Here is a 57,671-nt window from a genome sequence, read left to right as displayed (position 1 = left end):
CACTTCCTCGTTATACAACTGTTGCTGGTATTCCTGTAACTGAACTTATTGATGCAGACAAATTAGAAGCAATCGTAGAACGCACTAAAAAAGGTGGTGGAGAACTCGTTAAATTAATGGGAACTTCTGCTTGGTATGCTCCAGGAGCTGCTGCTGCTCAAATGGTAGAAGCTATTGTTAAAAATCAACGTAGAGTATTCCCTGTTTGTGTGAAGTTAGACGGAGAATATGGTATCAAAGATTGTTACTTAGGAGTTCCTGTAATTTTGGGTAAAAACGGTATCGAAAAAATTATCGAACTTGACCTTAACGATGACGAAAAAGCATTGTTAGAAACTTCTCGTCAGCACGTTAAAGAAGTAATGGATACTTTTGACAACATGAATGCAACTGTATAAGAAAAGAATTATAAGTGGTAAATTGTAAATTGATTTCAATCTACCTATTTTAATGAAATTCTATTTATAAAAAAGTCCATAATTTAGTTTGTGGACTTTTTTTGGATAATGTTATGCTTCAAAACTAAGTGTAATTACAAACTCTATAAAGTCAGTTTAGGTATGTTACTTATATAATTTGTATGTTTACAGGTGTTTTTCTCAATCATAATTTAATTAATAAGTTCTTCAATACTCTATTACTATGTCTAATAGTGTTTATTATTTCGATACATCATCTCCTCAAATTTATCAAAGTCCCTCTGACCAATTATATTTTTTCAAGGTATTTGTTGGAAAGCATACTATAGAGGTAGAAGAGGGCGATAGTGTTTACTACTTTGATGATGCTCTTGAGTATGCACACCTAAGAAAAGGGAAATGTAGTATCGATTCTTTACATTGTGCTACGCTTATACGAGGTTATATGCCTCCAGAAGCTAGTATTTCTCTCAAAGGAGTTACGGTTTTGCCCTATATTAATGGCTGTTCTACTAAACAACTCTTTCCTCCTATTAGACAAGGCGACCCTACTTTGCAATATCTTTATATGCCTCCTAACAGTAGCGAACAGGCACATCATATACATTCTACGGCAAGAGTTGTGTTAGTTTTGAGAGGAAAAGGACAAAGTATTGTGGGTTTAGATAAACATACACATACTGAAGAGTTATATAAAGGAAAAGTTTGTATATTAGAGCCTATGTGTCCTCATCATTTTGAAACACCTTTTGGCGAACCTCTAGTTGTAGTTCCTCTACATATTTTTTCGTCTATACCTCAATCTGAACAAAATCACCCTATGTATAATGGTACTTACAGAATATAAAACTATTTTTGACGACTTCATTAAATCATTTAATAAAATGTGTGAGGAGTCAGGGCATACCTACTTGGTTCGTCAGCAGACCTATACCTATGAAACAGGTTCTCGGACAGTTGATGAAAAATATAGAGTTAAATACAAAGATGATAGAAAAGACAATACTTGGGAAATTTATGCTACTCCAAGAAGTTGGTTTTCGTCCAAAAAATTTCCACTTATCAAACTTGAATTTTCTGATAAAATAGTTATTACAGGTATTGCTGTTAATAAAACAGACTCTATTGTAGAGAATAATGTTGATAGCTTGAAAAAACTACTTAAAGACTACCAAGAAAAAGTTAGAAGTCTCAATCCTGATGCTTTTGCTCGTCTATAAATTAAAATGATGAACACTCCATTAACTTTTCTACCTTTATCAAAACTGTTGCGTCATCCTTTTTATCACAGCAAGTGTAAAAAAGAATATCTAACAGCCTGTCGTTTTTTTGGGTGTACACTTATAGACCGTACACAAACATTAGATATTGGACATTTAAAGTTTGAGGTTCTTGACCCTCTCTATGATTTTCAAAAAACAGAACTTAGTTTCAAACAGATAGCCCTTTTTAGAGCAAAACAACTACTGATACTTGCTCAAAAAACGAATAAGAGAATTTGTGTGTTATGGTCTGGTGGGATTGATTCTACTGTTGCTCTTGTGGCTCTTATTCAAGTAGCACAAGAAAAAGGTAATTTAGATAACCTTGAGGTATTATTATCTACAGAATCTATCAATGAATTTCCTAACTTTTTTGAACAAGTTATACAAAATAAAATTAATTATACCCTTTATCAGCCTCCTCTTTATCCACTTTTAGAAGACAAAACTAAGGTTTTTGTTACAGGCGAACATGGAGATCAACTTTTTGGTAGTGATAAAGTCAAATATTATGTTCTGTCAGAAGATGCTTTCAAACCTTATTCAGATATTCTTCCATTTATGATAAGTAGAAAGCTAGGTACAGAAAAATATACACAGAAAATGATGGATTTTCTAGCTCCACAGATTGACAAATCGCCAGTTTCCATTCATACATTATATGACTATCTTTGGTGGATGAATTTTTCTCAAAAATGGCAACATGTATCTTTAAGGTTAATTAGTAAATCAGAAAAATTAATATTAGATAAAAACGTTATTCATTTTTTTAGTAGTTCTGAATTTCAGTCTTGGTCAATATCTAATCATCATCTCAAAATTGATAGAGCTTGGAATACCTATAAGCAAGTTGCTAAATCATTTATTCATAGTTTTTTTGAAGATGAAGAATACTTGCTATACAAAGAAAAAGAACCCTCACTTAAAGATGCTATTGTAGAAGAAAAACAAAGTTGGTTTTTGAGTATTTTTAGGTAATCCAAAATTATTCTGAAAATAGTTTGAGATATAAATGAACTTATTTTTCATCAGTCAAAGTTTAAAACATTTATTATGCAAAAAAAAATAATTATTACAGGAGGTTGTGGCTATATTGGTTCGCATACCGTTGTCGAATGTTTAGAGAATTACACCAAAAAAAATGACTATGATGAAGATTATCAAATAATTTCTATCGATAATCATCTCAATTCTTCTTCTTCTGTCATTGAAAATATAAAAAATCTTACAGGACAAGAAGTAAAAAATTATGATATAGATTTGTGTGATTATGAAAAGACAAAAGAAGTTTTTGAAAAGGAAGTAGATTCAAATTCTCAAATAATAGGAATTATTCATTTTGCTGCTCTTAAATCTGTTCCTGATTCGGTAGCTGACCCTGTTTTTTATTATCAAAATAATCTAAACTCTTTACTCAATATTTTAAGATTAAGTAAAGAATATAAGGTAGAAAATTTTATTTTTTCTTCTTCATGTTCAGTTTATGGAAATACAACCGAATTACCTGTTTCAGAAAATACAGCTTTTGGAGTGGCAGAATCTCCTTATGCTTACACCAAGCAGGTAGGTGAAAGAATGATAATTGATTTTGCAAAAATATCTGAAAATCAAAAGTTTGTTTTGCTTCGTTATTTCAATCCAGTTGGAGCGCATATTTCGGCACAAATTGGAGAAGACCCAAAGAACCCACCAACTTCACTTGTTCCAATTATTACCCTTACAGCAGCAGGAAAAAGAGATACAATGCATGTTCATGGAAGTGATTACGAAACTAGAGACGGTTCTTGTATTCGTGATTATATCCACGTTTCAGATATTGCAGAAGCTCACCGTTTGGCGATTGATTTTTTAGTAGAGAATAAACAGAGTAAGAAAGTAGAAATATTTAATCTAGGAACAGGAAATGGTGTAACTGTTTTGGAAGCCATAAAAGCCTTTGAAAAAGTGAGTAATAAGACACTCAATTATGAATTAGGAGAAAGAAGAGAAGGCGATGTAGTAGAAATTTATGCAGATAATGAAAAAGCAAAAACTATTTTGGGTTGGATTCCCAAATATGGAATTGAAGAAATGATGCTTTCAGCTTGGAAATGGCAACAGAAGATTTTGTGAAAATCTTGACTTTGACAGCTTTTGCTTTTAAGTATCTGATAGTCAATGTTTTGTGTTTTTTTAGTTGCACTACATTTTTAGGTTAAGTATTTGTCTATCAAGTTTTTAGTTGTCATATTAGGTAGTTTTTTAAGTTTGATTTTCTTTAGTATGCTTTCCGTTTCTTGATTCATCGCTGAACGAACATAAAAATCCTCTTTATTTTGTTTTAGATGACTTACTTGCATCGCATTGAGTAGTCTTCTAAGTTCATTTTCAGTATAAGGCAAAGCTGCTTTTTTGAGTTGATATTGCAAGTTACGCAATAGTGCAAAAGATAAATAACAGAAAGCAAAATGTCCTTTGATACGCTCATCAGTCCAATGAAACATCGGTCTAGTTTCTAAAAAACTCTTGAAGGTTCGGAAACTTTGCTCTATTTTATATAAGTGTTTGTATTGCACTAACATTGTTTCTTCTGAGGTAGTAGGGGGACACTACAAGTGATGACTTTTAAACCATCGTAGAGGGCTTGCTCTGCTATTTTTTGTTCATCTAGCCGATAGCTATTTTGCCCTTCTTTTTTCAAAAAATAAAGAGCTGCCTTTTTTTCTAACTGAGAAGGATTTTTGAGTAATTGAGTAGCTTTTGCAATGCGTTCTTCTCGTTTGATTTTATCTTTTTTTGCTCGCTGTGGACTGTATGTACAAAGTAGTTTTTGTTCTTTGTGTAAGATAGCTTTGTACTGAATGTATATTTTTTTAGCTTCTTCTTCAGTATCATCTAGCTCCAAAACTTGGTAACTTGTTTTATCTAAAAGTTGCTTTTTGATAGCTTTAGGCAAACTTTTTAGACGACCTCCTAGTAAAAAATCGTAGCCCAATACTTCTTTAATTTGTTCACAATTTGAAGTATTCAACATGCCACTATCAGTCACCACCATCACTTTATCAATCGGATAGCTCTTCTTTAATTTTTCTATTTCACTCACTAAAGTATGTCCTTCATATTGATTTCCTGCATATAAACCATAGCCTACAGGCAGCCCATTTTTGTCTAACAATAAGCCCAAAACTATCTGTGTCTGATCTATTTTGCCATCTTTACTAAATCCTTTTTGACGTAAAGCACCTTCTACAACAAGTTCTGAATCAAAGTAAAAAGTGGTTACATCATAAAAAACAACATCTAAGCAATAGGACTCAAAAGATTTATTTTTTTCATAAATCAAACGCTGCAAAGCATCACTATACTGACTCAACTTGTCCAATGTCCGATAAAAATGTTGAAGTTCTAACTTTTCTAAACCCAAAAAAATCGCTCTGTGTATGGTAAGTTCCCAACTTGGATAGGGGAGATGACCAACGATTGCAAAGCATTAAGACGACCATTTCCCATAAATTATACTTCAAATGATGCTTAGATTGTATCGTTTCCAAAAAAGTATCTATACCAAAAGTACGAAGTAAGTGTTTGACAACCAACGGATAACCATAGTTATAACGACCCACTTCTTTGGCTAAACTGTGAGCCAAATCTTCTAAATTGCCTTCTCCCAAAACGTAAAGTTGTGTCCCTATTCGCTGCAAACTCTCAGCACTATAGTCTGACACTTTACCCAAACTGTAGAGTGTTTCTTGGTGTACTTTTTTACCACTACGTACATTTTTGCAGATACGCAGGTAATACTCATTGCCTTTTTTGTCTTTTCATAAAAATGCCATAGGAATACTAAAATTAGGTGTCGAAAACAAAAAGGCAAGTTTAGCATAAAAAAAGGACATTTACAACATCTTTTCGCACTACATTTTTAAAAAAAAAAGTGCCAATACGATTCAATTTAGGTATTTTGACTACTACAAGTGTCAAACTCAAGAGGAGATAAATATCCTATTGGAGGTGTTCAGTTTCAATTAGATAGATATTATACTCGCCACGAAGTAGATTTGAGCGAACCAATTATGCTCTATATTTTTTCGGATGGTTATCAAGACCAATTTGAAGGCGAAAAGTCTGAAAAGTTTATGAGTAAAAATTTCAAATTACTATTAAAAGAAATTCATGAAAAGCCTGTTGAGGAGCAAAAACAAATCTTAGATGAAAAGTTTAAGGCTTGGAAAGGCGAACGTTCTCAAATTGATGATATTTTAGTAATGGGAATGCGTTTTTAAGAAAGAAAAATCCAAACCAAAAAATCCTTCAAAATAAAATTTTATTTTGAAGGATTTTTTGGTTCTCTGACAATTTTTGCACTATGTTGTCGGTGTCTCCACCGACGACCACCAATATTCAAAATTCGAAAAAATCAATAAGGTGCAAAAATTGTCGGACAACCGATTTTTTATGCTTTTAAAAATGAAAAATTAACAAGCACACTGACCAAAAAAGGTTTCTGTTACACTTTGTCCTGCTTCATCGGTTACTTTTAGAGTACCAATACATTCAATAATTGTATGTTCTCCTCTGTTGCCTTTTTTCTCTACTTCAAGTGTATAGGTTTGGTCTGTATTTTCACTAACAAATGTGCTTTTGTTATTTATATCAACATTTTCATCTTTTTCTAATTTTTCGTGATTAGTTTGCACAAAGCGCACCATAACACCATTTATTTTCATAAAAGCAATCTGTTTATCTGTTGTTTCGTCATTGCTTACAAAAACATATTTTTGTCCTTCTTTATCGGATTCATTTCTAAAAAAGTCGCACCCACATCCACGTTCTTCTGGGAAATGTTCAATAAAACTAGATACAGTTAAAGTTGTATTTTTATCTTCTTGAATTGACTCTTCTTGTATAGATGCTTCAGTATCAGTAGTATTTGAGGTTTCACTAGATGATTGACAGGCTATAAAACTTACTAAAAAAATAAAGAATAGAACAACTTTTGAAAAATAGGTCATAAATAATAAAAATTTAATTAAGTAGCAAAATATGATTCTTAAACTTCTCCTCGTTTCCATTTCAGAAAAGGTGAAGTTTCTTGATTCTTGTAACCGTGAAAACTTGCAGCCAAAAATATCAAAATACCACAACTAAGTGCAGCATAGGCAAGTAAAGACTCAACTTCCCAATGGCGATAAGCAATAGCCACCAATGCCCAAACGCCAACCATTGCCGTTTCTCTTAAATTTCTAGTTGCAATTAATCCCAAATATAAGCCTGTTGCAACTACAATCATCAAAACTGTCCAAGTAGAAGCAAAAAATGGTTCGCCTTGCCAGCCAATACTAACCAAAAATGATGAAACATTTGCAATCGAAGCTACCATAATCCAACCCAAGTAAATCACAATAGGCCACCAAACAAAGGCAATAATCCTAACAGGAGCGTCCCAAATTTCTAACCCTAAGTTTATGGTAAGTTTAATAAGAGAAAATAAAAGAAGAAACATAACCAAAACAGAAAGTCCAATATATTCGTTAAGCCAAACATATACCCAAGCAGCATTGCAAAGATTTGCCACAATAAGCCAAAAACTTGTTTGATGAATTGTTTTGACAAGAACATTTTCAGAAGTATCATAATTATCTACCGAATTCTTAAATTTGTAAAGAACATACCATTGAAAACCTACAAAGGCAAAAAGCATCAAAAATATGATTCCCCAAATAGAAAAAGCATAGCCAGCAGGAGTAAAAAGCGTATCATATTTTTTACTGATTTCTCCAATCGTTTTGCCTCCAAAAAAACCTGTATTGGATAAATAATTGAGAAAAACAGTAAAAATCAGTGTGAGCGTATTAAATAATACAAGTAATTTTGTTTTCATAATGTGTTATAATTGAAAAGTTTTAGTTTAAAAAATGGTATCACAAAAAAGTAAATACATGAAACCGTCACTTTATATAAGCCTTATTGAATCCGATTTGTTTTGGGAAAACCCAATGCAGAATAAAAATCATTTTGAAAAAGTAATTGCTTCTTTATTCCAAAACAATAAAAAAACAGACCTTATCGTTTTGCCCGAAATGTTTACTACTGGTTTTACGATGAATACAGATTTGGCTGAAAATTTTGGAGGAAACTCTACTTTAATTTGGTTAGAAGAGCAAGCTAAAAAATATGATACTGCCATTACTGGAAGTATAATTATAGAAGACAATAATACATTTTATAATCGTTTGTTCTTTGTAGAATCAAGTGGAACTTTTCAAACGTATGATAAAAAGCATCTTTTCAGAATGGCAGGTGAACATGAAGTGTTTTCAGCAGGTAAAGAACTACCAATTTTTGAGTATAAAAGTTGGAAAATTTGTCCTCAAATATGCTATGATTTGCGTTTTCCTGTTTTTTCTAGGAATGATTTAATGGTTGATAAAGATGGAATTGCTACTTCTGGATATGATATTTTATTGTATGTCGCTAATTTCCCTGCTGCTCGTGCATTGGCTTGGAATACACTTTTACCTGCTCGTGCTATCGAAAATTCGTGTTATTGTGTAGGTGTAAACAGAATTGGAAAAGATGGAAAAGGAATTGAGTACAATGGAGATTCAGCTATTTATAATCCAAAAGGAGAGAAATTAAATTCTATAGATAAACAATTTGAAAATACAGAAATACTATCTTATTCGCTTTCGGCAACGGATTTGCAAGACTATAGAAAGAAATTTGCCGTTTATTTAGATGATGATAAGTTTGAATTGAAATAATTTTGAAGAGGTTAATATGAAAGCAACTATTTTTTATTTATTGCTATTTTTCTGTTTTTCTACTACATTTCTTTTTGCCAAAACAGCACAAAGCCAAACGTATAGATTACTGTATCGATTCGTTGATAAAGAAACAGGAAAACCTATTGATGGTGTCAATGTGCGTATTCTGAATACAAGTAATAATTCTGAACAAGTAACCATCACAACAAAAGATGGCGAAACACTTGTTTATTTAGAACCTGAAACTACTTTTTTGATTCGTGCCTATAATCGGCATTATTTTTCTACGGACACAATTCGCCTTCAAACTCAAAAACTACCTTCTGAAATAGCCAAAGAAGACGAACGAAGAAATATCAAAAAAGACATTTTATTAGAAAAAATAAGAATCGGTGTTGTCAAAAAATTAATTGGTGTTCACTTTTCGCCCAATAGTGATAAGGTTTTATCAGAATGTGAAATTATTTTGCGACGATTAGCCTATATGATGCGCCTAAATCCAAGTATAAAAATAGAAGTAGCTGCTCATACCGATTCAAGAGGAGAAGATGAATACAACCTTGAACTGACACAAAGACAAGCTAAGTCAATAAAGGAGTTTTTGATAGAACAAGGAATTGCAGAAGATAGGATAAAAGCTAGAGGTTTTGGAGAAAGTCAGTTAATCAATCAATGTAAAAACGATGTAAAATGTACTTCTTCTGAACATCTACAAAATAGAAGAATAGAATATGTTATTGTTGGAATAGATTAGCGAACTTTTCAGTTCTTCGTACCATTTATTTACTTCTTCTTTCAAAGCTCCTTCTACTACTTCTATCTTGATGCTACTTTTTTCTATAATTTCTTTGCAGGAAATGTCTATTTGTGGTTGTCCTTTTTCTATCAAATCTTTGATACTCAATCCAAAAACTATTCTTGAAACCTTCGCCCAAACTGCCGTAGTTGTACACATCGGACAAGGTTCACACGTCGTAATGAGTGTATAGTTTTCTAAATTGGTAATTTTATTTTCTTTACAAAAATTTCTAATCAAATTGAGTTCTGCATGTGTACTCACATCTGAATCTTGTTTGACTGTATTAAAGGCACGAGCTACCGTTTCAAAACTTCCATTTGCTACCAAAACAGCACCATAAAGCGTATTACCTTTTTTAGCTTCTTCTAACGCTTCTGACATAAATTCTTCCATTACTCTTTTTTTAAATGACAAAAAAAATACTCTTCATTACAAATAAAGAGTATTTTATGCTGTATAGTTTTGATTTTTACATCACTTTCAATTTCTGCCCCACATTCAATTTATCAGAACGTAAATTATTGAGTTGTTTTAATCTTGAAACCGTAATTCCTGCATTATTTGCAATTCCCCAAAGCGTATCACCTTGTTTTACGACGTGATAAGAACCTGATGACTTGTTAGAAACAATAGATTTTGTAGAAGAAGTTGTGCTTTTAGTTGAAGCAACTGTATTTGTAGTAGAACTACTACTTTTCTTTACTCCATACATAACTATTTTTTGTCCAATATTAATTCTTGAACCCGAAATTCCATTCCAACGTCTTAATGAAGTAATTGAAGTATTATATTTTACTGCAATTCCTCCAAGAGTTTCCCCTTTTCTTACTGTATGATACGACTTTGAACCAGACGATTTTGAAGAATATGTTTTTCTAGTTGTTGATTTAGAAGCTGTATAACTCTGTGCTGTTGTGTTAGAAGTTTTTGTATTCTTATAGTTTGATGCTGTCTTAGTAGCTGTTGATGTAGTTGCACTTCTATAATTTGGATTCTGACAAGCAATTAAAATTTCTTCTTGGCTTTTCCAAAAGAACTCTGCTCTATTTTTAGGAATTCTGATAGGATGTTCTTTAGCATAATTAGGAATAATACCACGTTTTGCCTCTGGATTCATTGCCTTCAAATCCGTTGCACACATACGAAGCTCATCAGCTAATTTATCCAAATTTACATACTGGCTCACAAACACAGTATCATATTCAATCGCATAAACAGGCTCTTCGACTACCATTCCGTGGTCTTCTGCATAATTGAAAAGATAAGCGTAGGTAGTATAAAGAGGAACATAAGCACGAGTTTCACGAGGTAAATAATTGTAAATTCCCCAAAAAGTCTTTTTACCTGAACGGCGCATTGCTTTCTGTACATTTCCAGGACCACAGTTATAGGCAGCAATAGCAAGCTCCCAATCTCCATCAAAAAACTTATTCAAATATTTCAAATATTTACAAGCTGCAATCGTAGAGGAAGTTGGATCCATTCTTTCATCGATATAAAAATTTTGATTCAGACCAAAAACTTTTCCAGTACGTGGCATAAACTGCCAAAGCCCAACAGCACCAGCATGCGAACGAACTTGCGTTTTGAAGGCTGATTCCACTACAACCAAATATTTTAGTTCTTCTGGCATTCCTTGTTCTTTCAGTATTTTCTCAAAAAGAGGAAAATATTCATCTGATTTTGCAATTAATGTATTTGTGTATGTATAATATTTTACGCCATATTTTTCTATAAAATTTCGTACTTCAGGTGTATAATTAAAAGGAACTTCTTTTTCAATAGCTTTCATACGAGCAGCTACTTCTTCATCAGAAAGTGCATTTCTAAAATTATTAGCCAAATCTATACCTTCCAAAAGTTCAATCGTAGAGTCTTGATGGTCAAAAAATAATTCTGCATCTACCATCAATGCTTCATCACTCACAATCTCTTCTATTTCATTAAGATACTCCACTGGCTGACCAGAAATATAAGATACAAAATCAGCTATTAAATGATATGAAAAACGTTTTTGTTCTTGCAAATCACTAGAATCAGAAGGTGTAAGAGGACTTCCCACAATCAGACGCTCCACAGAAGGGGGCGCACCAGTAGGAGAAAACATAGATTCTTTGAGCTGATGAGAATTCCATTTTACAGTATCAGATTCTGAATAATAATAAAAAGTCTGATTTGTAAAAGGCTTATTATTAGTTAGGAAAGTAGTTTCTGAAAAAATCGTATTTTTTAAAGCATTTGTTTCTTGTTTTTTAGTATTGACTTGTTGATTATCGTCATTTACTACTGTTGAAGGGATTGTATTTTTTATAGTAAATTTATAGGGTTCGTACTTTAATCCGTTTTGTGCTACTGCAAACTGAGCAGTACAAAAAACGAATGCAGAAGCAAAAAAAAGTTTGAGGGCAGAAGTAGTTTTTATAAACCTATTATCTTCTTTTTCTTGACTTTTTTCTTTAGTTGAAGAGTTGCTCATTAGCATAAATGAAAAAAATTTGCGTAAAATTATACGTTTTTGAATATTGACTGTAAAGATACCTTAAAGAATAATCAAATACAATTAACTGATTATCAATCAATTAATCAAATTATTTTATCACTCTTTTTATTAAAAAGGTATTTATTTTGTATAAATCTATTTTCTTGTGATTTTATTTCAAAGAATTGACTCAAAATAAAATTATATTTTCTGACAGACAAATATCTTATTTTTTTGATAGGAAATCGAATCGAAAACTTATTTTTTTGACTTAATATAAAAATCAAAGGTTAATTTAGTATTTATAACACATAAATTAATCCTAAGTTGGTCTAAATTTAGTTTATGAGGTGTGTTGTCCTGTTGTTTTCGATAAAATTACCAAACTCATCGGTTTAATTCAAGTCATTTTAGATTATTTTATGATTGATTCATCGAAAAACCTTAAATTATAAGTAAATTTAGACACAGAAAAACTAACTTTTTTTTAACTAAAACCCAACTTATCTATGAAATACTCTCTAAATTTAACTTTACTATGTTTTTTCGCCTTACTTTTTACAGCCTGCAACTCAAAAAAACAAGAAACAACTTCTAATGTAGATTCTACTACCAAAACTTCGGTATTAGAAAAAGAGATTGTTCAAGAAGAAGAAATAATAGAAAAACCTGCTTTTAGCATTGATGTTTTTTCAGATTTCCCACCAGAAATAGATGGTTGTTCTTGTTATTTTTCAAAAAATGAAGCTGACTTTAAAGAAGGAAGTAAATACAGTTATATGGATAACTATGAAAAAACAGCTTTTGTAAAAATTGATGGCATTTTAGTGAAATTTATGCAGACAAACTCAGAAATGATTACAGAAACTCATTATAAAAGCACTTACAAAAGTGAAAATGCAGCACAAAACTACACCCTTGAAACGGATACAGAAAGAGAAAGTCAAAATGGAGATGAAACTTTTCTTTATACAGGAACTCTAAAAGTAACTAACCAAGAAGGAAAAAGTGTAAGTGAGAGCTTTATCGGCGAGTGTGGGTGTTAAGTGATTTGTTTTAATTCTATCATTTCTACAATTGAATATTTTATCTACAAAAAATGAAATTTCCAAAATCAACAACCTATCCACCCCAAAAAAAAGCAAATGCAATCGCTAAGATTTTGAAAGAATTATATCCAAATCCTGCTGTTCCATTAGACCATCAAGATGCTTATACACTTTTGATTTCTGTTTTGCTTTCAGCACAATGTACCGACAAACGAGTAAATCAAGTTACACCAATTTTGTTTGAAGAAGCAGATACGCCAAATAAAATGGTTCAGATGACACCCGAACAAATAAAAAGTATTATTCGTCCTTGTGGGCTTTCAAACAATAAATCAAAGGCAATTCATAGATTATCAGAAATTTTATTAGAAAAATATAGTGGAGAAGTTCCTGATAAAATGGAGCTTTTGGAAGAATTACCAGGGGTGGGACACAAAACGGCTTCGGTTGTGGTTTCGCAATATTTTGGGCAACCTGCTTTTCCTGTCGATACGCATATTCATCGCTTGGCATATCGTTGGGGACTTTCAAGTGGAAAAAATGTAGTTCATACAGAAAGAGATTTGAAAGCACTTTTTCCTAAGAAAGATTGGAACGACCTACATATTCAAATTATTTATTTTGGTAGAGAATACTGTCCTGCAAGAAGTCATAATCCGTTGGAATGTCCGATTTGTAGTAAGTATGGAAATACAGAATATTTGGAGGAACAGGAAATGAAGAAGAAGTAAATACAAAAATAATTAAAAATTGTATTTTTCATTCTCCTCAATCTCTTTGATTTCTCTGTGGTTAGAATGTATTTGTATTTCCTCTGCGCTCTCTGTGAACTCTGTGTTTAAAACGTATTCGTATTTAATCCTGCCTTTTATCATATAAATCACTAGCTAATCAGTTCAAGTATTTCTAAAAAATTTTATCTTGCATTCAATCCAAAATTCACTTTAAAAACAAAAAAATGAATCAAAAAGCAGACTGGAAAGTCATTGAGGAATTAAATAATATCAAATTTGAAGATATTACCTACAAAAAATCAAACGGAGTGGCTCGTATTGCCTTCAACCGTCCAGAAGTTAGAAATGCCTTTCGTCCAAAAACAGTAACCGAATTGTACGTAGCCTTTTTAGATGCACGAGAAGATACTTCTATTGGAGTAGTTTTGCTTTCATCAGAAGGACCTTCTCCAAAAGACGGAGTTTATTCGTTTTGTAGTGGTGGCGACCAGCGTACACGAGGGCATCAAGGATACATAGGCGAAGACGGAATGCCAAGACTGAATATTTTAGAAGTTCAGCGTCTTATGCGTTTTATGCCAAAGGCTGTTATTGCTGTTGTGAATGGCTGGGCTGTTGGTGGTGGACATAGTTTGCATGTCGTTTGTGATTTGACTCTAGCGAGCAAAGAACACGCTATTTTCAAACAAACGGATGCCGATGTTACCAGTTTTGATGGTGGTTATGGTTCTGCGTATTTGGCTAAAATGGTCGGGCAAAAAAGAGCAAGAGAAATTTTCTTTTTGGGTCGTAATTATTCAGCACAAGAAGCCTACGAGATGGGAATGGTAAATGCTGTTATTCCTCACGAAGAATTAGAAGATACGGCTTACGAGTGGGCGCAAGAAATTTTGGAAAAATCGCCTACGTCTATCAAAATGCTCAAATTTGCATTCAATCTAACCGACGACGGAATGGTCGGACAACAAGTTTTTGCAGGAGAAGCTACACGCCTAGCCTACATGACCGACGAAGCAAAAGAAGGAAGAAATGCCTTTTTAGAGAAAAGAAAACCAGATTTCAAAGACATCAAATGGATTCCATAATCAGTTATCAGTAAATAGTTACCAGTAACCAGTTGAATTTCATTTTGAAATATTGAATACAGATTTTATAATTTTATGAAATCTGTATTTTCATTCTCCTAAAACTCTTCAACCTCTGTGGTTAAAAAGTAATTTGTATTCTCTGTGCTTTCTGTGAACTTTGTGTTTTAAAAATCATTTAATTTGAATCAAGACTACTACAAAAATTATTATCAGTTAGAACGAAATCATTGGTGGTTTGTGGTGCGTTTAGAAATCTTGAAACAAGAACTTCAAAAAATAATTGTATCAAAAACTAATTTAGATAATAATACAAAATTAAAAATCTTAAATATAGGAATAGCAACAGGAAAAACTTCTGAAATGCTTTCTGAATTTGGAGAAGTGATATCAGTAGAATATGACAGAGTTTGTGCTGAACTTGTAAGACAAAAACTGAATATAGAAGTCATTGAAGGTTCGATTTTAGAATTACCTTTTGAAGATAATTATTTTGATGTTATTTGTGCTTTTGATGTTGTCGAACACGTAAAAGATGATAAAAGAGCAATTTCAGAAATGAATAGAGTTTGTAAACAAAAAGGAAAAATTTGTATAACTGTTCCTGCTTTTCAAAGCCTTTGGAGTCATCACGATGAAATAAACCAGCATTTTAAAAGATATAAGATGAATGAAATTTTAAAATTATTTGATTTGCAAAGTAAAAAGATAGATAATACTTCTTCTTTCAAGATTCTTCGAAAAACTTATTTTAATTCTTTTTTATTTATTCCTATTTGGCTTTTCAGAAAACTAAACTTTCTGATTCCAAAGCAGTTTATTCGAAAAGGTTCAGGTTCAGATTTTGAAATTTATAAATCAAATAATTTTTTAGATTCCATCTTGAAAGGAGTTTTTAGACTAGAAAAAAAGCTATTTCAAAAAAATATTTCTTTTCCCTTTGGAGTTTCATTATTATTTTTTGTGCAAAAAGATAATTCAGAAGAAAGCAGTTAGTAATTTTATTTCAAAATGTATTATCCTGCCTATTATCATATCAATCATAAAAATCACTTGCTAATCAGTTACAGTAGTTATGGCAAAAATCGCAAAAGAATTAAAGGAGGCAATTTGTCAGATGCCACAAAAAGAAAAGGACAAAATTTTACTTCGTCTGATTGCAAAAGATGAAATGCTTATTGCAAGGTTAGAACACGAGCTTTTTGGAGATGAAGCCGAAACAAAAGCATTAGCTGAAGAGATAAAAGAAGAAATTGACAAAATGACAAGTTTCAATCACGGCACTCCAGGTTGGTTAATGATGGCAATGCGAAGTATAAATGGAGATATTACTCGCCATGTCAAAATCACAAAAGATAAAGTAGGAGAAATAGAATTGACTTTATATTTACTCTCTGAAACTTTTAAAAAACAAGAGGAATTTCTAGAAAAATATGCTTATCGTGCTGACAAATTTGGAGGGTACGTTTGTAAAAGAACTGATTTTGTCTTGAAAAAAATCATCAAATTACACCCCGATTTACAGTTTGATTATAAAAATGAAGTAGAATTTATACTTGGTTTTTTACATACTTCAAAAGCAACTCTTGAAGATTCAAGCCTAAAAAATATCCCAAAAGACTGGGAAGATTTTTTAGAAATTTATGGAAAATAGAACAAACTAAACCTATAAGGTTTCTGAAAACCTTATAGGTTTGATAAACAAATCAAACCTATGAAAGAAAATCTAAACGAAATTTTATCAAACTTAGAAAATACAGAAGCTAAGTTAATTGCTGTTACCAAAACGCATCCTTTAGAAAAACTACAAGCATTGTATGATTTAGGATTCAAAGTTTTTGGAGAAAACCGAGTACAAGAACTAACAGAAAAACAGGAAAAGCTCCCAAAGGATATAGAATGGCATCTGATAGGAACACTGCAAACAAATAAAACGAAATATATTGCTCCTTTTGTTTCGATGATTCATTCGGTAGAGAGTTTTAAATTACTTAAAGAAATAAACAAACGAGCCAAGCAAAACGAACGAGTAATTGAATGTCTTTTGCAAATGCACATTGCAGAAGAAGACACAAAATTTGGTTTGGATGAAAAAGAACTCTATGAAATTTTGGAAAACGAAGAACTCAAAAAACTTGAAAATATCAAACTGGTTGGATTAATGGGAATGGCGACTTTCACAGATAATGAAAATCAAGTTCGTTCAGAATTTAAGAAATTAAAAATACTTTTTGATAAAGTAAAGAGTAATTTCAATACAAAAAATATAGCTTTTAGAGAGCTTTCTATGGGAATGAGTGGCGATTATCCAATGGCGATTGAAGAAGGTGCAACACTTGTGCGTGTGGGAAGTGCTATTTTTGGAAAGCGATAAAATTTGAGAATGATTGAGATGAAACTTTAACACCAGCTTTTTATACTTATTCATACAGTCTAATAAATGAAAACCTATCTACTTCCCAATGATTTATTCGATGGTTCAGAAACTCAACTATCTATTTATGATTACTTGATAAATAATTCTCTTACAAGAAATAAAATTACGCTTAATCAGAATGTGTTTAGTTTTTTACAAGATGGAATAAAAGAAGTTGTGCATTTTGATAAACAAACAACAATCAAAAACAATCAATTTCTTCTCATTAAATCAGGTAAATGTTTGATGACTGAAAAATTATCACAAGCCAATCAATATAGAAGTTTGTTGTTTTTCTTTGATGATAATTGGCTTATTGATTTTATAGAAAAACACAAAATTAAACTTCAATCAAGCAGCGAAACAAATCCGTTTTTGGTATTTGATTATGATAATTATATCAAGAATTTTGTGTTTAGTGTACTACAAATCAATCAACAACCTCTAGCTTTACAAAAACAGGTTTTAACTATCAAACTAGAAGAAATCTTTCTTTATTTAATCCATAAAAATGGAACAGGTTTTCTCTACAAGTTTTTAAACAGCAATGTTTACAGTAGAGAACATTTTACATCAGTCATTGAAAATAATATTTATACAAATTTGAGTGTAGAAGAATTAGCTTTTTTGTGCAATAAAAGTGTTTCGGCTTTCAAAAGAGAGTTTAAAAAAATATACAATGATAGTCCAATAAAATGGTTTAGACAGCGAAGACTTGAACACGCTTCATTTCTGTTAGAAAACAAAAAACAGCGTGCTAGTGATATTTATATGCAAATTGGTTACGAAAATTTATCTTCTTTCATACAAGCCTATAAAAAAGAGTTTGGCAAAACACCTAAACAACATTTTACATAAAATGGACGTTTAGCGATACTTTTAGAGCGTCTATCTCTACCTCATCAGCAAGGCAATACTGTAACTTTGTATTTTAATCTTAGTAAATCTAAACCTCAAATAAAATGCAAAAAGTAACATTATTCTTATTTTTCTTTCTTATCTCTACACTTTCTTTTGCTCAAGAAACTTTTACTCTTAGCAGTACAGACATAGGAGGACAAGCCACAAAGACAGAAGAGTTCAATGGATTTGGCTGTACAGGAGAAAACCAATCACCTCAATTATCTTGGTCAAATGCACCAGAAGGCACAAAAAGTTTTGCCATTACAGTATATGACCCAGATGCACCAACGGGAAGTGGGTGGTGGCATTGGGTAGTTTTTGATATTCCTGCTAATATAAATGAGCTAGTAACAGGTGCAGGAAATTTGAAAGCTAATCTTACTCCAAAAGGAGCTATTCAAAGCGTGACAAATTATGGTGTAGCTGGATATGGTGGTCCTTGTCCTCCAGAAAATCACGGTTTGCACCAATACATAGTTACTGTTTATGCACTCAAGACAGATAAATTAGGCTTGGATGCTACTACAAATCCTGCAACTGTGGGATATTATTTGTGGAATAATACTATTGCAAAAGCGAGTTTGGTGTTTTATTACCAAAGATAATTTTTGATAATATTGTATGATTTAGCAAAACCTCATTTCTCTTTATTTATTGAAGAGGGATGAGGTTTTCAAAAACATATTTATCTTTGTTGTTGGTCGTCATAATAGCATTCCAAAACTAAATACAAGCAACAACATCTAAAAAATGAGTTATTCACACACACTTACTGAGTATCATCAAGACTTTCTAAATCAAAACCGAACTGACCCTATCACAGGAGAAAAAATAGAAGAAGGTCATACAGTTGTGATTTGTGCTGCTTGTAAATCTGCTTTTTTTATAGAGAGTTGGGAATATTTGGGATATTCTCATTGCGACCAAACCGAAACTCTCAAGTTTTTGCCTTTACCTCAAATGCTTTATCTTAAAGCGAATGATAAATATACTCAAGAAATACTAAGTTTTGGATTTGCTACTAGTCCTATGTTTATGGGTAATGAAGGTCAAGGTTGCTTTTTATCTGTTTTGTTAGTATTTGGTTCTATACTATTGAGTGCTTTTATAGGCAATATATTTGGAGGAGGTGTAGGATTTATAACGTTTATGTTTTGTTTGATGGCTTGTATAGTTTATGGAGTAATTAGCAATATTCCAAAAAGCCTAAAGAATAAATCCATCAAAGAAATGGAAAACATAGAATCCAAATTAGCTATGTACATAGACTACAAATCAAGAGGATTAGTTGTACAACACATCAATCAAAAAGTTTTAAAAGATTTTTTTGCTTTTGAAGACATAATAGAGTTCAAGTATCACATTATTTATCATCCTAATACAAATATAGATGCGCTTTATTGTCAGTTGCAGATAAGAATAATGACTAGACAACAATTCTCAGTAAATTATTTTGCAACTATTCATAGAGATACCATTCCAGAATGGAGTGATTTTATTTCAAAACTACCTACTGATTTGAGAATTATTAATACGCCTTTTGTTTATGAAGTGAGATGATTAACTTTTCATTTATTACAACTGAGTCAATATCCCTCTCGTTTTAATTTTAAACCAGCTAAAAATTTAAATGAAAGTAAACACTAAAAAAACATTAAATATAGTATTGTCTTTTATACTAATCTCTGGAATGACAATTTCAGTCTTTGTAATTGCCACATTTTTGTCTCCTAAAATAGAAATTAAAGGCAGAAAGATAAGAACAGTTGCAATTTTAGATAGTACACGGTGGGTTAATAATACATTAGGAGAATATATTTATTATGTAGGCAATCATAGAATAAAAAAGGATGGTAACTTTATCAATACTCAAGTGATAGGAGATAAATATGAAGCATATTATGATAGTGAAGACAGTACTATTATTGAAATAATCTATTCTCAACCTATATTTTTAGATAAAGAAAGTACATTCTTAACCGAAGCAGAAATAATATCTACTCCCTCTTGGTATGCTCCTAATCGTTTAAAATTCGCATATACTGTAAATGGAAAAGAATACATACGTTTTCAATATATATCAGAAGATTTTGAAAGTAAATATCCTAACATCAAAGAAGGACAGAAATACTTAATAAAATATTGGATGAAGAATCCACAACGTTCTATTATGAATTTTGATGAACCTATAAAATAATCTGTTTATTGCTCAACAGTTTCAACTTAAAACCAAATGAAGACAATCATTCAACAAATCAAACAAGGTGTTTCTGTAATACTAATATTTTCTATTTTTTGCGTGTTATTGATTATTTTTCTGTCTTTTTTTAGAGAGAAGAAAACAACTGATGGAAAGATAAAAGCAATTGCTACTCTTGTAGGAAGTAGAAAGTCTCACAATGAAGAGGGAGAGTATAAATATTTTGCAAACGGAAAAGTAATGTCTGATTATGGTTTATGTTTTTATTCTCAAGTATATGGAGATAAATTTTTGTTATATTATGATGAAGAGAATCCATCTGAACCAGATATACATTATGACAAACCTGTATTTACTAAGGATGAGGTTTTAAAATTTTCAGTAGGTACAATATCTATTACTTTTTTATACAAATATATAAGGTTTATACATTTCACTTATTCAATAAATGGTATCGAATATGATCGTATTCAGTATTTATCAGATGATTTTGAAGAAAAATATCCTAACCTAGAAACAGGACAAGAATATCAGATAAGATATTTAGTAGAAAACCCTCAACGTTCTATTATCTACTTTGATATGCCTGTAGAAGAATATGGATTTAGGATAGTTGAATAAGTAAAAATAAAAACCTCATTTTTCTCTCCAAAAAAGAAAAATGAGGTTTTCAAAAATTTATATAAAGAAAAATCTACCCTTCAAAAATAGAGTTCACAAAAGCAATTTTTCCATCTTCCAAAACTACACCCACAGGCGAATCTTTCGTTACTTTTCCTGCCAAAATCTCTTTTGAAAGTTCATTTAAGATTTCTCGTTGAACGACTCTTTTGAGTGGTCTTGCTCCAAATTGTGGGTCGTAACCAATCTTTCCAATATAATCTAAGGCTTCTTTCGAAACTTCTAAAGTGATTCCGTTTTCGTCTAATCGCTTCTGAACTTGCTTTAATTGTAAATCTACAATCTGACGAATTTCTAATCTTGAAAGAGGTTTGAAGATTAAGACTTCATCAATACGATTCAAAAACTCTGGTCGCATGCTCGCTTTCAAAAGCTCTGTAACCTGTATTTTTGTGTCTTCATAAAGTTGCTCTACTTGCTCGTCTGTTTTCTCAGTAGCTAAAGCAAAGTTATTTTGAATAATCTGCGAACCTGTGTTTGAAGTCATGATGACAATCGTATTTTTGAAATTGGCAATTCTGCCTTTATTATCAGTCAGTCTTCCATCATCCAAAACTTGTAACAAAATATTGAAAACGTCTGGGTGTGCTTTCTCAATTTCATCAAGTAAAATAACACTATACGGTTTTCTACGAACGGCTTCGGTAAGCTGCCCACCTTCATCATAACCCACATATCCAGGAGGCGCACCAATCAAACGGCTTACACTATGGCGTTCTTGGTATTCCGACATATCAATTCTGACCATTGCATCATCATCATTAAACAAATATTCGGCTAATGCTTTGGCAAGTTCTGTTTTTCCTACGCCTGTCGTACCCAAAAATATAAATGAGCCAATCGGACGATTTGGGTCTTGAACACCTGCACGACTTCTACGCACAGCATCAGAAACGGCTTGAATAGCTTCGGTTTGTCCTGCTACTCGTCTTCCTAATTCAGCCTCTAAGTTTAATAGTTTTTCTTTATCGCCTTGCAGCATCTTAGTAACTGGAATTCCTGTCCATTTCGAAACTACTTCAGCAATATTTTCAGAAGTTACAACTTCTTTGAGCATTGATTCTTTAGATTCTTCTTGCTCATGTTTTTCTTGTAACTCTTTTAGTTTTTGTTCTGCTTCCGTAATTTTTCCGTAGCGAATTTCGGCTACTTTTCCGTAATCTCCTGCTCTTTCGGCTTGTTCGGCTTGTATTCTAAGGTTTTCTAACTCTTTTTTGGTTTCTCTTATTCCGTCGATTGCTCCTTTTTCAGCGTTCCAACGTCCCATTAATCCGTCTTGTATTGCTCTTAGGTCTGCAATTTCTCTTGAGAGAATCGTATTTTTTTCTTTGTCGCCTTCTCTTCGGATGGCTTCTCTTTCGATTTCTAATTGCATTACTTTTCGACGAATTTCGTCTAATTCTTGAGGCATAGAATTCATTTCTATTCTCAATTTTGCTGCTGCTTCGTCCATTAAATCAATCGCCTTATCTGGCAACTGACGGTCTGGAATATAACGATGAGAAAGTTGTGCTGCCGTAATGAGCGCATCGTCTTTTATCTGAACGCCATGATGTAATTCGTATTTTTCCTTAATTCCACGTAAAATAGAAATTGCATCTTGAATAGTCGGTTCATCTACTGTAACGGTCTGAAAACGACGTTCTAAGGCTTTATCTTTCTCAATATATTTTTGATATTCTTTGAGTGTTGTCGCTCCGATTGCACGAAGTTCGCCACGAGCGAGTGCTGGTTTTAATAAATTGGCTGCATCCATTGCCGAATCGCCTCCAGCTCCTGCACCAATAAGCGTATGGATTTCATCAATAAATAAAATGATTTCTCCATCAGAATCTGTAACTTCTTTGATGACAGATTTCAAACGCTCTTCGAACTCTCCTTTGTATTTTGCACCTGCAACGAGCATTCCCAAATCCAAAGAAGCAATCACAACAGACTTCAAATTTTCAGGAACATCGCCATCAACTACACGCTGTGCAAGTCCTTCAATAATTGCCGTTTTTCCTACGCCTGGTTCGCCAATAAGCATTGGATTATTTTTAGTTCTTCTTGAAAGAATCTGCAAAACTCTACGGATTTCGTCATCACGACCAATAACTGGGTCTATTTTTCCTTTTCGTGCAAGTTCTGTCAAATTATTAGAATAACGCTCTAAAGAACGGTATTTTGATTCTGCATTTGGGTCAGTTACTTTACGTCCTCCACGAAGTTCTTTGATTGCTCTTACCAAATTATCTTCATTAAAACCAACTTCACGCATGAGGTCAGCCGTTTTGTCCTTTCCTTTCAAAAGTCCTAAAAGAATATGCTCAACGGCTATAAATTCATCTTTGAATGTTTTGAGATAATTTTCAGCTTCACGAATGGCAGCATGAGAGTCATTAGAAAGATATGGATCTGCGCCACTTGATTTTGGATAAGAAACCATGTATTCGTCCAGAACTTGATTGAGAAGAGTTACATTGACTTCTAATTTATTAACCAAAAACTTTGTCATATTTTCATCGGCATCTAAAGCAGCTTTCAAAATATGACCTGTCTGAATGATTTGTTGTTGCGAACTGGTCGCTATCGTTGAGGCTTTCTGAATTACATCTTGAGCCTTTATAGTGAATTTATTAAAGTTCATAATTGATTTTTTGTAGTAAAAATGTTGTTGGTAAGGACATCAACAACGGCAATATTTTAAGTATTTGTTTTCTGATTGAATAGCTAACGTATAAGTACGTTTTAAAAAGTACGGTTATGCTATATGGTTATCAAAAGCTATACAATTATTTAGTATTTGATTAGTAACTGACTTTTTGGCTAGTTATGTTCAATTTGAAACTTGAAAAATTAAACTTTGTTATTTAATAGTGTCTTTTTGACACTATTAAATATTCTTCTGATAAATGTGATTTGTTTTTTCGGTCAGATTGTCGCTTTTTATTTCCATTCAGAAAAACTGTATATTAGAACTTATAGAATTAGAATTTCAAAACTAAATTCCTATTCATTCAGTTTAGATAAAAAACAGCTAAAAAAATAAAATTCAAAAAATATAGAATTATGGAAGGTTATCGCTTCGGAAAATATACACCACCCAAATCAAAAAAAAATAGTGGTTTTGATAAATTATTAGATATTTTTCTTCAACTTTTATCTATGGCAGGAGGAGATGTAGGAAAAGCAATGTCTTGGCTAACTGATTTAGACAGACAACACAATCTCACAGGAGAAGGCTACGGAATAGGAGATTTTTTTGAAGATTTGAAGGAAAAAGGCTATTTAGAAGAAAGTGCAGCAACTGGAGAAATAAAAGTAACTCCCAAAAGCGACCAAACAATCCGAAGAAGCGCACTAGAAGAAATCTTTGGAAAGCTCAAAAAATCAAAAGGAGGAAATCACAAAACGAAATTTCATGGAAACAGTGGCGATGTTTCGGCAGACGAACGTCCGTATCGTTTTGGAGATGATTTAGACCAAATTTCTTATACAGAATCTATCAAAAATGCTCAAATAAATGGTGGAATCGGAGAGTTTCGAATGACAGAAAATGATCTTACAATTAGAGAAAAAGAATATTTAGCTCAAACTTCAACGGTTTTGATGATTGATATTTCACATTCGATGATTTTGTATGGAGAAGACCGAATTACGCCAGCCAAAAAAGTAGCGATGGCACTTGCCGAACTTATTACTACAAAATATCCGAAAGACACGCTAGATATTATCGTCTTTGGAAACGATGCTTGGCAGATTGAAGTCAAAGATTTGCCTTATTTGGAAGTTGGTCCTTATCATACAAATACAGTTGCAGGTTTGGAGTTGGCGATGGGGCTTTTGCGTCGTAGAAAAAATCCAAACAAACAGATTTTTATGATTACAGACGGAAAGCCAACCTGTATCAAAAAAGGATTGAAATATTACAAAAATAGTTTTGGATTGGATTCAACTATCCTAAATAAGACTATGAATTTGGCATCGCAATGTAAAAAACTAAAAATTCCGATTACTACTTTTATGATTGCTTCTGACCCTTATTTGCAACGTTTTGTAAAAGAGTTTACGGCTACAAATGGTGGAAATGCTTATTATTCGGGCTTGCAAGGACTTGGACAATTAGTTTTTGAAGACTTTAAGAAAAATAGAAGAAAGCAGTTTTAAATAAATACCTCAACGACAGCTTTAGTCTCGTTGACGGTTGATAAGCAGTAAAAAAAATGATACTTTAAAAAAAAAGTATCATTTTTTTTGTTTCATTTCTAAAACATTTTTCGATTAAAAACCCTGATTTTCAGACAAATAACTTTATTATTTCTATTAAAAATAGTTAGTGTGAATTTAACACGAATGTAATAATCTTTCTCATTGACTTTTCGTAATTTTAAGTCTGATTTTTGCTTTACTAGCATTAATTACTTTCCTCTAACAAAAAGAATTCATATAGCTATGAGTAACAACACTACTTTAACAACAACAGATCGATTACTAACCACCAAACAAAAAGCCTTAAAAATCAATCTTGATGCAAGTATTTATGGCTCTTTTGCCGAAATCGGAGCAGGACAAGAGGTGGCAGCACAATTTTTCAAGGCAGGAGCAGCTTCTGGAACGATTGCCAAAACGATGTCAGCGTATGACATGGCTTTTAGTGATGCTATTTATGGTGCAGAAGAAAGTGGACGTTATGTGTGTGAATCTCGTTTGATAAAAATGATTTCTCATGAATATGTACTTGTAGAAGAGCGTTTGAGAGAACACCGTCCTGATACCTGCTTTTTTGCTTTATCCAATACGATTGAAGTATTGAATTATAACAAAACAAATCGTGGACATGGTTGGATTGGACTTCGTTTTCAATTAAAACCCAATACACCTCCTAATGAAGTAATTATTCATATCAATTTATTAGATAATCATAAATTTTTACAAGAGCAGGTTGTCGGTATTATTGGTGTTAATTTGATGTATGCTTGTTTTTATCATGCTCATAATCCTGATATGATGCTTACTTCATTGATGGATAATCTTTCCAGAGATAGAATTGAGATTGATATGTTTAGAATGACTGGTACAGACTTCGAACACGTAGATAATCGTTTGATGAGTCTTAAACTGGTAAAAAATGGAATGAGTAATGCAGCTATGTTTGGCTCAAATGGAAATGTTTTGCAGCCTTCGGAAGCTCTTTATAAGAAAAATATTTTGGCTCTTCGTGGTCGTTTTCGTCCACCTACACACGTAAATGTGGATATGTTGGATAAAGGATTGGATATGTTTAAAGATGAACCTGATGTAGCCAATAAAGATGTTTTGGTTTTGGTAGAACTTACACTTGCTAATCTTCGTGCAGAGGGAACAATTAGTGATGAAGACTTTTTAGATAGAGTAGATATTCTTTGTTCGATGGGAAAAACAGTAATTATTTCTAATTATCAAGAGTATTATCGTTTAGTAGAGTATTTATCATTATTTACTCGTGGAAAAAAAATCGGAATTATTTTAGGTATTTATTCGCTTGCAGATGTATTTGAAGATGAGTTTTATACAGATTTGAATGGTGGAATTTTGGAAGCCTTCGGGAAATTATTTGGTTCAAATGTAAAAATGTATGTTTATCCTTCACGCATACCAGGGACAGAAAAAATTCTAGGTTGTGAAGATTTTGAGGTTGCTCCAAAACAAGCATTTTTATATAAGTATTTATTAGAAACTCAAAAATTAGCGACCATTCAAAATATAAATACTGAAAACTTGCATATTTTTTCTGATAATGTTTTAGAAATGATAAAAGCAGGAAAAGAAGGTTGGGAAGCAATGGTACCTGAAATTGTAGAAAAAGCCATTAAAGATAAGTGTTTATTTGATTATCCTTGTCCGACTGACAAACTCACAGAAGCAGAAAAAGAACGTCAGCAAGAAACATTAGAACGTGAGCAAAAAAGTCGTCAAGAAGTAATTGATAATAATTTGTAAAACATAATTTTTTAGATATAAAAAAAGGCTATCCTTATTTTTTGGATAGCCTTTTTGTTTTTGGAAGAATTGAATTTTATTCTCCTTTTTCTTCTGTTTCTGTAGTTTCAGGAAGCAAAACAGCTTTAATATAGGCTTTTGTATCCAAATATTTTATCGCTGCATTTTTTACATCTTCTACTGTCAAATCCTTCAAAATAGATTTATTTTTTTCTATACTTTCAAGAGTTTCTGCATTGTAGTAAATTCCTTGTAGCGTAGAAAGCCAGTAGGTATTTTTGGTTTGCTCAACTTCGTTTTTGCGTTTCTCTGCTTCTTTGAATTTCTCTAAATCATTACTATCAATATCGCCATTGCGTAATTTCTCTACCTCTTCGATAGAAGCAGCAATCAAATCATCCACGTTTTCAGGCGCACAAGGAAAAGTAATCATTACATTATAATTCGGAACAGGATATTTATCCACACTTGTATAAGCACCAGCCGAATAAACACCACCTTTTTCTTCACGTAATTTTTCGATCAATTTAAAACGCAACAAACCTGCAAGTGCATCTAAAGCAACTTCATCTTTTGCATTGTATTCTTTCATTTCTCCAGCAAAAGAAAGACGTACATTACTTTGTGGTTCTGAACCTTTTTTATAGATTTTTTCTACCATTCCTTTTGGTGAACGAATACCTAAATCTTTAAAAGTTTCAGTTTCTTTGGTGGATGGAAGCGTAGCAATATAAGTTTCTAAAAGTGATTTTATTTTTTCTTCATCAAAATTTCCTACAAAGAAAAATGTAAAATCAGCAGCATTTGAGAAACGTTCGTTGTACATTTTATAAGCTGATTCCCAGTCTGTTTTTTCTAATTCTTCCACTTTAGGGAAACCACTACGAATACTTCCATTTGCCATTAATTTGCTATATTCATCATAAAAATAGTAGTTTGGATTAGAAGCTAGATTTTGATAAAAACCTTTTTGAGTAGCTACAAAAGAAGCAACAGCATCTTTATCTTGACGAGGATTAGTAAAATAAAGGTGCATCAGTTGAAGAGCAGTTTCCAAATCTTCAGGAGAAGTGTTTCCTCTAAATCCTTCTGAGTGTTCAGAGATATAAGGATTGATACGAATCGTTTTTCCAGTCATAAATTTATCCATATCCGAACCCGAAAACTCTCCAATACCTGACTGTGCAATGATAGAAGCAATATTAGAAACTGCAATATAATCTTTGTCTTCATACAAAGAATGTCCTCCTAGACTGTATGCAGAAACCAAAATTTCATCATTTTTGAAATCTGTTTTCTTCAAAATTACCTTTGCACCATTCGAAAGAGTAAGCTCTGTATAGCCTAACTTCTCATCTGTTTTTTCACTTTTAATACTTCCTTTTTTAGGAATGTTTGCTTCTTCAATAAGTGAACTAGCAATTTCTTTCTCTTCGTAAGGTTTTATTTCTCTTTTTGGGGCATTATTCCAAATACTAATTACTTCTTCTTCAGTAGGAAGTTTGATATTTTCCTTTTCTACTGCCGTAAGAATAGCTACTCTGTTTTCTGGAGTTATCCAGCTTTTCGCCATTTTATTAATAAAGTTCAAATTAATTGTTGGCAATGCTTTTTGTAAGAATTCATATTCAAATTTTGGACTTGGAATAGGACGGTTTTCTAAATAATTATAAACATAGTTCATTACAATACGGTTTGACTCTGTTTTATTTTCTTCTTTATATGCTTTTTCGTATTGTTTCGCAAGTTGTTTTTTTGCTCTTCCCAGTTCTGCTTCTGTAAATCCAAATTCTTTGATACGTTCGATTTCTTCTGTAACTGTTTTGATTCCACCTTCTATATTGTCTTCTCTAAGCCCTGCATATACTTGAAAAGCATCCAAATCTCTTCCAATCATATCACCATAAAAACCATACGCATACAAAAATGGAGGGTTTGCTTGTTTTTGTACTTCTTCAAAACGAGCATTCAACATTGTCCAAATAAGTTCTTGTGTATAACTTGTAGTCAAATCAGAATAATTTGTTACTGATTTTTTTGGAAATTTGTAGAATAACATGAGTTGGTTATTTGTAGCTTCTTTATCCGAAACAACTTTTGCCAAAGGTTTTTCATTCATAGGAATGCTAAACTTAGGACGCATAGGAGGCTGTTTTGTTTTAGGAATACCCTCAAAAGTTGCTTTTATTTTCTTCTCCATTTCTTCTACATCAATATCTCCAACAACTACGATTGCCATAAGGTCTGGGCGATACCATTTTTTATAGAAATTACGAATAGTTTCATATTCAAAAGATTCTAAGATTTCTTTTTTACCGATAGGCAAACGTTTAGCATACTGTGAATCTTTCAAAAGTGTCTGCCAATATTGAGTACGCATACGTTCATTTGCACCTTTTCCTCTGCGCCATTCTTCAATCACAACACCACGTTCTTTGTCAATTTCTTCGTCTTCAAACAAAACTCCACTTGCCCAATCCTTCAAAATCAATAACCCTTTATCTACATAGCCTATGCTATCTGTCGGAAGAGGCAACATATAAACTGTTTCATCAAAAGAAGTATAAGCATTGAGGTCTGCACCAAAACGAACTCCCATTGTTTCCAAATTATCAATCAAGTCATTTTTTTTGAAGTTTGTTGTTCCATTGAATGCCATGTGTTCGGTAAAGTGAGCCAAACCTTGTTGGTCTTCATCTTCCAAAATAGAACCTGCATTGACAGCCAAACGAAGTTCGACACGATTGGCTGGCATTGTGTTTTTGCGAATGTAATATTTCATTCCATTCGATAATATTCCTACTTTTACGTTTTCATCAATCGGAATTATCTTTCCCATATCAGAAGGAGAAAAAACCTGTTGTGTTATGGTAGGTATTGTGTCTTGTGCATTTACCGTAGTATAGACAAATGGAGTAGCCAAAAATAAGGCTGAAAATGCGCCTGCTTTTAGATATGATTTTAATGAATTTCTCATTAGATAAAATAATTATAATACAGGTTTAATTTATTTAAGAGTAATAAGTAAAATAAACCTTTAAAAATTTATATAAAAAACAATAATCACAAAGGTAGAGTTCTTTTTTAAAACACCAACTAAAAGTTTAGTTAATTTTTAAGAAAAATAGTATTTTTATATGTTTCGGAAAGAATGAATGTAAACTATTTACTTTATTTTTTATTAAAACTCTAAATAAGGAATCAGTTTGGTGAGATTTTCTTTGTCTATTGCTCTTGATTTTTTAATATCTTCTATTGTTGTATAATTTCCATGTTGTTTTTTATACTTCAACAAAATACTAGCAGCTTTTCCATTGATATATGAATGACTTTTGAGGGTTTGATAATCAGCAGTATTGATATTTATTTTTTTGACTTTGAAGGAAGAAGCAATAAACGCATATTTTTGAAGCTCTTCGAAGGCTTCTGGAGAAAGTCCATACACATCTTGTACTTGATTAAGAGAATGAAAACCACCAATCGCATCTCTAAATTTTTCTATTCTGACAGATGTTTTTTCTCCGATTCCTCTAATTTGTTTTAATATTGCTGTGTCAGCTATATTTATATCAAACTTTTTAATGATTTTTGGGACATATTTTTTATACTCCTTTTTTTTATAATCAGAAGTGTAATTGTTTTTTGATTTATTGTTATCATAATTTTTGTAATTACTTTTTTTATTGTATTTGTTGTCATATTTCTTGTTAGAAGCATATTTATTTTTGTAATATTCTTTTCTATCCACTGAATCTGGCAAATTTATATAGTCTTTCAAACGCTCATATTCTTCTTTTGGAAAACCATTAAAACGAGCTAAATCATTTTTTTGAAGAAAAACATATTTCTTGTTTACTGCATTCACTACTCTTTTGGCTACCCAAGGTTTTACACCCATCGCTTGCCATTGTGCAATGGATAATTTATTTGGATCAAATGGTCGGATTTCTAACATGGCAAGTTTTGTTTCTCTATCCAAAGGCTGTTGCATTTCCAAAACTGCTAACAAACTATCTGCTTTTTCGGCTTGTAATTCTATCAATTCTTTATCTAATTCTTCTGCACTTTGTATTCTTTCCCAAAATATCATTAAAAATGGTATTAAAATTATAATAGGAATAAGAATTACCATTCCAAACGATTCTCTCTGTGTAAAATTTGTATTGTTTTTTATAAATTCAAGAAATTCTGTTTTTATATTTTTCATAAAATAGTACATTTAAAATTAAATTTTTCAAATATAATAATTTTATGCACAAAAAAGCCTTCCAAAAAATAAATTTTGAAAGGCTTTTTGATTTATATTAATTCAGAATTAACCTACTATTTGAGTAGTTTCTTCTTCGTTCTCTTGTTCTAATGCTTCTAAACGCATACGGTTTAGTTGAGCTTCTGTACGAGTAGAACTTACATTCTCATCAGATAATGTATCTTCAAGTTTGTTGTATGTGTTCTCATCATAAACGATAAGATCTTCATATTTACGCAAACCTGTACCTGCAGGAATAAGGTGTCCTACAATTACATTTTCTTTCAAGCCCATCAAGTCATCAGATTTACCACGTATAGAGGCTTCACTAAGAACTTTGGTAGTTTCTTGGAAAGAGGCTGCTGACATGAAACTTTTCGTACCCAACGATGCCTGTGTAATACCACGTAAGGTAGGTTTAGATACTGCTGGTTGTGCTTCACGCACTTTAGCTACTTTCATATCTTTACGACGCAAACTAGAATTTTCATCTCTAAGTGCACGAGCTGTAATAATCATACCTACTTTAAGTTTGGTAGATTCTCCCACATCAGTAACGATTTTCTTATCCATAAATGAATCATTTTCTGCACGAACTTCAAATTTATCTACAATTTGGTTCGGTAAGAAATACGTGTCACCTGGATCGATAATCTCTACTTTTTGCATCATCTGACGAACAATTACCTCAATATGCTTATCATTGATTTTTACACCTTGTAAGCGATATACATCTTGGATTTCGTTAGTCAAATATTCTTGAACAGCCGTAGGACCTTTGATAGAAAGAATATCTGCTGGCGTAATAGCACCATCTGAAAGTGGCATACCTGCTTTTACAAAGTCATTTTCTTGTACAAGAATGTGCTTAGAAAGCTGAACCATGTATTTTTTGATAATACCATCTTTCTTAGATTCTACAAAAATTTCTCTGTTACCACGCTTGATTCCTCCATAACTTACAATACCATCAATTTCTGACACTACTGCTGGGTTGGAAGGGTTACGAGCTTCAAAAAGTTCTGTTACACGAGGAAGACCACCTGTAATATCTCTACTCTTAGAAACTGAACGAGGAATTTTTACCAAAATCTGACCTGCTCTAACTTGCTGTCCTTCTTCAATAGAAAGATAAGCACCAGCAGGAACGTTACTACTTGCTCCTTCTCCTTTTGCATTTACAACAGTAAGGGTAGGATTTCGTGTCTTGTCTCTACTTTCAATGATTACTTTCTGACGGTGACCTGTTTGTTCGTCAGATTCTTCTTTGTAAGTGATACCTTCTTCGATACCTTCAAACTGAACTGTTCCATCATATTGAGAAAGAATAACAGCATTAAAAGGATCAAAATTCATTAAGGCATCATCTTTCTTAACCATCTGTCCATCTTTTACAGTCAAAAATGCACCGTAAGGGATGTTTAGAGAAGCTAAAGTTTTTGATGGATTTTCAGGATCAACGATACGAAGCTCACCAATACGTGACATAACTACTTTCGCTTTCTTTCCATCTTCATCAAGTGTATCTATTGTTTTGATTTCTTCTAAAACAATTTTACCTTCTTTTTTCGCCTTAATTGTAGATTCTACGGCAATATTAGAAGCAGTACCACCAACGTGGAAAGTACGAAGAGTAAGCTGTGTACCTGGTTCTCCGATAGATTGTGCTGCAATTACACCAACTGATTCCCCTTGCTGTACTAATTTTCCAGAAGCAAGGTTTCGTCCGTAACATTTTGCACAAACACCAATGCGAGTTTCACAAGTAAGTACAGAACGTATTTCTACAGCTTCTACACCTGCTTCTTCAGCACGTTTGGCATCAACTTCATCTATAAGTTGTCCAGATTCAATTATAATTTGATCATCATGTTCTGGGTGGAAAACATCATGCAATGATATTCTACCTAAAATACGGTCAGAAATTGGTTCAATAATTTCTTCTTGTTCTTTTAGAGCTGTTACTGTCAAGCCACGTAAAGTTCCACAATCTGTTTCGTTTACGATAATATCTTGAGCAACATCTACCAAACGACGAGTAAGATAACCAGCATCGGCAGTTTTAAGAGCCGTATCTGCAAGACCTTTACGAGCACCGTGTGTAGAGATAAAGTATTCCAAAACGTCTAGTCCTTCTTTAAAGTTAGAAAGAATAGGGTTTTCGATGATTTCACCTACTGAACCTTGTAAGTTCTTTTGAGGTTTTGCCATAAGACCACGCATACCACCTAGCTGACGGATTTGTTCACGAGAACCACGTGCGCCAGAGTGCATCATCATATAGATAGAGTTGAATCCTTGTTCGTCCTCTTCTAATTGTGTCATTAGCTCATCTGTAATACGACGGTTTACTTTCGTCCAAATATCAATTACTTGGTTATAACGTTCGTTGTCAGTAATAAGACCCATAAAGTAGTTTTGCGTAATTGCAGCTACTTCGTCTTTTGCTTCTTGTACCAAACGTTCTTTGTTTCCAGGAACAGGAATATTATTGATACCAATAGAAAGACCTCCACGATAGGCTTGATCGAAGCCTAAGAATTTAATCTCATCTAAGAATTCGGCAGTACGAGCCATACCGACTTGCTTAACAATTTTAGAGATTACCTTTTGAAGGGTCTTTTTACTTAAAAGTTCATCAATATAACCAGATTCTTCAGGAACACATTTATTAAATAAAACACGTCCTGCAACAGTTTCTATAGTTTTATATTCTAACTCACCTGTTTCTTCATTGAGTACTTTTGTACGAACGAAAATATAAGCGTGCTTCGAAATAGCTTTATGATTAAGAGCCATTACAACTTCCTCTTCCGAGTAAAAACGCATGCCTTCTCCTTCAATTTTCAATTCAGGAATACTTCTTCTTCCTTTTGTCAAGAAATAAAGCCCCAAAACCATATCCTGTGAAGGTACAGTAATCGGACTACCACTTGCAGGAGAAAGAATATTATGAGAAGCAAGCATTAATAGAGAGGCTTCCAAAACAGCTTCTTGTCCTAGAGGAACGTGAACAGCCATCTGGTCACCATCAAAATCGGCGTTAAATGCCGTACAAACTAATGGGTGCAACTGAATTGCTTTTCCTTCAATCAATTTTGGCTGGAATGCTTGAATACCCAAACGGTGCAAAGTAGGAGCACGGTTGAGCAGAACAGGATGTCCTTTCAATACATTTTCCAAAATATCCCAAATAACTGGGTCTTTTCTATCAACAATTTTCTTAGCTGATTTTACCGTTTTTACGATACCACGCTCAATAAGTTTACGGATAACAAACGGTTTGAATAGCTCGGCAGCCATATTTTTAGGAAGACCACACTCATGAAGTTTGAGTTCTGGACCTACAACAATTACTGAACGACCCGAGTAATCAACACGCTTACCCAAAAGGTTTTGACGAAAACGTCCTTGTTTACCTTTGAGCATGTCTGAAAGTGATTTTAACGCACGGTTTCCATCACCACGAACAGCGTTTACTTTACGAGAGTTGTCGAAAAGAGAATCTACTGCTTCTTGAAGCATACGTTTTTCATTACGTAAAATTACTTCAGGAGCTTTTATATCTATCAATCGTTTTAAACGATTATTACGAATAATAACACGACGATACAAATCATTCAAATCCGAAGTAGCGAAACGTCCACCATCAAGGGGAACTAAAGGACGCAATTCGGGTGGAATAACAGGTACCATTTTGATAACCATCCAAGATGGTTCATTCGGAACATTTCTAGATTTTGCATCACGGAATGCTTCCACTACACGCAAACGTTTCAAGGCTTCTGCCTTACGTTGTTGTGAAGTTTCATTCATTGCAGCAGCACGCAAATCATACGAAAGTTCATCTAAATTAAGTCTAATTGGGTCAAGAAGCATAACGATTGCTTCAGCTCCCATTTTTGCAATGAATTTTGTAGGATCGCTGTCGTCTTTTTGCTGTTCTTCACGAGGTAATTTGTCCATAATGTCCAAATACTCGTCTTCAGTCAAGAAGTCTAAACGCTGTAATCCTTCATCTTCCATTGAACCAGGTTGTACTACAGCATAACGCTCGTAATAAATAATCTGGTCTAGTTTTTTGGTTGGCAGACCGAGCAAATAACCTATTTTATTAGGCAATGAACGGAAATACCATATATGCGCCACAGGAACAACAAGTTGAATGTGTCCCATGCGCTCACGACGGACTTTCTTTTCCGTTACTTCTACGCCACAACGGTCGCAGATAATTCCTTTATAGCGAATTCGCTTGTACTTACCACAATGACACTCCCAATCTTTAACAGGTCCGAAGATACGCTCACAGAAAAGACCTCCCATTTCGGGTTTGTAGGTACGATAATTAATCGTTTCTGGTTGAGTAACTTCTCCGAACGAACTATTAAGAATAGATTCTGGAGATGCCAAGCTGATAGTAATTCGCTTGAAATCGTTTTTTAGCTTTCTGTTCTTTTGGAACGACATGGGCGATGCAGTTTTGATTTTGGAGTAACAATCTACAAAGTTAGGAAATATTTTTTAAAAATCCTTTTTTTATTAGAAATATTTTTGTAGATAAGTGATTTTTTAAATTCCTTGAGAAGAATTTAGATTTTTTTAGAAAATCAATCTTTTTTTGTTTCTTTCTAATTGGAAATAAGGGGGTTAGCTTTGAGTTGAAAGTTATCGTAACTGTTCTTAGCATCTCACTAAGAACCTAAAAACAAAAAGCGTGACGCTTTAATACTGATAAATCGTAGTCTTTAGACAACGCTTAACAACTACTATTTTTTTGGAACACTACGCCCATCAGGGGGTAAACCAACTAACTGACCTAGAAAAAATACAGTATTCATTTTTTCAAAAAGTAGTTTATCTGATTTATCTATAGTAGAAATATCTAATTTCAAAAATGCTTTGTTAAAAAGAGCAGAAACATCTAAAAATTCATTTCTAAAATATTTTTTTGTCAGAGAAACTATCTTTTCGTCTATTTTTTTTTTATCATTGTAGCGTATTTTAAAAGGTTACTAATTTATTTTTTTGGTAGAAAACAAATATAGGGCTTTTGTAAAATATAATTGCCGTACAGAGTTGATAATCAATAAAATACGGCAATTTTAAAATCTACAATTTAACTATTTTTGAAAAAAAACAAAATAACTAAAGGGTGCGACAATTTGAGATGCACCCGAAATATTTAAAAAGAAGAAAGAATGATTTTATATACAGGTAATGGACATAATTATGATGTTCACTTTCATGAGAAAAGTAAAAAATATAGTAATAAGGTAAGAATTATAGATGACGAATATCAGGCACTAATAAATGAACATAATTCTGTATATATTATTGGAGACGAAGAATTTATTGTGGAGAATATTATCCTTGATATGATGATTAAAAATCTAGATTTTTATTTAAGCACAAATAGAAATTCTATGTATCTTTCTCCATCTTGGTTAATTAATTATAATAATTACTCCTTATTAGAAAATGAATTAAATAGAATAAAGGAACTAAATCTATTGACTGAAATGAATTTAAATAGTTCTTTTTCTTTAAAAAAACTTTCAATCATAGGAAATGAACTTGAAAAGTATGTAATCAATACTTGTTTAATAATAGAATTACTACCATTTATTACTGTTTATATTATAAATACAATTAACAAAGAATGCAATTTTGAATTTATTACTATTGAAGGAGATATAACAACTAAAAATTTTTCAAATTTACTAAGCTTGGAATTTTATGAAAACTATGAACACAACAAAAAGCTGTCAACAATTTATACATTTATAGTTGAGTTGTTACAACATAATAATTTTTCTAGTATTAAAATGGTAAATCTAATAAATTCATTTATAGAAGATTTTAATAATCAAAACAGAAAAACTGATTATAATAATCAAAATAATAATTCATTGTTGCCATTTTGATTGAAGCCCTGTTGGCAGTAGTGTTCCAAAAAAATAGTAGTCGTTAAGTGTTGTCTATGACTACAATTTATCAGTTCAGCAAATCTTAGATTTACGAGTGGTGAATGATTATAAAATAGATTTATTAGGTCTTCTATTTTTAGTAAAAGAAGTAATTTGTTCTTTCGTTTTTTTATCAAAAACATTAAACCAACTCAGTTGTCGCTTGCAAAACCACAAATGCCATCGCTTGGCTCTGCCGAGTGACTTATATGTATTCGGCTTGTAGCTGTGGTTTTTGTATTTTGTAGTATCTATTCCAATTAGTATCTATTCCAATCAAAAAAAATAGAGTTTCAAAAATGAAGCTCTATTTCTTGAGGAAAATTTATTTATTTCTTTTTAGAAATCAACCATTCTTTTGCTACTGCTCGTTCTTCAAAATAAGCAATCTTGAATCTGTTGTTAATTGCCATAACTGATTTTAAAAGTACTTGTGCTGCAATTCTTTGAAATGTTGTACTAGATTTTATGACGGCGACCTCAAAATTTTCTCCCAGTTGTTTTTGTAGCATTGGTATAAATTTCAAGACTAACCATGCTCTTGACTTGGAAGAAACATTTCCTACATTTTCTTGATTAAACAAAACTTTGGTATAGCCTTGTGTTTTTTCTTTGTCTAGAAGAAGTAAAAAAACTTCTTTGTATTCTTCTTCATTTATATCGCCCTCCATCTTGATAAGAATATACTCCTCTTTGTTATTAACAAAAGAAGTAATGGATTTGTCAGGGCTTTCGTAAAAAGGCATCATAACGGTATGACTGTAAGTTAAAGCAGTTTGTGTACAAAATATTCTACAAAAGAACAAAATTTATTCTCATTTAGCAAAAATACTGCTTTTACAAGAAATTTAACAAAAATTAAATTAGTTTTGAATGATTAATTTTTGTGTAATAATACCTTTTTGGGTTTGCATTCTGATTAAATACATTCCGTTTGAAGGTTGTTTTAATTGAATATCAAAATTAGAAATAAATGTATTTGGAATATTTTTTTGATAGACTATTTGACCAATAGCATTATAAACTTCAATTGATTCGACTCTTAAATTAGTAGTTTCTAAACTAAAACTTCCTTGATTTGGGTTTGGATAAAGACTTACTAAATCATTCAAATTATCTTCATCATCTACTCCCAAAACACTATCAGGTGATAAGATTACAGAAATAGCATTTGAATAATTCTGACCACGACTAGCTGCATAAGATAGCCAATCTCCATTTGACTTTTTTTCCCATCCTTTTCCTTCTTGTTTCTTTTCTGTAAAAATAGAAAAAGTATTGCCACTTTCAGATTCCAACTCCACACTAATAAAAAACTGTGAAGGAACATTTTGTACTTCATCAAAGACTACTCTAGTAAATTGCCTTCTCTCAAAAATATCTCTATTTATAAGTGAGTAAGAAACTGCTTGACGATATAATTCTGTGTCTGGTTTTCCATTTGTATCTACTGACCACATCACGACATCAAAAGTTTTATTAAGGTTTCTTATAGCTGCATCTGCGAAAAAAATATCGACTGCATGTATCTTACTTGCAAATCCAAAGTCACTAAAAAACTCAGCTTTACTTACTGTGATTCCGTCATCGTGTCCAGCTAAAGGCTTTCTATTTATAATTTCATTTTTTAGATTTTGAGACGTAAGGTTAGTTATTTTTCGTCCTTTGATTACTTCAATAACATTGGTTTTTTTTGATTCTTTTGTTCCTAAAGGATTCGAAGATTTGAGTGTAACATCATAAACTCCTATTTGACCAAATGAAACTTGTGGAGAAATACCACTAGCTTGAAGGTTTGTATTTCCATTAATAGTCCAATTAAAATCTACTCCAAATTCCGTTTTAGAATAAAAACGTGCTTTTTCAGAAAGTAAAATTAAAGGGTAATTGATATCAAAATCAACAATAGGAGCTTGTAAATCAGTAACTTGACGAATACGTAAATTATCTAAATATAAATTATTATTATTTGCTCCTATATTTTTAAATTTTACTTGAATAAAACGACTTGCATCTTCTACCTCTACATAAAAACGATGTGATTTCCATTCATTAGGCAAAGGACTAAATGAGTTAGTTCTATTAATTGCCGTTTGAAGTGCTTCTCCTCCTTGTTTCCAAATACTAATAAATTTATCCCCTCCATCAGTTGTGTAAGACACTTCTAAAGAGTCTGAAAGTCTGCTTCCATCATAAGCGTAGGCAACATCAAAGCGTATTTCGAAAATGCGATTGTTTGGGGTTTGGATAAAAGGAGAAATAAAAGCGAACTGAGTTTCACAAGAACGGTTGTCTTTATTCGAAGCATACACAGAAAAATCACTAAGAGTATATGCTCCCTCTGAAAAAAGTCGCCAGTTTGCTATATCTGTTCGTTCAATAGTCCAGCCGTCTTTTTGAAAATCTCTATCTTCAAAATCTAGTAGTGTTTCATTTAAAGTGGTTAGATTATCATCTAGTACTTCAATAATAACACTTCTTGTATCTTCTGTTCCATCATCAGACAAAACCTTTAAAGTAGCTGTAAAACTTCCTTCTTGTGAGTAAGTAATAATAGGGTTTTGGTCATTAGAAGTCGCAGGAGTTCCTCCTTGAAATATCCATTGATATGTCGCTATTTGTTTGTTTCCTGTGGCTAATGATTTATTTGTAAATTTTATTTTTCCACCTTTAATTACTCTTTGTTTAGAAGTCTCAAAAAGAGAGAATAGTTTGTTTGTTATTGGATCAGCAGCACTTGAAGTCAAAAGCTCTTTTCTACGAGGCGAAATAGCCAAAACAGCATGCATACGTTCGACTTGGTCTTCTGTAAAAAGTGTCATACACTCATCATGTGTATAATCCATAAAATTTTGAATCATTGATGGTGTACTTCCATCACAAGCAATTTCTTCTAAATCACACTTTCTTTGAGGCTTTGATTTGTTGGGTGTATCACCACAAAAATCATCAACAGCACAAGATTCTGAAAGTCCCCAAGTATGTAGAAGACCAAAGGAATGACCAATTTCATGTGTGGCTGTACGTCCTAAATTAAGAGGTTCGCCTTCAATAAGTTGAGGAATGTTTGGTGTTTTTTCTATTGAACCAAAGTTGATATGACTTACCACAATTCCATCTGTGCTTGCCCCTTTATTTTCTTCTCTTATCCCATCCAAATCAGATAAAATAGGAAACTGTGAATATCCATAAGCACCAGTTCTCATATTAGTTACCCAAATATTAAAATAATTATTTGGATTCCAAACCGTTGTAGGTTTTGCATACAAATCAAAAGTGGCACTATCCCATTGTTTCAAACAACCTTTTGCACGATGAATTCCAGGTTCTCTTAATGGATTTCCATCTGGGTCAATGGTAGCAGGTACAAATTCGATACTTGGATTTGCAGCTACATTTTTGAAAATTTCTAATGTTTCATCTTTATTAGGGTTTCTAAAATTAAAATCTTCATTTAATACTTCTATTTGTCCATAAATTTGTGCTGCTGAAATATTTGAACCTTCGCCTACTGGCTCTCCATTATGAATGACATGAACAATGATAGGAATTCTATAAGTAGATTCTGTTTGTTGTACTTTATGAAGTAATGGATTATTTTTTAATGCTTCTTTTTTTTCGAAAATATAATGCTGTAATCTATTCTCAAATGTCTCACTGCCAACTAATTTGTCTTTATTATTCAAATAATATTCTGTTTCTGAAGTCTGACAGTTTCGTTGTGCAAAGACATCAGAATAAGAAAATAGCAATAAACTATTCAGTAGAATAAAGTAAAGTAAAAAGGTAGGTAGCAAATTATTTTTCATGGCTAAAGTAGAATTAAAGCAAAATTAGAATATAAAATATCTAGTAAAAGTACAAAAATTAAGCAAAAAACAGATGACTTTTTACTATTTAGTAGTAGGACTCGACTAAGTAAGATTTGGTTGCATTAATTTTTTAAATGCGTGTATTATAAAATTGATTATCTTGCATAAAGTTTAAATAAAGAAGGAAAATTTTTATACGAACAATCAAAACTAGAATTATCATGACAGTATATCAATCTTTTTACAGATTTTGGTTTTGAAAAGCTGTATACATATAAGGAAGAGCTAAAAGATTACTGGGATTTGAATAGTGTTGTGCATACTTATTTTACAGACGGAAAGATTGAAGGAAAAAAAGAACAAGCCATCGAAACTGCCATCACATTATTAAAAAATAATGTTGATTTGACTATTATTTCTACCTCAACAGGACTTTCTATGGAAGAGTTAGAAAAACTAAAATCTGAATTATAGAATTAATTCTCTTCTGTTCCTAACATCTGACGCATTACTCGTTTTTCAAGATTTAGAAGTGATGTGTCATTTGGTGCAAGTAAAATAGCTTTTGTTATGCTTTCGTACGCCTGTTTTTCTTTATTTCGCTCTAAAAGGTAAATAGTTTGGTTTTTTATTTTATTGACTTCTATTTTGACATATTCATCCAAAACTTCAAGGTGAGTTTTGACTAAAGCAGAATTGTAATTGGTAGAGTCAGCTTGTTTGTAATATTTGTAAGCCTCTACAAATTTCTTTTTCTTGAAAGCATTCTCTCCTTCTTCTACTAGCTTTAAAAATATATCTTTTTGGGGAATAATACCTTCTATTTTTTTTATTTCTGTATTTACTTGTATTTCTTGGGCAGAATCTGCAAAGTCTAAAGCAATCGTATAATTTTTGAGAGCCTCTTCATAATTGGTAGAGTTTTTTTGATAATTAGCTGTTTGGAAATAATTCTGAAACTTGAGTAATTTTTCTTTTTCATTGGTTCGTATCAAAGAATCTTGTGCTGTTTCTAAGGCTTGTAATTGAGCATTATTTTTTAAGTTTAAAGAATGCACCCAAATTCCCAAACCACAAGCCCCCAAAAGAGCAATAATAGCAAGTGTAAGAAAAACACGCAGCCTTAAAATAGTCTTTTCTTGTTTTCTTTTTTGTTCATTGACAGACTTTATACTCTCCGAAATAAAATCTTTTTGAATAGATGTTGCAGTGGGGATTTTGTTATGCTTTTTACATTCTTCTATCCAGTTTTCTGCAATAGCAAGTTCGTTTCCTCTCAAAAGAAAAGCATAATTTTTTTCATTAGTATTCCATTCTAAGGCTTTTTGTTGGTATTTTGAGTGTTTTTGTGTGTGTTCTCTATCTATATTTAAGGCTCTCAAAAGTTCTCTAAACTGTTGTCCGTTATCAGCTTGAAGTTCATTATCCAAACCATTTTTAGAAAAATCTATCCATTGAATATGGCTAGGGAAATAATTTGGCATTTCTTTTACTTCTTTCAAACGAGCCAAAATAATTCGTTTGCCCATAGATAAAGCATGCAAAACTTCATCTTTACAATACGGCGAAGAAATAGAAGCAGGAGAAATAATAAATAAAAAATTATCAGAGGTTTCTATTCCATTTTTGATTTCTAAGCCAAAATCCGAACCAGCAGGAATACATTCTTGGTCAAACCAAGTTGTTCGTCCATTGAGTTGAAGTTCTTCATTAAGCCAACGAGCAAAATCTCCATCATTACGAGAATAAGAAATAAAGACTTCATTACTGAGTGTTCCTATTTTAGTAATGCTTTCTTCAATAAACTTTTCATGTAAATCTGTTGGTGTATTTAGTTTGTTATTGGTGGTATTATTTCCTTGTTGTTTTCCTTGATTGAGCCACGTTTGAGCTTTATCTAAGTTGTGTCCACGAAGCAAAATGGCATCGTTTTGATGCTGTTCTTCCCACTTTATAGCCTGTGCAAGATAGCGTTTATGATTTCTGTAATAATCGTAATTATCCTCTACAATACAGATAAGTTCGTTTAAATCTTTTTCAAAATCTAAGTTTTCTGTAAAATTATCTTCTACTCGGTTGTCTGTCAAATCAATATAGGAAGAAGAAAGTAAACGCAAAGCCTCTGGTAATTCTTCTGTATTGACTTCTTTTGCCAAAACTACAATAATTCGTTTATGAAAAGTAAGAGCAAAACGAAGTTCTCTCAAACAATCTGAATTTTTGGCAGATGAAGGCGAAAGTACAAAAACAAAGTTATCAGCTTGAGCAATTTGTTCTTTTATTTCCTCAGTATAATTAGAGGCATCAAAACCTTTTTGAGCTTCTCTTTGTATAGAATTATTTGGCAAAACCACTGTAATTCCTGCTTTAATCAATCCTCTACGAATTTTCTGAGTTTCTTTTTTTTCTTTTGAAGAAAAGCATAAGAAAACTTCTGACATCAAATTATCAGCATTTTTCTTTGATTCTGTAATAAATTCGCTATGTAGAACAGAAGGCAAGCAAGGAGGCTGTTTGGGTGCAATAAAGTGTTTGGTAAGCCAATTTTGTGCTTCTTGCCTCTTTTCTCCTACTAATAAAAGACTTGTTTGTCTTCGATTATTTTCCCATAAAAGAGCTTTTTGAAGTAATTCTGTATGAAGATAAACGTACTCTTTTTGTTTTTCAATGACTTTTAAAATACTTTCAAAACTACCTTCAAAACTATCAATATCTTTTCCAAAAATAGGAATTGAATTTTCTTTTATAAAGTCTAATTCTTCGTGTTTTCTCCAACAGTTTTCGTAAGTAAGTTGCCAATTATAAAGCTGATTGATATTATCTTCTGAAAGCTGCTGCCGAGCATGTACCCAGTCTGTCTTCCCTAAAAGCTCATGCGAACGGTTTAGAACATCTTTTTTAGAAAAAATAGGCAAAACATCCATTCCATTGGCTTCATAAAACTGTACCAAAACACTACGTTCTTCATAGGATAGAGGAGCATCTTTTGTATCAAAAATTACATTTTGGTCGACTGGAATAACTCGTTTTCCCAGCTTTCTAGCATATTCTAATTCTATCAAACAGTAAGCAGAGGTAAGGCAGCGAGGTGCTAGAATAAGGATGAAATTATGAGCAGACTCAATCCCATGGGAGATACGTTTTGAATAATCATCACCATCAGGAATATTAACCTTATCAAACCAAATTTCATAGCCTTTTAGCTTCAAAGATTGATATAACCTACCTACAAAGCCTAAACTTTCTCTTCTTCCATACGATATAAAGGCATCTTTTGTCATACAAATGGCTTAAACTAAAGAGTTTGATTGAATTAGAATGAAGCTAAAGTACAAATTTTTATTTTAAATCAATCTAATACACCAAATTTAATCCACCCACTTAAAAAAACGTTCCCAACGCACTCTAGCCCAATCTTTTATTCCATCTGCTGGCGTTTGTGAATGATAAATGACTAGAGGCGTTCCGATAAGGTGGTCTTCTGGTACAAGCCCCCACATACGAGAGTCTGATGAGTTGTGGCGATTATCTCCCAAAACGAAATAATAATTTTGCTTGAAAATATAATTTTCAACGATTTTTCCATCAATCATTAATTTATTATCAATTATTTCTACATTTTTATTGTATTCATATTTTTTGATAATTTTTTCATATAAAAGTAATGTTCCTTCATGCATGGCTATTGTATCTCCTTTTTTGGGAATATAATATGAACCAAAATAATCTCTATTCCAGCCTAGTTTTTTACTACTCTCAGTCATGGAGTTATCAGAAATATCATTTTGTTCAAAGAACTTAGGTGTAATTTCATCAATTCTCAAATCTTGTCGTAACTGATTGGCAATTTTTGGAGTTGTATAAAGTAGATATATTTTTACTTTAGGTGTTTCCTTTATCACACTCTCTACTTTTTTATTTTTGCCTTTTTTCTTCTTACTATTTTTTATTTTTTTGATGCGTTTTACTTCTTTGCTTTCTGTTTCAATTTCCCTCCAAGTCTGTACATCTGTATAATGAAATAAATTTTCAGGTTTTTCATTTGTCTTGACAATATAACTAAGCTGCATATCAGACGGATTGGGTTGCCATTCACTATTTCTAAAAACATCTTGACGCATAATCTGAATTCTATCTCCTGCTACTCCCACACAACGTTTTATATAACATGTTTTGTCTTCTATGTTTTCAGCACTATCCAATGGATAATAAAAAATAATTACTTCTCCTGCTTTTACTTCTCTTAGTTTGGGTAATCTATCAGGTAAAAAACTAGCAAAATCAAAACCTGCCTTTTTTGTGCTTTCATTCTGTTTTTTATGAGGAATTTTTGCACCAAAAGGAAGTTTGTTACAGACTATTTTATCTCCTCTCAGAAGTGAACCTTCCATAGAAGAAGTAGGAATAATGAAATACTCTAAAGCAATTTGCTTTAAAGCAAATAATGAAATACAGATAAAAAATAAAAAATAAAGGCGAAACCACCATTTTTTGGATTTTGATTTAATTCTTTCAATTCTCTTAATTTTCATGGTAATTTTTATAATTATTGAGTAAGCAGCTATAATAATCTTTTACTAACAAATAGGATTTTTATTTTATTCAAAAAATATCAGTTTTGAGTGAATAAAAGGAAGGCGTTCTATTGATTATTCAATCTATATCTAAGCAGTTGCACAAAACAAGCCATAAATTTTATTAGAATAGAGCAAAATTGTTTTTTATTGACTTTTTATAGAAATAATTAACTTTATTCAGAATAATAGACTGTGTTTTATTATTTATACGAAATTTTATTCTGCTTAGTTGTTGTTTGAAAAAGTGTCTTTTTGTAAAGAATTAAATTATTTGTATCTTAATCTACCCTAAATTCCTATTAAGAAAAATACTACCAAATTTATCTATTAAATCAATTTTAAAATGTCTAAATCTAAAATCTTTTTTATTGTTCTTTCTGTTCTTCTTCTGATTGGAGGAAGTCTGTATGGCTATGAATATTTTACTAATAAATCTATTATCGAAAAAGCTGATACTTTATATCAAAAAGGAAAGTTTGATGAAGCACTTGCCGTTTACAAAACAACTAAAAATGGTGTTTTTGATACACATAATTACGAAGCTTGGTCAGGAGAGCATGATATAGAACGCATAAAAAAAGATATTATTCCTATATTAGAACGAGCTAAAAAAAATATTAAAGGTAATAATACAGACTCCTTGTTGGTGGCATTCAAAAGTCTGAAAAATATTAGTGAAGGTTATAGGTCTCATGGTATTGAACCTATTTCATTAAATAAAGAAATTACTCAAAACAGACAATTAGCAAAAGATAAAATACTTCTTTTAGCCAAAAAAACTGAAACACAAAATCCAGCAGAAGCTATAAAATTATATTCAGTTTTTGATTATAATGAGGATAATTATAAAACCTGTCAAACCAAAATAAATACTCTTTACAAACCAGCCATTCTACAAAAATACAATGAAAAAGACTATACAGAAGCACTTGTATTATACAATAAAATGGATATTGCAGACAAAGAGAGATACAAAAGTGATCTGAAAGAACCTATAAATCACAGCCGATTAGAAGCTGCCAAAAAATACGAAAAATTTGCTTTGCTTACTTATATGAATGGAGAAATGCAAGATGTAGAAAGAGTGACTAAACTTCTTTTGGAAGTAGATTCGACAAGTATGTATGCACCAGCAGCCAAAACAGAACTTGAAAATCTCAATCAAGAAGTAGCTTACAGTATGGCAACAGAAGAATATAAAGCAGGAAATCTTGATGAATCACTTCACTTCTTTGCTCAAATTCCACCAAAATCTCCTCATTATGAAGATTCGAAAAGCAAAATAACTGAAATTTCTAGCAAACTAGAAAAAGAACACAATGATTCTTATCTAGCCAAAAAACGAACAGAAGCCTATGCAGAAATCAAAAAACAGCTTTCTCCTTATTTGAATAATAAAACTACTTATTCAGTTATTCTGGCTGATGCAATGGATATTAGTGATAAAAAGCTCAAATATAATATCATTTATCAAGACAAATCTGTTCCAACTACAAAGACAACAGGTTTTATGAAAGTGAGTGATAGTACATACAATTTTTTCTTAGATGACGTAGGAATGGAAATTTTGTCTAATAAAGGACAACAAATAACACAAGCAGGATATAGTAATTATGTAGGAAATACTCAATACGGAACGTGGAGAGAAAATGATGAAGGTTCTTTTTGGGAATTTTACGGAAAATATGCACTTCTGAGTACACTTTTCAATTCAAATCGAATATATAGAGATGATTATTCTACTTATAATCGTTATTACCGAACTTCTAGTCGTCCTTATTATGGAAGTGTTTATGTTCCTTTAAAATCAGCAGTCAGACAAACCCCACGTTTTCAACAAACAGTAAATAATCGTTCTCAAAAAAGTTGGTTTTATGCCAAAAGTGCGCCCTCTCGTTCTTCTACAAAAAGCTCAAATACAGCCAGTACAAATAGTAAAAGTTGGTATTATGGAAGACAGCCTATGAAACGCAGCAGTTATACAAGCAAATCGACGGCTGCAAATCGAAGTAGTTATGGACGTTCTTCTTATTCTTCATCAAGTTCGGGAAGTAGTTATTCAAGTAGAAGTAGTGGTTCTTCTTCTTCGAATAAAGGTTATAAATCTAGCTCTTCTTCAAAAAGTTCTTCTAGTGGTTATCGTTCTAGTTCGTCTTCTAGTTCTTCATCACGTACAACACGTTCTAGTTCGTCTTCTTCTCGTTCTCGCTCTTCTTCTAGTGGTGGAAAGTAGAGAAAACAAAATTTTATTTTTTTAGCTCCTTAAAAACATAAGTAAAAAGTTTAGCGTTTATAGTTGTAGATTATTTCATTCACTAAACATTCTATCAAATTATTCAGCAAATTATGACAAAATTAAAATCATTTTTTATTCTTCCTTTTTTATTTAGCATTTTACTTTTTCTAGGTGCTTGTGATAAAGATGGTAATATCAACTTTTTTTCTATCGAAGAAGACCTCAAAATAGGTCAGCAAGTAGCAGCCGAAATCGAAGCTGATTCTTCAACTATTATTTTAGATGAACAAGAATACGATACAGCATATAGATTTATTAGAGCTATGACAGAAAAAGTTTTGGCTTCAAATGACATTCGTTATCGCTCAGAGTTTCCTTGGCAAGTCAAAATTATTCACGATGATAATACTTTAAATGCCTTTTGCGCCCCAGGGGGATATATTTATGTTTATACAGGACTGATAAAATACCTAGACACAGAAGACCAACTTGCTGGTGTAATGGGACACGAAATTGCACATGCAGACAAACGTCACGTAACTGATAACATGACAAAAGCGTATGGTTACGAAACACTTTTTGCAGTCTTCTTTGGTGATGACCAAGGCACATTGGCAGGAATTGCAAAGGGATTAGTAAATCTTAGTTATAGCCGAAAAGCAGAGCGTGAAGCTGATGATTTCTCAGTAAAATATCTTTGTGATACAGAATATCAAGCTAATGGTGCAGCAGGTTTTTTTCAAAAAATTATCAATGAAGGACAAAATAGCGCACCACCAGAGTTTTTGAGTACGCACCCAAATCCAGATAATAGAGTAGAGGCTATCAACAACAAAGCGAGAGAAGAAGGTTGTAGCATTAGCCCAAGTGGAAATGATTACGCAACTTTTAAGGCTTCACTTCCTAGGTAATTAATTACAGATTACGGATTAAAAATTACGAATCCTTATTTCAATACAGAAATAAGGATTTTTTGTTCAAAAAAGAAATTTGTAATTGTATTTCTCCTCAAACTCTTCATTCTCTGTGATTCGAAATTTTTTTTCTTCAAAATTTGGCAACAAAAAAACATATACCCAAATCCAAGGAGAAAAATAATGTCCTACGTGTAAAGAAAAATAAACTCCTACGTGAAAACAAATTCCTACAAAAATCAAAGTAAGCCTAATGTATTTATTTTTATGAAGAATAAGTAAAAAGCTAGTTTCCCACAAGATTGTAAGAATAGAAAGAAATGTAATTAGAAGAGGATAGTTTGATAAATGTTGTCCTAAATCAGTAGGAGAGTTTTGTAAATAACTCAAAAGAGCATTTCCGTTTATCCATTCCCAACCTCCAATAAATATTTTTTCAAGTCCAGAAGAAGTATAAATCAATCCAATAGCTAAAAAAAGTAGGTAATTTTGAGAAATTAACTTTGCCGTTGTCCCCATTAACGACCACCTACCATTATAAACCCAAAAAGGAAGCAATATACAAACCCAGTTCCAAGTAGCATAAGTATGTTCAATCTTTCCAAATCCATATAAAAAACCTTGTAGATAAATAAATAAAACGGAAGACAAAACTACACAAAGAAATAACACAATTTTGAATAGAATTTGGTTTCTAAAAAATAAAGCAAGTAAGCAAAAACTAATTCCTATTCCAGTAATGACTTTGAGAAAAATGAATGAATTTTTGAGAAAAGAACGTGAAGGAAAAGAAGGTGATAGGAATTTATAAAATGAAATTGGTTCATACAAAACAGCTATTTGAGCATATTCTGTCAAAATCTCTAGCCATTCATTTGAAAGTAAAACATTCGAAATTAAAAAATAAATAATCAAAAAATACTGACTTTTGCGTGTTATCTTTTGTGAATAAACAGAATTTTTGATAAAAAATAGTTTTGTTTTTTGATAGAATTTTGGAATAAGTAAAAGAGAAAAAACAGAACTGACAAACAAAAAACGAATAGCTATTTGGTCAGATTTTTTGATAAAAAAAGAAGCATCAAAACGATATTTTTCTGTTTTTAAGCGTGGATAAATATCTTCAACTAGATTTGAAAACCAATTACTAGAATTCGTAGCAGTATCAAAATAATCTACTGTATAATTTCGAATCCAAAACCAATATAAAAGTTGAGATAAAAGTATCAAAGAAAATGTAATCCAAAATCTATATTTCTTACTAGAATTCATTAATTAAAACTTAATTTGAGAATACACACAACGAATCTAACTTATTATTCTTATTATCTGAATTTTGTTTTTGAATGACGTGATACCATTTCCAGTTGAGTTTTTTTCCACTTTTTAGATTTTCTTTCAAATTTATTTTATTTCTTATTATTTCATCAAAAACGTTTATAAAATCGGTATGTTTCTGTTGATAATGATGTTTTCGGAGTTGCATTTCAAAAGCATTTGCATTGAGAGGAATATTTTGTGGTCGTAATTCTGTAAAGTTACTATCTGTTTCTTTTTTGTAGAAAATATAAAATTTTTCATACTGCGCTTGATACTTTATAGGTTCGGCAAACATTCCAAAACGATGAAAAGGGTAAATGTCTTTCAAGAAAATAAAGGGAAGAATAACCCCTACAAGAACAAAAATAAAAAGGAATATTTTTTTTTGAAAAAACACAAGTTTTAAAAGTTAATTACTTCTAGTAAAAATCAAACCAAATATATAGAATTCTTATTTAGTTTTTTCAAAAATAAACGGTTGTCTGACAATTTTTGCACCTTATTGATTTTTTCGAATTTTGAACATTGGTGGTCGTCGGTGGAGACACCGACAACGGCTATAACCTGCCGTTGTTGATCCCACCAACAACATCGTGCAAAAATTGTCAGAGAACCAAATAAACTATTGATAATGATAAATATGAAGGCATTCAAAATTTAGTGTATTTGTCCTATAAATCAAAATATTTATTTTATTGTAATTCTTTTTTGATTAATTTGAGGTTCAATTATAAACAAAATTATAAAAATGATAGCTAAAACTTTTGGAGCATCCGTAGTCGGTGTCGAAGCAAATATTATAACTATAGAAGTCAATGTTATTAAAGGAACAAAAATCGTAATTGTCGGCTTGGCTGATAGTGCTGTCAAGGAAAGTGAGCAGCGTGTCGAATCTGCTGTCAAACAATTAGGATTTCGTATTCCTCGCCAAAAAGTAGTTGTCAATCTTGCACCTGCTGATGTCAGAAAAGAAGGTTCTGCTTATGACTTACCGATTGCACTAGGCTTGCTTGTTGCTTCTGACCAAATCACAGCTCCCAATTTTGATAAATATATTGTTTTGGGAGAGTTGGCTCTTGATGGAAAACTACGCCCTATTCGTGGTGTTCTTTCTATTGCCATCGAAGCTAGAAAGCAAGGATTTAAAGGTTTTGTTTTGCCTAAAGAAAATGCAAAGGAAGCTGCTATCGTAAATAATTTGGATATTATTCCTGTCGAATCATTAGAAGAAGCAGTCGGTTTTTTTGAAGATGAACTCAATATTGAACCATTAGTAATCGATACTAGAGAAATTTTTAGTCAGCAAAAAAATGAATACGAAGCTGATTTTGCAGATGTACAAGGACAAGAAAATATAAAACGTGCTTTAGAAATTGCAGCAGCAGGAGGGCATAATGTAATCATGATTGGTCCACCAGGGGCAGGAAAAACAATGCTTGCCAAACGTTTGTCTTCTATTTTACCTCCTCTAACACTTCATGAAGCATTAGAAACAACAAAAATTCATTCTGTTTCTGGACATTTGGGCGAAAATGCTGCACTTGTTGCTACTCGTCCGTACCGTTCGCCTCATCATACAATTAGTGATGTTGCTTTGGTTGGTGGTGGTGGAAATCCTCAACCAGGAGAAATTTCACTTGCTCACAATGGAGTTTTGTTTTTAGATGAATTGCCTGAATACAAGCGTAGTGTTTTGGAAGTGTTGCGCCAGCCTTTAGAAGATAGAAAAGTTACTATCTCAAGGGCTAAAGTCTCCGTAGAATTTCCTTGTAATTTTATGCTGATTGCTAGTATGAATCCTTGTCCGTGTGGATATTATAATCATCCAGAAAAAGAATGTGTCTGTGGAACAGGCATCGTGCATCGATATTTGAACAAAATTAGTGGTCCTTTATTAGACAGAATTGATTTACATGTAGAGGTAACACCTGTTTCTTTCGATGAAATGACGGCAAATAGAAAGGCTGAAAGTAGTGAAGAAATACGAAATCGTGTCATCAAGGCAAGAAAAATCCAAGAAGAACGCTTTAAAGTGATAGATTCTGTCCACTCCAATGCCATGATGCCCTCCCAAATGGTAAAAAAGATTTGCAAGATAGATGAAACAAGTAAAATCCTCTTAAAAAATGCAATGGAAAGATTAGGACTTTCAGCAAGAGCTTATGATAGGATTCTGAAAGTTTCTAGAACCATTGCAGACCTTCAAAATAGTCCAACTATACAAACAGCACACATTGCAGAGGCTATTCAGTTCAGAAGTTTGGATAGAAGCGATTGGGTCTCATAGCCTCTAAAATCATTTTACCATTGTATTAAGTAAAGTCTAAAGTCAAAAAATTAACTGACCAACAGTCATTTTATTAACGCTACGTGTAATTTAAAAAATTGTTTGACTAAAAAAATAGATTTTTTGAGCAGATTTTTAACTCTTATGTAAGAATTAAGTGAAGATTACAGTTTCAGAATAAAGTATAAATTACATCACTTATAATAAGGTCAGATTCTGTAAAAAGGGAAAAATACAGAATTTATTTTGGTAAAAAGGCTGTTTTACTTTAGTGTCAAAAAGACAACCTACTGAAAAACAATTAGTTAGAATTTGGATAAGTGAATGATAAGGTCTTACCTTTGCATCCGTTCACCATCAACTCTAAATATGATATATGTCAAAATAGTTACTTTGTCAATTTTTGTTTTATTCATTACATCGTTCAATTCACCTTCTAACACGCTAGTCATTCAACCGACTATCAGTTTAGAAGACGGCGATGAAGATGATTTTATAGAAAATGAAGTAAAAGTCCTATATACATGGGATAGTCTTATCACTCGCATTAAAAGCAGAGAAGGACTTATGTTAGAGCCTTATAATTGTGCAGCAGGCTATCAAACTATTGGTTATGGTCATTTGATTACCAAAAGAGATAGCGCACTTTTAGGAGGCATCACTGAAAAGCAAGCTGATTCTTTATTGCTTCATGATTTGAATTACTCTAAAAGATGGGTAAAGAAAAATTTGAAACTAAAAGGCACAAAGCTCATAGCAATTACTAATTTTTGTTTTGCTTTCGGAACTTCCAAACTTTATCGTAGTACGTTGTATAAAAAAATACAAAATAAGGAAAAGATAAATGAGGAAATCTTGCGTTGGGTTAATATCAATGGTTCGCCAAACCCCAACTTGCAAGAAGAACGTGAATTTGAATTATGGCTTTATACAGCTAATGATAAAAAATCAAATTCAAGTCAAAGTTTGAGTCATAATTCTGTTGTAGAATCTAAAAATCAACTGAATTAAATAAACTCTACTCAAAAACACACAATTAAATACTTCCAAAACCTGTTTATTCAAATAATGGGTTATTATAATCTAAAAAACCATTTATCTAAAGTTAATTACTTTTTGATAAATGGTTTTTTTAATTTTGGTACTCAAAAACTCAAGTAATAATTCAAACTCCACCAAAAATTATTTTTCAAAAACTCATCTCCCAAAGAGCTAATACGATAATCTATTCCCATCTCTAATTTGTTTTTGTCTGTAAAAGCAAAACCTAGAAAAGGAATGAGTCTAATTTCATTATTCCATTCTTGATTTTGTAGAGAGATTAAATACTCATTATTTACTTTTAAGTAAAATTCTTTTGGATTGAGTTTATTTCCCTTTAAAGGTCTATCAAAAGCTAAACGGTAACGCCCTCTAAATTCTGTTTTTTGGTTAGGTCTAAAAGTTTGGTCAGTAGAAAAACGATGTACTATACCTAGAGAATTATATTTTTGAGATATGATGAATTGTTGGAATAGTCGGTTATGATGTTCATTATTTCTAAACCTAGTCAAGTATCCTACTGCCAATGAGGTATTCAAACTTACTTTTCTATTTACTAGAATAGAAATATCTGTCAAAACATAATCAACATTTGTTTGAAACATTTCTGAATTGGAAAATTCGCCTTGATATGCAGAAAAACGAACTTGTGCATTTGTACTAATTTTCCAGTTTGGATTTAACTTTTTTGTTAGTGTAAATGAAGGAAGAACACCAATAGTATAAGTAGATTGAGCTAGAGAACTAAATAAAATGCTAAAAAATAAGCCCACAACTAAAATTATATCTTTCTTTATCACTGCTCTTAATATTCTAAATGGTCAGTATTTCTAAAATCAAATTGTAATTCTTGTTCAAAATCTCCTTCTTCTGAAAATAAATATTCATAAAATAGAGTTTGAGATTTTTTTTGCCCCTTTAATACAATTTCATATTTGATAATTAGATTTTTAATAGTAGTCTTTAAATTAAGTAAATCCGTTGAGTTTCCACTATACTGAATCTGAATTTTTTTGATTTTATGTTTTTTAAAATTACTATTTAGTTTTTGACAAATTTTATGTTGAGTAGAAATAGGAATTTGTTTCCATTTTATTTCTAATTCTATATCTTCTAGTTGCCCCAACGTATCAAACTCAATACTGTACTTTTTTCCTTCAGATTTGGTTTTGGCTTCATACGTTTTTCTGTCATAATCTTGTTCGACAAACCATTTTATTTTTGAAGAAAAATACAAAGAGTCTATAAATTCTTGAGCAGCAAGAGGAGCATTTTCTTTGTCTATTCGTTCTTCTATTTCTAGTTTAGATTGTGAATAAGAATAAAAAGAAAAAAATAATAAGAAAATAAGGGTTAAAATTATTTTCATTTTTTAAGAGTTTTTGCTTAAATAACAGTTACTTCTTTTTCTACTTCTTCAATAACAATAGATTTTTCTATTCCTTGATGTTGATTAATAATTCTTTGCATACGTTTCTGACGATACCACGTATCAAATTGTTTATAGACATAAGCAGTCAATGACATTGCACCAAAGAAAATAGCGACCGTAGTATTAAAAAACAAAAGACTGGTAATTATGATAAATAAGAAAAACAAAACACCCATATTTCGGAGAAAACTCATATAAGCGATGACAGGATGTACTTCTTTGATAAGGTCAGCAGCTTGCAAGACGAGTTGAGATATTTTACGATTCAGCACAATCAAACGCTTATCTAAAAGCGTGTTATGAGGAGATTGTAATTTAAGAATATAAACTTCTTCCTCTTTATCATTGTAAGAACGTGCAAGGCGAACAGTATTATCAATCTGTTCGGCTGTCTTGCTAAACTTTAATCGTGCTGCAATAACCATCAAGAAAAATAAAGCACAAAGAACTGTTTGAAACATTATCAAAACAAGTAAATGCTCTGGATCAGTAGTAAAAATGTGATATTCTTCTAATTTTTTGAATTCAAAGACAATTAAATCAAGCATAAACTCAACGATATTGTAACCAAAACGACGCATACTAACATAATTTAATCTATCTGTATCTGATGCAATAATTGTCAAAAAACCTGAGAAAGTAAGTGCGCCAAACATAACACTCTCTAAGATATAGGCTTCTACTCGGTTCATGAGGTTTCTAACTTCGCCTTCTATTTCTAAAATTTCTGTATCATTCGTATCTATTGGATTGTTTTCTATTTCATTTATTTTGTCTATTTGTAAGTCGGATTCTAAAAGTTCTGATAAATTATCTTTTCTACGACTGGCTGCACTAATTAGAGCTTGAACTGGACGAAATTCGGAATCAGGAACACTAAAATGAGAAATAAAATATATCCAAATACCATATACAAAAAAAGAAAGTGTTCCTGCAAAACCTATTAAATTAGCCTTATAACCATCAAATACTATCTTATCAAAGGAAGCCGAAACTACCATATAAGTAAATGTAATAACAAAAAAGAAGCGTAACAACATAGAGAATGAAGAGCCTACAATTTCATATTTTCGTTTTTTATAAATCAATTCCCAAAATTGTTTCCAAATAAGTTCAATAGAATCTGGCATGGAATATTTGGGGTCATTATTGACACGAAATACATATTCTCTCCAAAAAACAAAACCAAGTGTAAAAATAATAATCAATAACTGTAGAGAGAAAAAGAAAATCAAATGTGAACCTTGAACACTTTCTCCAAAAATCAAACGATAACTACCCAAAGAAATCCAACGTAAGAGATAATCAAAAGTCAGTGCTTTGAGTGATAAATCAATGATATGAATTTTTTCTTCTTGTGTTTTGTTGTTTGTCAAATTATTTGAAGTAGAGATGGACATTTTTATATAAGAATAATTATAGAACTATCGATTAGCATTTTATTAGTATTTTATCTTAAATTTATCTACAAAGTAAATACCGAGAGTTAATAATCAAAGACAGAAGAGTATATTTTTCGTCAAATGAATTGATTTACTAGATTAAATAAATTTAGTTCTAGGTAAGTCTAAAAAAAAAGCCTTCTACTTTAAAAGTAAAAGGCTTTCAATATATCTTTATATTTCTAAATTCAAATTTTAGTTATCGCTATCAGCACGAATCATCGCACAACGGAAACCAATATGAGAAGTAGAAGAATCTTCTTCAATATAACGACGAGTACCTGGAGATAACCAATAAGCGACATCTTTCCAAGAACCTCCTTTATAAACACGAACATGGTTATTAATAAGAGTTTCGAAGTTAGCAAAGTCATAATCTTCAGATTTGTCTAAGAAGTCATTACGACGAATAGGATTCAAATCTGCATTTGGCTCTCCACCAAAATCTTCAAATGAACCTGGGCGATAAATATCCCAAACCCATTCATTTACGTTACCAGCCATATTATAAAGACCAAAATCATTTGGAGGATATGAGTAAATCCAAGTCGTAATCATTGCACCATCATTCAATGCACCTGCAATACCTGCATAATCACCACGACCACGTTTGAAGTTAGCCAAGAATTGACCCATTTGCTTTCCGTAAGGATTACGAAGTGAGTGACCATCCCAAGGATAAAGACGAGCATAATCTTGTGCTTCATCCAAATATTGTGTTCCGATTAAGCCTTTTGCTGCATATTCCCATTCTGCTTCTGTAGGAAGACGATATCCAGGTAAAACTACACCTGATTCTAATGGAATACGTTCGCCATTTTTAGCTAATTCTTTTACATCTTTTTTACCACTTTTCATAGCCAAGCCATTGTTTACCATACTTGTACGCCAAAGTGAATAATCACTTGCTTGTTTCCAAGAAACTCCCACAACTGGGAAATAACGAAAACCTGGGTAACGTAAGTAGTGATCAACATAAGGGTCATTATAAGCTAATTCGGCAGACCAAACTGTTGTATCTGGCAATGACTCTTCATAAGCTTGTTGAGAAGAATCTTGTAATAAATAGTGCATATACTCCAACCAGTGAATATTTGCAATTTCTGTTTCATCCATGTAAAAGGACTTAATCGTAACTGTATTTTCGATGTTATCAGATGCTGTCATTTCTACGTTTTCTTCAAAAGAACCTAAAATATGACGACCACCTTCAATAAAGACAAGGTTAGGACCAGCAGGTTGTCCTTTAAATTTTTCTACTTTAAAGCCACCTTCTTCGCCATTTGGTTTCTTTTTACCAAAGGCTACTCCTGTAGCTGTACTTTTTTTACCAGGGTCGGTACTTGTTGGTGGTTTTTTGTTACAACCTCCTAGCATTAATCCTAAAGCTAGGATAAATAATGCGCTGAACTGAAAACTCAATTTTGCCATAATGCGTGGTATTATAATCTTTTTAAATTGTATTGAATTTCTATAAAATCTTTTGTTTGAGTTGGATTCAATAAAAAACAATAAATTGCTTAGTATTAGTATTTTCTAAATTGTTTTGGGAAAAAGGTTTTGTTTACATTCAAATTTTGTAACCTAATTCTGTTTTTATAATCTTGCAAATTTCAAGCAAAGATTCATTAAAATTGTTAGTTACAATAATAATTTACCTA

General features: G+C 32.0%; 48 protein-coding genes (1 of these 48 running past the window's edge). 27 read left to right on the top strand and 21 right to left on the bottom strand.

Features of this window, described 5'->3' with window-relative positions:
- From mdh to galE, 5 genes are all read left to right on the top strand, one after another.
- Window positions 1-398: the final stretch of a malate dehydrogenase gene (gene mdh / locus ACE193_RS11560; protein ID WP_375563133.1), read on the top strand. Its footprint begins 544 nt before the window's first position; only the last 398 of its 942 coding nucleotides appear in the window; the start codon falls outside the window, past its left edge; its stop codon occupies window positions 396-398.
- A 244-nt stretch (window positions 399-642) separates the two neighbouring features.
- Window positions 643-1,266, top strand: a complete 624-nt coding sequence (locus ACE193_RS11555) for a cupin domain-containing protein (protein WP_375563132.1) — start codon at window positions 643-645, stop codon at window positions 1,264-1,266.
- Window positions 1,267-1,303: 37 nt separating this feature from the next.
- Window positions 1,304-1,639, top strand: coding sequence for a hypothetical protein (locus tag ACE193_RS11550; RefSeq protein WP_375563131.1), 336 nt, complete (start codon window positions 1,304-1,306; stop codon window positions 1,637-1,639).
- 9 nt (window positions 1,640-1,648) lie between these two features.
- Window positions 1,649-2,659 (top strand): hypothetical protein, encoded by a 1,011-nt coding sequence (locus ACE193_RS11545; RefSeq protein ID WP_375563130.1) that lies wholly within the window; start codon window positions 1,649-1,651, stop codon window positions 2,657-2,659.
- Between the two features lie 75 nt (window positions 2,660-2,734).
- Window positions 2,735-3,793 (top strand): UDP-glucose 4-epimerase GalE, encoded by a 1,059-nt coding sequence (galE, locus tag ACE193_RS11540; RefSeq protein WP_375563129.1) that lies wholly within the window; start codon window positions 2,735-2,737, stop codon window positions 3,791-3,793.
- Between the two features lie 77 nt (window positions 3,794-3,870).
- Here galE and ACE193_RS11535 read toward each other — a convergent pair whose 3' ends face one another.
- Genes ACE193_RS11535 through ACE193_RS11525 form a run of 3 tightly spaced genes read right to left on the bottom strand, consistent with a single transcriptional unit; the run spans window position 3,871 to window position 5,385 of the window.
- Window positions 3,871-4,242 (bottom strand): hypothetical protein, encoded by a 372-nt coding sequence (locus ACE193_RS11535; protein WP_375558916.1) that lies wholly within the window; start codon window positions 4,240-4,242, stop codon window positions 3,871-3,873.
- A complete protein-coding gene (locus ACE193_RS11530) occupies window positions 4,236-5,084 on the bottom strand; it encodes an IS1634 family transposase (protein WP_375558917.1) in 849 nt (282 codons plus the stop codon). The genes ACE193_RS11535 and ACE193_RS11530 overlap by 7 nt, the downstream gene beginning before the upstream one ends.
- Window positions 5,020-5,385: a hypothetical protein gene (locus tag ACE193_RS11525; protein ID WP_375558918.1), complete on the bottom strand. Its 366-nt coding sequence runs from the start codon at window positions 5,383-5,385 to the stop codon at window positions 5,020-5,022. The genes ACE193_RS11530 and ACE193_RS11525 overlap by 65 nt, the downstream gene beginning before the upstream one ends.
- Window positions 5,386-5,634: 249 nt before the next feature.
- Between ACE193_RS11525 and ACE193_RS11520 the strand changes: the two genes are divergently transcribed.
- A complete protein-coding gene (locus ACE193_RS11520; RefSeq protein WP_375563128.1) occupies window positions 5,635-5,943 on the top strand; it encodes a hypothetical protein in 309 nt (102 codons plus the stop codon).
- A 192-nt stretch (window positions 5,944-6,135) separates the two neighbouring features.
- Here ACE193_RS11520 and ACE193_RS11515 read toward each other — a convergent pair whose 3' ends face one another.
- On the bottom strand, window positions 6,136-6,672 hold the full coding sequence (locus ACE193_RS11515) for a hypothetical protein (protein ID WP_375563127.1): 537 nt from the start codon (window positions 6,670-6,672) through the stop codon (window positions 6,136-6,138).
- A 38-nt stretch (window positions 6,673-6,710) separates the two neighbouring features.
- On the bottom strand, window positions 6,711-7,541 hold the full coding sequence (locus ACE193_RS11510; RefSeq protein ID WP_375563126.1) for a hypothetical protein: 831 nt from the start codon (window positions 7,539-7,541) through the stop codon (window positions 6,711-6,713).
- A 34-nt stretch (window positions 7,542-7,575) separates the two neighbouring features.
- Here ACE193_RS11510 and ACE193_RS11505 point away from each other — a divergent pair, with 34 nt between their 5' ends.
- A complete protein-coding gene (locus ACE193_RS11505; protein ID WP_375563124.1) occupies window positions 7,576-8,424 on the top strand; it encodes an amidohydrolase in 849 nt (282 codons plus the stop codon).
- Window positions 8,425-8,440: 16 nt separating this feature from the next.
- Entirely contained in the window at window positions 8,441-9,181 is a 741-nt protein-coding gene (locus ACE193_RS11500) for an OmpA family protein (protein ID WP_375563123.1), read from the top strand.
- Here the strand turns inward: ACE193_RS11500 and ACE193_RS11495 are convergent.
- Window positions 9,137-9,640 carry a nucleoside deaminase gene (locus ACE193_RS11495; RefSeq protein ID WP_375563121.1) on the bottom strand — a complete coding sequence of 168 codons (504 nt, stop codon included), beginning with the start codon at window positions 9,638-9,640 and terminating at the stop codon, window positions 9,137-9,139. The two genes, ACE193_RS11500 and ACE193_RS11495, sit on opposite strands and share 45 nt — an antisense overlap.
- A 55-nt stretch (window positions 9,641-9,695) precedes the next feature.
- Window positions 9,696-11,702 carry a LysM peptidoglycan-binding domain-containing protein gene (locus ACE193_RS11490; protein ID WP_375563120.1) on the bottom strand — a complete coding sequence of 669 codons (2,007 nt, stop codon included), beginning with the start codon at window positions 11,700-11,702 and terminating at the stop codon, window positions 9,696-9,698.
- 512 nt (window positions 11,703-12,214) lie between these two features.
- Here ACE193_RS11490 and ACE193_RS11485 point away from each other — a divergent pair.
- From ACE193_RS11485 to ACE193_RS11435, 11 genes are all read left to right on the top strand, one after another.
- The gene (locus tag ACE193_RS11485) at window positions 12,215-12,751 is read left to right on the top strand and encodes a hypothetical protein (RefSeq protein WP_375563119.1); all 537 of its coding nucleotides are present in this window, start codon (window positions 12,215-12,217) and stop codon (window positions 12,749-12,751) included.
- A gap of 53 nt (window positions 12,752-12,804) precedes the next feature.
- The gene (nth, locus tag ACE193_RS11480) at window positions 12,805-13,485 is read left to right on the top strand and encodes an endonuclease III (protein WP_375563118.1); all 681 of its coding nucleotides are present in this window, start codon (window positions 12,805-12,807) and stop codon (window positions 13,483-13,485) included.
- 227 nt (window positions 13,486-13,712) lie between these two features.
- Entirely contained in the window at window positions 13,713-14,573 is an 861-nt protein-coding gene (locus tag ACE193_RS11475; protein ID WP_375563117.1) for a 1,4-dihydroxy-2-naphthoyl-CoA synthase, read from the top strand.
- Between the two features lie 183 nt (window positions 14,574-14,756).
- Complete coding sequence (locus tag ACE193_RS11470; protein ID WP_375563116.1) at window positions 14,757-15,569, top strand: class I SAM-dependent methyltransferase; 813 nt, start codon at window positions 14,757-14,759, stop codon at window positions 15,567-15,569.
- A 79-nt stretch (window positions 15,570-15,648) separates the two neighbouring features.
- On the top strand, window positions 15,649-16,227 hold the full coding sequence (locus ACE193_RS11465) for a hypothetical protein (protein ID WP_375563115.1): 579 nt from the start codon (window positions 15,649-15,651) through the stop codon (window positions 16,225-16,227).
- Between the two features lie 60 nt (window positions 16,228-16,287).
- The gene (locus tag ACE193_RS11460) at window positions 16,288-16,947 is read left to right on the top strand and encodes a YggS family pyridoxal phosphate-dependent enzyme (RefSeq protein WP_375563114.1); all 660 of its coding nucleotides are present in this window, start codon (window positions 16,288-16,290) and stop codon (window positions 16,945-16,947) included.
- Between the two features lie 66 nt (window positions 16,948-17,013).
- On the top strand, window positions 17,014-17,847 hold the full coding sequence (locus ACE193_RS11455) for a helix-turn-helix domain-containing protein (protein WP_375563113.1): 834 nt from the start codon (window positions 17,014-17,016) through the stop codon (window positions 17,845-17,847).
- A 104-nt stretch (window positions 17,848-17,951) separates the two neighbouring features.
- On the top strand, window positions 17,952-18,497 hold the full coding sequence (locus ACE193_RS11450; protein ID WP_375563112.1) for a YbhB/YbcL family Raf kinase inhibitor-like protein: 546 nt from the start codon (window positions 17,952-17,954) through the stop codon (window positions 18,495-18,497).
- A gap of 145 nt (window positions 18,498-18,642) precedes the next feature.
- Complete coding sequence (locus ACE193_RS11445) at window positions 18,643-19,452, top strand: hypothetical protein (RefSeq protein ID WP_375563111.1); 810 nt, start codon at window positions 18,643-18,645, stop codon at window positions 19,450-19,452.
- 106 nt (window positions 19,453-19,558) lie between these two features.
- The gene (locus ACE193_RS11440) at window positions 19,559-20,089 is read left to right on the top strand and encodes a hypothetical protein (protein WP_375563110.1); all 531 of its coding nucleotides are present in this window, start codon (window positions 19,559-19,561) and stop codon (window positions 20,087-20,089) included.
- A 36-nt stretch (window positions 20,090-20,125) separates the two neighbouring features.
- Window positions 20,126-20,713 (top strand): hypothetical protein, encoded by a 588-nt coding sequence (locus ACE193_RS11435; protein ID WP_375563108.1) that lies wholly within the window; start codon window positions 20,126-20,128, stop codon window positions 20,711-20,713.
- Window positions 20,714-20,786: 73 nt separating this feature from the next.
- On the opposite strand, the gene clpB is transcribed toward ACE193_RS11435, so the two are convergent.
- On the bottom strand, window positions 20,787-23,402 hold the full coding sequence (clpB, locus tag ACE193_RS11430) for an ATP-dependent chaperone ClpB (protein ID WP_375563107.1): 2,616 nt from the start codon (window positions 23,400-23,402) through the stop codon (window positions 20,787-20,789).
- Between the two features lie 422 nt (window positions 23,403-23,824).
- Between clpB and ACE193_RS11425 the strand changes: the two genes are divergently transcribed.
- Window positions 23,825-24,922: a VWA domain-containing protein gene (locus tag ACE193_RS11425; RefSeq protein ID WP_375563105.1), complete on the top strand. Its 1,098-nt coding sequence runs from the start codon at window positions 23,825-23,827 to the stop codon at window positions 24,920-24,922.
- A gap of 285 nt (window positions 24,923-25,207) precedes the next feature.
- A complete protein-coding gene (locus ACE193_RS11420; RefSeq protein ID WP_375563104.1) occupies window positions 25,208-26,734 on the top strand; it encodes a TonB-dependent receptor in 1,527 nt (508 codons plus the stop codon).
- 76 nt (window positions 26,735-26,810) lie between these two features.
- On the opposite strand, the gene ACE193_RS11415 is transcribed toward ACE193_RS11420, so the two are convergent.
- From ACE193_RS11415 to rpoC, 3 genes are all read right to left on the bottom strand, one after another.
- A complete protein-coding gene (locus ACE193_RS11415; protein WP_375563103.1) occupies window positions 26,811-29,711 on the bottom strand; it encodes a M16 family metallopeptidase in 2,901 nt (966 codons plus the stop codon).
- 204 nt (window positions 29,712-29,915) lie between these two features.
- Window positions 29,916-30,941: a helix-hairpin-helix domain-containing protein gene (locus ACE193_RS11410; RefSeq protein ID WP_375563102.1), complete on the bottom strand. Its 1,026-nt coding sequence runs from the start codon at window positions 30,939-30,941 to the stop codon at window positions 29,916-29,918.
- Window positions 30,942-31,049: 108 nt separating this feature from the next.
- Window positions 31,050-35,450, bottom strand: coding sequence for a DNA-directed RNA polymerase subunit beta' (gene rpoC / locus ACE193_RS11405; protein WP_375563101.1), 4,401 nt, complete (start codon window positions 35,448-35,450; stop codon window positions 31,050-31,052).
- Window positions 35,451-36,181: 731 nt separating this feature from the next.
- Between rpoC and ACE193_RS11400 the strand changes: the two genes are divergently transcribed.
- Window positions 36,182-36,907, top strand: coding sequence for a hypothetical protein (locus ACE193_RS11400; protein WP_375563100.1), 726 nt, complete (start codon window positions 36,182-36,184; stop codon window positions 36,905-36,907).
- A gap of 371 nt (window positions 36,908-37,278) precedes the next feature.
- Here ACE193_RS11400 and ACE193_RS11395 read toward each other — a convergent pair whose 3' ends face one another.
- On the bottom strand, window positions 37,279-37,698 hold the full coding sequence (locus ACE193_RS11395) for an STAS/SEC14 domain-containing protein (RefSeq protein ID WP_375563099.1): 420 nt from the start codon (window positions 37,696-37,698) through the stop codon (window positions 37,279-37,281).
- Between the two features lie 114 nt (window positions 37,699-37,812).
- Window positions 37,813-40,758, bottom strand: coding sequence for a T9SS type A sorting domain-containing protein (locus ACE193_RS11390; protein WP_375563097.1), 2,946 nt, complete (start codon window positions 40,756-40,758; stop codon window positions 37,813-37,815).
- Window positions 40,759-41,064: 306 nt separating this feature from the next.
- On the opposite strand from ACE193_RS11390, the gene ACE193_RS11385 reads away from it, so the two are divergent.
- Entirely contained in the window at window positions 41,065-41,235 is a 171-nt protein-coding gene (locus ACE193_RS11385) for a hypothetical protein (protein ID WP_375563095.1), read from the top strand.
- A 2-nt stretch (window positions 41,236-41,237) separates the two neighbouring features.
- Here the strand turns inward: ACE193_RS11385 and ACE193_RS11380 are convergent, their stop codons facing one another.
- Window positions 41,238-44,042 (bottom strand): toll/interleukin-1 receptor domain-containing protein, encoded by a 2,805-nt coding sequence (locus ACE193_RS11380; RefSeq protein WP_375563094.1) that lies wholly within the window; start codon window positions 44,040-44,042, stop codon window positions 41,238-41,240.
- Between the two features lie 87 nt (window positions 44,043-44,129).
- Window positions 44,130-45,293, bottom strand: a complete 1,164-nt coding sequence (gene lepB / locus ACE193_RS11375; protein WP_375563093.1) for a signal peptidase I — start codon at window positions 45,291-45,293, stop codon at window positions 44,130-44,132.
- A 388-nt stretch (window positions 45,294-45,681) separates the two neighbouring features.
- On the opposite strand from lepB, the gene ACE193_RS11370 reads away from it, so the two are divergent.
- Together ACE193_RS11370 and ACE193_RS11365 are read left to right on the top strand one after the other, a co-directional pair.
- Window positions 45,682-47,571, top strand: coding sequence for a hypothetical protein (locus ACE193_RS11370; protein ID WP_375563092.1), 1,890 nt, complete (start codon window positions 45,682-45,684; stop codon window positions 47,569-47,571).
- A 113-nt stretch (window positions 47,572-47,684) separates the two neighbouring features.
- Window positions 47,685-48,485: a M48 family metallopeptidase gene (locus ACE193_RS11365; RefSeq protein ID WP_375563090.1), complete on the top strand. Its 801-nt coding sequence runs from the start codon at window positions 47,685-47,687 to the stop codon at window positions 48,483-48,485.
- 66 nt (window positions 48,486-48,551) lie between these two features.
- Here ACE193_RS11365 and ACE193_RS11360 read toward each other — a convergent pair whose 3' ends face one another.
- Both ACE193_RS11360 and ACE193_RS11355 read right to left on the bottom strand, forming a co-directional pair.
- A complete protein-coding gene (locus tag ACE193_RS11360) occupies window positions 48,552-49,760 on the bottom strand; it encodes a hypothetical protein (RefSeq protein ID WP_375563089.1) in 1,209 nt (402 codons plus the stop codon).
- A gap of 10 nt (window positions 49,761-49,770) precedes the next feature.
- Window positions 49,771-50,136 carry a hypothetical protein gene (locus ACE193_RS11355; protein ID WP_375563088.1) on the bottom strand — a complete coding sequence of 122 codons (366 nt, stop codon included), beginning with the start codon at window positions 50,134-50,136 and terminating at the stop codon, window positions 49,771-49,773.
- 420 nt (window positions 50,137-50,556) lie between these two features.
- Here ACE193_RS11355 and ACE193_RS11350 point away from each other — a divergent pair, with 420 nt between their 5' ends.
- Both ACE193_RS11350 and ACE193_RS11345 read left to right on the top strand, forming a co-directional pair.
- Window positions 50,557-52,095 (top strand): YifB family Mg chelatase-like AAA ATPase, encoded by a 1,539-nt coding sequence (locus ACE193_RS11350; protein WP_375563087.1) that lies wholly within the window; start codon window positions 50,557-50,559, stop codon window positions 52,093-52,095.
- Between the two features lie 369 nt (window positions 52,096-52,464).
- Window positions 52,465-53,106, top strand: a complete 642-nt coding sequence (locus tag ACE193_RS11345) for a lysozyme (protein ID WP_375563086.1) — start codon at window positions 52,465-52,467, stop codon at window positions 53,104-53,106.
- 134 nt (window positions 53,107-53,240) lie between these two features.
- On the opposite strand, the gene ACE193_RS11340 is transcribed toward ACE193_RS11345, so the two are convergent.
- From ACE193_RS11340 to gldJ, 4 genes are all read right to left on the bottom strand, one after another.
- Window positions 53,241-53,936 (bottom strand): DUF2490 domain-containing protein, encoded by a 696-nt coding sequence (locus ACE193_RS11340; RefSeq protein WP_375563085.1) that lies wholly within the window; start codon window positions 53,934-53,936, stop codon window positions 53,241-53,243.
- A gap of 5 nt (window positions 53,937-53,941) precedes the next feature.
- Window positions 53,942-54,505 (bottom strand): hypothetical protein, encoded by a 564-nt coding sequence (locus ACE193_RS11335; RefSeq protein WP_375563084.1) that lies wholly within the window; start codon window positions 54,503-54,505, stop codon window positions 53,942-53,944.
- A gap of 17 nt (window positions 54,506-54,522) precedes the next feature.
- Window positions 54,523-55,968 carry a hypothetical protein gene (locus tag ACE193_RS11330; RefSeq protein WP_375563082.1) on the bottom strand — a complete coding sequence of 482 codons (1,446 nt, stop codon included), beginning with the start codon at window positions 55,966-55,968 and terminating at the stop codon, window positions 54,523-54,525.
- A gap of 237 nt (window positions 55,969-56,205) precedes the next feature.
- Entirely contained in the window at window positions 56,206-57,441 is a 1,236-nt protein-coding gene (gldJ, locus tag ACE193_RS11325; RefSeq protein WP_338789872.1) for a gliding motility lipoprotein GldJ, read from the bottom strand.
- Window positions 57,442-57,671 lie beyond the last annotated feature (230 nt).

The sequence above is a fragment of the Bernardetia aquimarina genome, from assembly GCF_042180575.1.
Lineage (GTDB): Bacteria > Bacteroidota > Bacteroidia > Cytophagales > Bernardetiaceae > Bernardetia.
The sequence above is the reverse complement of the archived record's forward strand: the minus strand, read 5'-3'. Positions and strand labels throughout refer to the sequence as shown.

Excerpts from the sequence above, each read along its gene's own strand:
- rpoC (WP_375563101.1), bottom strand. The coding sequence starts at position 35,450 with ATGTCGTTCCAAAAGAACAGAAAGCTAAAAAACGATTTCAAGCGAATT.
- ACE193_RS11335 (WP_375563084.1), bottom strand. The coding sequence starts at position 54,505 with ATGAAAATAATTTTAACCCTTATTTTCTTATTATTTTTTTCTTTTTAT.
- ACE193_RS11365 (WP_375563090.1), top strand. The coding sequence starts at position 47,685 with ATGACAAAATTAAAATCATTTTTTATTCTTCCTTTTTTATTTAGCATT.
- ACE193_RS11460 (WP_375563114.1), top strand. The coding sequence starts at position 16,288 with ATGAAAGAAAATCTAAACGAAATTTTATCAAACTTAGAAAATACAGAA.
- ACE193_RS11415 (WP_375563103.1), bottom strand. The coding sequence starts at position 29,711 with ATGAGAAATTCATTAAAATCATATCTAAAAGCAGGCGCATTTTCAGCC.
- ACE193_RS11545 (WP_375563130.1), top strand. The coding sequence starts at position 1,649 with ATGAACACTCCATTAACTTTTCTACCTTTATCAAAACTGTTGCGTCAT.
- lepB (WP_375563093.1), bottom strand. The coding sequence starts at position 45,293 with ATGAAAATTAAGAGAATTGAAAGAATTAAATCAAAATCCAAAAAATGG.
- ACE193_RS11420 (WP_375563104.1), top strand. The coding sequence starts at position 25,208 with ATGAGTAACAACACTACTTTAACAACAACAGATCGATTACTAACCACC.
- ACE193_RS11380 (WP_375563094.1), bottom strand. The coding sequence starts at position 44,042 with ATGACAAAAGATGCCTTTATATCGTATGGAAGAAGAGAAAGTTTAGGC.
- ACE193_RS11450 (WP_375563112.1), top strand. The coding sequence starts at position 17,952 with ATGCAAAAAGTAACATTATTCTTATTTTTCTTTCTTATCTCTACACTT.
- clpB (WP_375563107.1), bottom strand. The coding sequence starts at position 23,402 with ATGAACTTTAATAAATTCACTATAAAGGCTCAAGATGTAATTCAGAAA.
- ACE193_RS11360 (WP_375563089.1), bottom strand. The coding sequence starts at position 49,760 with ATGAATTCTAGTAAGAAATATAGATTTTGGATTACATTTTCTTTGATA.
- ACE193_RS11465 (WP_375563115.1), top strand. The coding sequence starts at position 15,649 with ATGGCAAAAATCGCAAAAGAATTAAAGGAGGCAATTTGTCAGATGCCA.
- ACE193_RS11395 (WP_375563099.1), bottom strand. The coding sequence starts at position 37,698 with ATGATGCCTTTTTACGAAAGCCCTGACAAATCCATTACTTCTTTTGTT.
- ACE193_RS11370 (WP_375563092.1), top strand. The coding sequence starts at position 45,682 with ATGTCTAAATCTAAAATCTTTTTTATTGTTCTTTCTGTTCTTCTTCTG.
- ACE193_RS11410 (WP_375563102.1), bottom strand. The coding sequence starts at position 30,941 with ATGAAAAATATAAAAACAGAATTTCTTGAATTTATAAAAAACAATACA.
- ACE193_RS11425 (WP_375563105.1), top strand. The coding sequence starts at position 23,825 with ATGGAAGGTTATCGCTTCGGAAAATATACACCACCCAAATCAAAAAAA.
- ACE193_RS11475 (WP_375563117.1), top strand. The coding sequence starts at position 13,713 with ATGAATCAAAAAGCAGACTGGAAAGTCATTGAGGAATTAAATAATATC.
- ACE193_RS11485 (WP_375563119.1), top strand. The coding sequence starts at position 12,215 with ATGAAATACTCTCTAAATTTAACTTTACTATGTTTTTTCGCCTTACTT.
- ACE193_RS11390 (WP_375563097.1), bottom strand. The coding sequence starts at position 40,758 with ATGAAAAATAATTTGCTACCTACCTTTTTACTTTACTTTATTCTACTG.
- ACE193_RS11445 (WP_375563111.1), top strand. The coding sequence starts at position 18,643 with ATGAGTTATTCACACACACTTACTGAGTATCATCAAGACTTTCTAAAT.
- ACE193_RS11550 (WP_375563131.1), top strand. The coding sequence starts at position 1,304 with ATGTGTGAGGAGTCAGGGCATACCTACTTGGTTCGTCAGCAGACCTAT.
- nth (WP_375563118.1), top strand. The coding sequence starts at position 12,805 with ATGAAATTTCCAAAATCAACAACCTATCCACCCCAAAAAAAAGCAAAT.
- ACE193_RS11510 (WP_375563126.1), bottom strand. The coding sequence starts at position 7,541 with ATGAAAACAAAATTACTTGTATTATTTAATACGCTCACACTGATTTTT.
- ACE193_RS11500 (WP_375563123.1), top strand. The coding sequence starts at position 8,441 with ATGAAAGCAACTATTTTTTATTTATTGCTATTTTTCTGTTTTTCTACT.
- ACE193_RS11330 (WP_375563082.1), bottom strand. The coding sequence starts at position 55,968 with ATGTCCATCTCTACTTCAAATAATTTGACAAACAACAAAACACAAGAA.
- ACE193_RS11455 (WP_375563113.1), top strand. The coding sequence starts at position 17,014 with ATGAAAACCTATCTACTTCCCAATGATTTATTCGATGGTTCAGAAACT.
- ACE193_RS11435 (WP_375563108.1), top strand. The coding sequence starts at position 20,126 with ATGAAGACAATCATTCAACAAATCAAACAAGGTGTTTCTGTAATACTA.
- ACE193_RS11350 (WP_375563087.1), top strand. The coding sequence starts at position 50,557 with ATGATAGCTAAAACTTTTGGAGCATCCGTAGTCGGTGTCGAAGCAAAT.
- galE (WP_375563129.1), top strand. The coding sequence starts at position 2,735 with ATGCAAAAAAAAATAATTATTACAGGAGGTTGTGGCTATATTGGTTCG.
- ACE193_RS11505 (WP_375563124.1), top strand. The coding sequence starts at position 7,576 with ATGGTATCACAAAAAAGTAAATACATGAAACCGTCACTTTATATAAGC.
- gldJ (WP_338789872.1), bottom strand. The coding sequence starts at position 57,441 with ATGGCAAAATTGAGTTTTCAGTTCAGCGCATTATTTATCCTAGCTTTA.
- ACE193_RS11555 (WP_375563132.1), top strand. The coding sequence starts at position 643 with ATGTCTAATAGTGTTTATTATTTCGATACATCATCTCCTCAAATTTAT.
- ACE193_RS11345 (WP_375563086.1), top strand. The coding sequence starts at position 52,465 with ATGATATATGTCAAAATAGTTACTTTGTCAATTTTTGTTTTATTCATT.
- ACE193_RS11400 (WP_375563100.1), top strand. The coding sequence starts at position 36,182 with ATGATTTTATATACAGGTAATGGACATAATTATGATGTTCACTTTCAT.
- ACE193_RS11490 (WP_375563120.1), bottom strand. The coding sequence starts at position 11,702 with ATGAGCAACTCTTCAACTAAAGAAAAAAGTCAAGAAAAAGAAGATAAT.
- ACE193_RS11515 (WP_375563127.1), bottom strand. The coding sequence starts at position 6,672 with ATGACCTATTTTTCAAAAGTTGTTCTATTCTTTATTTTTTTAGTAAGT.
- ACE193_RS11535 (WP_375558916.1), bottom strand. The coding sequence starts at position 4,242 with ATGTTAGTGCAATACAAACACTTATATAAAATAGAGCAAAGTTTCCGA.